This is a genomic window from Enterobacter cloacae complex sp. P17RS (assembly GCF_014895885.1).
GTDB classification, from domain to species: domain Bacteria; phylum Pseudomonadota; class Gammaproteobacteria; order Enterobacterales; family Enterobacteriaceae; genus Enterobacter; species Enterobacter bugandensis.
The window spans coordinates 59,939-116,076 of sequence record NZ_JADBQK010000005.1 but is presented as its reverse complement, the minus strand read 5'-3'; the positions used below and the strand labels follow the sequence as shown (position 1 = coordinate 116,076).

The 56,138-nt window shown below is 56.8% G+C and carries 55 protein-coding genes (2 of these 55 running past the window's edge); 33 read left to right on the top strand and 22 right to left on the bottom strand.

All coding sequences use genetic code 11. The features are described from left to right. On the top strand, positions 1-20 hold the 3' end of the coding sequence (locus IM265_RS05235; RefSeq protein WP_028012119.1) for a DUF2754 domain-containing protein. Its footprint begins 211 nt before the window's first position; 20 of the gene's 231 nt are visible here — the last part of the coding sequence; its start codon lies beyond the left edge, outside the window; it ends in the stop codon at positions 18-20. Here the strand turns inward: IM265_RS05235 and ddlA are convergent. Then, positions 17-1,117 (bottom strand): D-alanine--D-alanine ligase, encoded by a 1,101-nt coding sequence (gene ddlA / locus IM265_RS05230; protein ID WP_126345134.1) that lies wholly within the window; start codon positions 1,115-1,117, stop codon positions 17-19. The two genes, IM265_RS05235 and ddlA, sit on opposite strands and share 4 nt — an antisense overlap. A 103-nt stretch (positions 1,118-1,220) precedes the next feature. On the opposite strand from ddlA, the gene IM265_RS05225 reads away from it, so the two are divergent. The 5 genes from IM265_RS05225 (at position 1,221) to adrA (ending at position 5,560) form a co-directional block, all read left to right on the top strand. Further along, positions 1,221-1,904: an extensin family protein gene (locus tag IM265_RS05225; RefSeq protein WP_193031431.1), complete on the top strand. Its 684-nt coding sequence runs from the start codon at positions 1,221-1,223 to the stop codon at positions 1,902-1,904. A 168-nt stretch (positions 1,905-2,072) separates the two neighbouring features. Next, positions 2,073-3,287, top strand: coding sequence for a multidrug efflux MFS transporter (locus tag IM265_RS05220; protein WP_041911106.1), 1,215 nt, complete (start codon positions 2,073-2,075; stop codon positions 3,285-3,287). Between the two features lie 210 nt (positions 3,288-3,497). Next, positions 3,498-3,758, top strand: a complete 261-nt coding sequence (gene iraP, locus IM265_RS05215) for an anti-adapter protein IraP (protein ID WP_028012123.1) — start codon at positions 3,498-3,500, stop codon at positions 3,756-3,758. Between the two features lie 275 nt (positions 3,759-4,033). Next, positions 4,034-4,354, top strand: coding sequence for a phosphate starvation-inducible protein PsiF (gene psiF / locus IM265_RS05210; protein WP_041911105.1), 321 nt, complete (start codon positions 4,034-4,036; stop codon positions 4,352-4,354). Positions 4,355-4,456: 102 nt separating this feature from the next. Further along, positions 4,457-5,560, top strand: coding sequence for a diguanylate cyclase AdrA (gene adrA / locus IM265_RS05205; RefSeq protein WP_126345131.1), 1,104 nt, complete (start codon positions 4,457-4,459; stop codon positions 5,558-5,560). Positions 5,561-5,574: 14 nt separating this feature from the next. Here the strand turns inward: adrA and proC are convergent, their stop codons facing one another. Beyond that, entirely contained in the window at positions 5,575-6,384 is an 810-nt protein-coding gene (gene proC, locus IM265_RS05200) for a pyrroline-5-carboxylate reductase (protein WP_041911103.1), read from the bottom strand. A gap of 97 nt (positions 6,385-6,481) precedes the next feature. Between proC and IM265_RS05195 the strand changes: the two genes are divergently transcribed. The 5 genes from IM265_RS05195 (at position 6,482) to ppnP (ending at position 9,119) form a co-directional block, all read left to right on the top strand. Beyond that, positions 6,482-6,940 (top strand): YaiI/YqxD family protein, encoded by a 459-nt coding sequence (locus IM265_RS05195; protein WP_010428006.1) that lies wholly within the window; start codon positions 6,482-6,484, stop codon positions 6,938-6,940. A 144-nt stretch (positions 6,941-7,084) separates the two neighbouring features. After that, positions 7,085-7,609, top strand: a complete 525-nt coding sequence (aroL, locus tag IM265_RS05190) for a shikimate kinase AroL (protein WP_028012127.1) — start codon at positions 7,085-7,087, stop codon at positions 7,607-7,609. A 44-nt stretch (positions 7,610-7,653) separates the two neighbouring features. Next, positions 7,654-7,845 carry a protein YaiA gene (yaiA, locus tag IM265_RS05185; RefSeq protein WP_003859135.1) on the top strand — a complete coding sequence of 64 codons (192 nt, stop codon included), beginning with the start codon at positions 7,654-7,656 and terminating at the stop codon, positions 7,843-7,845. 237 nt (positions 7,846-8,082) lie between these two features. Further along, complete coding sequence (locus IM265_RS05180) at positions 8,083-8,760, top strand: AroM family protein (protein WP_028012129.1); 678 nt, start codon at positions 8,083-8,085, stop codon at positions 8,758-8,760. Positions 8,761-8,831: 71 nt separating this feature from the next. Beyond that, on the top strand, positions 8,832-9,119 hold the full coding sequence (gene ppnP / locus IM265_RS05175; protein ID WP_008503270.1) for a pyrimidine/purine nucleoside phosphorylase: 288 nt from the start codon (positions 8,832-8,834) through the stop codon (positions 9,117-9,119). Positions 9,120-9,165: 46 nt separating this feature from the next. Here ppnP and rdgC read toward each other — a convergent pair whose 3' ends face one another. Continuing rightward, the gene (rdgC, locus tag IM265_RS05170; protein WP_014882739.1) at positions 9,166-10,080 is read right to left on the bottom strand and encodes a recombination-associated protein RdgC; all 915 of its coding nucleotides are present in this window, start codon (positions 10,078-10,080) and stop codon (positions 9,166-9,168) included. Between the two features lie 123 nt (positions 10,081-10,203). Here rdgC and mak point away from each other — a divergent pair, with 123 nt between their 5' ends. Beyond that, positions 10,204-11,109: a fructokinase gene (mak, locus tag IM265_RS05165; protein ID WP_045259882.1), complete on the top strand. Its 906-nt coding sequence runs from the start codon at positions 10,204-10,206 to the stop codon at positions 11,107-11,109. Positions 11,110-11,189: 80 nt separating this feature from the next. Here mak and sbcC read toward each other — a convergent pair whose 3' ends face one another. Together sbcC and sbcD are read right to left on the bottom strand one after the other, a co-directional pair. After that, positions 11,190-14,321, bottom strand: a complete 3,132-nt coding sequence (gene sbcC / locus IM265_RS05160) for an exonuclease subunit SbcC (RefSeq protein WP_193031429.1) — start codon at positions 14,319-14,321, stop codon at positions 11,190-11,192. Further along, positions 14,318-15,523, bottom strand: coding sequence for an exonuclease subunit SbcD (sbcD, locus tag IM265_RS05155; RefSeq protein ID WP_063155366.1), 1,206 nt, complete (start codon positions 15,521-15,523; stop codon positions 14,318-14,320). Before sbcD ends, sbcC begins: the two co-directional genes overlap by 4 nt. A 187-nt stretch (positions 15,524-15,710) precedes the next feature. Between sbcD and phoB the strand changes: the two genes are divergently transcribed. The 7 genes from phoB (at position 15,711) to IM265_RS05120 (ending at position 26,951) form a co-directional block, all read left to right on the top strand. Continuing rightward, the gene (phoB, locus tag IM265_RS05150; RefSeq protein WP_008503265.1) at positions 15,711-16,400 is read left to right on the top strand and encodes a phosphate response regulator transcription factor PhoB; all 690 of its coding nucleotides are present in this window, start codon (positions 15,711-15,713) and stop codon (positions 16,398-16,400) included. Positions 16,401-16,421: 21 nt separating this feature from the next. Then, positions 16,422-17,717: a phosphate regulon sensor histidine kinase PhoR gene (gene phoR, locus IM265_RS05145; protein ID WP_047363942.1), complete on the top strand. Its 1,296-nt coding sequence runs from the start codon at positions 16,422-16,424 to the stop codon at positions 17,715-17,717. A 410-nt stretch (positions 17,718-18,127) separates the two neighbouring features. Beyond that, positions 18,128-19,447, top strand: coding sequence for a branched-chain amino acid transporter carrier protein BrnQ (brnQ, locus tag IM265_RS05140; RefSeq protein ID WP_028012134.1), 1,320 nt, complete (start codon positions 18,128-18,130; stop codon positions 19,445-19,447). Between the two features lie 82 nt (positions 19,448-19,529). After that, positions 19,530-20,903 carry a proline-specific permease ProY gene (proY, locus tag IM265_RS05135; protein ID WP_028012135.1) on the top strand — a complete coding sequence of 458 codons (1,374 nt, stop codon included), beginning with the start codon at positions 19,530-19,532 and terminating at the stop codon, positions 20,901-20,903. 141 nt (positions 20,904-21,044) lie between these two features. Next, positions 21,045-22,862 (top strand): maltodextrin glucosidase, encoded by a 1,818-nt coding sequence (malZ, locus tag IM265_RS05130; protein WP_193031428.1) that lies wholly within the window; start codon positions 21,045-21,047, stop codon positions 22,860-22,862. A gap of 85 nt (positions 22,863-22,947) precedes the next feature. Further along, complete coding sequence (locus tag IM265_RS05125) at positions 22,948-25,569, top strand: DUF2339 domain-containing protein (protein ID WP_193031426.1); 2,622 nt, start codon at positions 22,948-22,950, stop codon at positions 25,567-25,569. Continuing rightward, a complete protein-coding gene (locus tag IM265_RS05120; protein WP_193031424.1) occupies positions 25,566-26,951 on the top strand; it encodes a DUF3999 domain-containing protein in 1,386 nt (461 codons plus the stop codon). The genes IM265_RS05125 and IM265_RS05120 overlap by 4 nt, the downstream gene beginning before the upstream one ends. A gap of 43 nt (positions 26,952-26,994) precedes the next feature. Here the strand turns inward: IM265_RS05120 and IM265_RS05115 are convergent, their stop codons facing one another. Then, positions 26,995-27,597: a peroxiredoxin gene (locus IM265_RS05115; RefSeq protein WP_008503347.1), complete on the bottom strand. Its 603-nt coding sequence runs from the start codon at positions 27,595-27,597 to the stop codon at positions 26,995-26,997. Between the two features lie 127 nt (positions 27,598-27,724). Further along, entirely contained in the window at positions 27,725-28,306 is a 582-nt protein-coding gene (gene acpH, locus IM265_RS05110) for an ACP phosphodiesterase (protein ID WP_193031422.1), read from the bottom strand. A gap of 92 nt (positions 28,307-28,398) precedes the next feature. Between acpH and queA the strand changes: the two genes are divergently transcribed. The 7 genes from queA (at position 28,399) to IM265_RS05075 (ending at position 35,065) form a co-directional block, all read left to right on the top strand. Beyond that, entirely contained in the window at positions 28,399-29,469 is a 1,071-nt protein-coding gene (gene queA / locus IM265_RS05105) for a tRNA preQ1(34) S-adenosylmethionine ribosyltransferase-isomerase QueA (protein ID WP_028012140.1), read from the top strand. A gap of 53 nt (positions 29,470-29,522) precedes the next feature. After that, the gene (gene tgt, locus IM265_RS05100) at positions 29,523-30,650 is read left to right on the top strand and encodes a tRNA guanosine(34) transglycosylase Tgt (protein WP_045259930.1); all 1,128 of its coding nucleotides are present in this window, start codon (positions 29,523-29,525) and stop codon (positions 30,648-30,650) included. A 22-nt stretch (positions 30,651-30,672) separates the two neighbouring features. After that, the gene (gene yajC / locus IM265_RS05095; RefSeq protein ID WP_000007630.1) at positions 30,673-31,005 is read left to right on the top strand and encodes a preprotein translocase subunit YajC; all 333 of its coding nucleotides are present in this window, start codon (positions 30,673-30,675) and stop codon (positions 31,003-31,005) included. A gap of 27 nt (positions 31,006-31,032) precedes the next feature. Continuing rightward, on the top strand, positions 31,033-32,880 hold the full coding sequence (secD, locus tag IM265_RS05090; protein ID WP_072031998.1) for a protein translocase subunit SecD: 1,848 nt from the start codon (positions 31,033-31,035) through the stop codon (positions 32,878-32,880). Positions 32,881-32,890: 10 nt separating this feature from the next. Next, positions 32,891-33,862: a protein translocase subunit SecF gene (secF, locus tag IM265_RS05085; protein WP_193031421.1), complete on the top strand. Its 972-nt coding sequence runs from the start codon at positions 32,891-32,893 to the stop codon at positions 33,860-33,862. 142 nt (positions 33,863-34,004) lie between these two features. Then, complete coding sequence (locus IM265_RS05080; RefSeq protein WP_193031420.1) at positions 34,005-34,370, top strand: VOC family protein; 366 nt, start codon at positions 34,005-34,007, stop codon at positions 34,368-34,370. Positions 34,371-34,384: 14 nt separating this feature from the next. Further along, positions 34,385-35,065 carry a YafY family protein gene (locus IM265_RS05075; protein WP_028012145.1) on the top strand — a complete coding sequence of 227 codons (681 nt, stop codon included), beginning with the start codon at positions 34,385-34,387 and terminating at the stop codon, positions 35,063-35,065. Positions 35,066-35,183: 118 nt separating this feature from the next. Here IM265_RS05075 and IM265_RS05070 read toward each other — a convergent pair whose 3' ends face one another. Together IM265_RS05070 and IM265_RS05065 are read right to left on the bottom strand one after the other, a co-directional pair. Continuing rightward, on the bottom strand, positions 35,184-36,068 hold the full coding sequence (locus IM265_RS05070) for a nucleoside-specific channel-forming protein Tsx (RefSeq protein ID WP_028012146.1): 885 nt from the start codon (positions 36,066-36,068) through the stop codon (positions 35,184-35,186). Between the two features lie 270 nt (positions 36,069-36,338). Continuing rightward, complete coding sequence (locus tag IM265_RS05065) at positions 36,339-36,878, bottom strand: DUF3251 domain-containing protein (protein ID WP_028012147.1); 540 nt, start codon at positions 36,876-36,878, stop codon at positions 36,339-36,341. A 152-nt stretch (positions 36,879-37,030) separates the two neighbouring features. Here IM265_RS05065 and nrdR point away from each other — a divergent pair, with 152 nt between their 5' ends. The 5 genes from nrdR (at position 37,031) to thiL (ending at position 40,636) form a co-directional block, all read left to right on the top strand. Next, the gene (gene nrdR / locus IM265_RS05060; RefSeq protein WP_008503337.1) at positions 37,031-37,480 is read left to right on the top strand and encodes a transcriptional regulator NrdR; all 450 of its coding nucleotides are present in this window, start codon (positions 37,031-37,033) and stop codon (positions 37,478-37,480) included. 4 nt (positions 37,481-37,484) lie between these two features. Beyond that, positions 37,485-38,588, top strand: coding sequence for a bifunctional diaminohydroxyphosphoribosylaminopyrimidine deaminase/5-amino-6-(5-phosphoribosylamino)uracil reductase RibD (gene ribD / locus IM265_RS05055; protein ID WP_193031419.1), 1,104 nt, complete (start codon positions 37,485-37,487; stop codon positions 38,586-38,588). An 87-nt stretch (positions 38,589-38,675) separates the two neighbouring features. Then, positions 38,676-39,146 carry a 6,7-dimethyl-8-ribityllumazine synthase gene (ribE, locus tag IM265_RS05050; RefSeq protein WP_006176874.1) on the top strand — a complete coding sequence of 157 codons (471 nt, stop codon included), beginning with the start codon at positions 38,676-38,678 and terminating at the stop codon, positions 39,144-39,146. A gap of 21 nt (positions 39,147-39,167) precedes the next feature. After that, on the top strand, positions 39,168-39,587 hold the full coding sequence (gene nusB, locus IM265_RS05045) for a transcription antitermination factor NusB (RefSeq protein WP_006809908.1): 420 nt from the start codon (positions 39,168-39,170) through the stop codon (positions 39,585-39,587). Between the two features lie 77 nt (positions 39,588-39,664). After that, positions 39,665-40,636: a thiamine-phosphate kinase gene (gene thiL, locus IM265_RS05040; protein WP_041911088.1), complete on the top strand. Its 972-nt coding sequence runs from the start codon at positions 39,665-39,667 to the stop codon at positions 40,634-40,636. A gap of 49 nt (positions 40,637-40,685) precedes the next feature. Here thiL and IM265_RS05035 read toward each other — a convergent pair whose 3' ends face one another. From IM265_RS05035 to xseB, 4 genes are all read right to left on the bottom strand, one after another. After that, complete coding sequence (locus IM265_RS05035; RefSeq protein WP_126345115.1) at positions 40,686-41,660, bottom strand: aldo/keto reductase; 975 nt, start codon at positions 41,658-41,660, stop codon at positions 40,686-40,688. Between the two features lie 62 nt (positions 41,661-41,722). Further along, positions 41,723-43,585 (bottom strand): 1-deoxy-D-xylulose-5-phosphate synthase, encoded by a 1,863-nt coding sequence (dxs, locus tag IM265_RS05030; RefSeq protein ID WP_193031418.1) that lies wholly within the window; start codon positions 43,583-43,585, stop codon positions 41,723-41,725. A gap of 24 nt (positions 43,586-43,609) precedes the next feature. Then, the gene (gene ispA / locus IM265_RS05025; protein WP_136342923.1) at positions 43,610-44,509 is read right to left on the bottom strand and encodes a (2E,6E)-farnesyl diphosphate synthase; all 900 of its coding nucleotides are present in this window, start codon (positions 44,507-44,509) and stop codon (positions 43,610-43,612) included. After that, a complete protein-coding gene (xseB, locus tag IM265_RS05020; protein ID WP_003859094.1) occupies positions 44,510-44,752 on the bottom strand; it encodes an exodeoxyribonuclease VII small subunit in 243 nt (80 codons plus the stop codon). It lies immediately after the preceding gene. Positions 44,753-44,930: 178 nt separating this feature from the next. Here xseB and thiI point away from each other — a divergent pair, with 178 nt between their 5' ends. Next, entirely contained in the window at positions 44,931-46,379 is a 1,449-nt protein-coding gene (thiI, locus tag IM265_RS05015) for a tRNA uracil 4-sulfurtransferase ThiI (RefSeq protein ID WP_045259896.1), read from the top strand. 87 nt (positions 46,380-46,466) lie between these two features. Here thiI and yajL read toward each other — a convergent pair whose 3' ends face one another. After that, a complete protein-coding gene (gene yajL / locus IM265_RS05010; protein WP_045259897.1) occupies positions 46,467-47,060 on the bottom strand; it encodes a protein deglycase YajL in 594 nt (197 codons plus the stop codon). Beyond that, a complete protein-coding gene (panE, locus tag IM265_RS05005; RefSeq protein WP_182033973.1) occupies positions 47,023-47,934 on the bottom strand; it encodes a 2-dehydropantoate 2-reductase in 912 nt (303 codons plus the stop codon). Before panE ends, yajL begins: the two co-directional genes overlap by 38 nt. Positions 47,935-48,055: 121 nt before the next feature. Here panE and IM265_RS05000 point away from each other — a divergent pair, with 121 nt between their 5' ends. Beyond that, positions 48,056-48,547, top strand: a complete 492-nt coding sequence (locus tag IM265_RS05000; protein ID WP_023293165.1) for a YajQ family cyclic di-GMP-binding protein — start codon at positions 48,056-48,058, stop codon at positions 48,545-48,547. 32 nt (positions 48,548-48,579) lie between these two features. On the opposite strand, the gene IM265_RS04995 is transcribed toward IM265_RS05000, so the two are convergent. The 7 genes from IM265_RS04995 to ampG form a co-directional block, all read right to left on the bottom strand. Beyond that, on the bottom strand, positions 48,580-49,941 hold the full coding sequence (locus IM265_RS04995; RefSeq protein ID WP_193031417.1) for an MFS transporter: 1,362 nt from the start codon (positions 49,939-49,941) through the stop codon (positions 48,580-48,582). 148 nt (positions 49,942-50,089) lie between these two features. Beyond that, positions 50,090-50,977 (bottom strand): heme o synthase, encoded by an 888-nt coding sequence (cyoE, locus tag IM265_RS04990; RefSeq protein ID WP_003859062.1) that lies wholly within the window; start codon positions 50,975-50,977, stop codon positions 50,090-50,092. 11 nt (positions 50,978-50,988) lie between these two features. Beyond that, complete coding sequence (locus IM265_RS04985; protein WP_006176899.1) at positions 50,989-51,315, bottom strand: cytochrome o ubiquinol oxidase subunit IV; 327 nt, start codon at positions 51,313-51,315, stop codon at positions 50,989-50,991. Continuing rightward, positions 51,315-51,929, bottom strand: a complete 615-nt coding sequence (locus IM265_RS04980) for a cytochrome o ubiquinol oxidase subunit III (RefSeq protein ID WP_003859057.1) — start codon at positions 51,927-51,929, stop codon at positions 51,315-51,317. The genes IM265_RS04985 and IM265_RS04980 overlap by 1 nt, the downstream gene beginning before the upstream one ends. Continuing rightward, positions 51,919-53,910, bottom strand: coding sequence for a cytochrome o ubiquinol oxidase subunit I (gene cyoB, locus IM265_RS04975; protein WP_028012157.1), 1,992 nt, complete (start codon positions 53,908-53,910; stop codon positions 51,919-51,921). Before cyoB ends, IM265_RS04980 begins: the two co-directional genes overlap by 11 nt. 16 nt (positions 53,911-53,926) lie before the next feature. Further along, a complete protein-coding gene (gene cyoA, locus IM265_RS04970) occupies positions 53,927-54,874 on the bottom strand; it encodes a cytochrome o ubiquinol oxidase subunit II (protein ID WP_008503322.1) in 948 nt (315 codons plus the stop codon). 477 nt (positions 54,875-55,351) lie between these two features. Beyond that, a protein-coding gene (gene ampG, locus IM265_RS04965) for a muropeptide MFS transporter AmpG (protein ID WP_028012159.1) crosses the window boundary here: on the bottom strand, positions 55,352-56,138 show its 3' portion. Its footprint extends 689 nt past the window's final position; only the last 787 of its 1,476 coding nucleotides appear in the window; the start codon falls outside the window, past its right edge — the gene reads right to left on this strand; it ends in the stop codon at positions 55,352-55,354.

Sequence of the window (56,138 nt, the reverse complement as noted above, 5' to 3'; positions counted from 1 at the left end):
CGGCTAAGGGTGCCGATTAGCCGTTAACGGAACTTTTCAGGGCGCTGTCGGCGGCATGACGCTCCAGCGCCAGCTCGATCAGGCGGGTGATCAGCTCAGAGTAGCCAAGCCCGCTGGCCTGCCACAGTTTTGGATACATGCTGATATTGGTGAAACCCGGCAGCGTGTTGATTTCATTGATCACCACCTCGTTCTCCGGCGTCAGGAACACGTCCACGCGCGCCATGCCGCTGCAGCCGAGCGTCTGATAGGCCTGAATGGCGATCGCCCGGATCTTATCGTTGATGGCCGGATCGATTTCCGCAGGAACAACAACCTGGGCGCCTTTATCATCAATGTATTTGGTGTCGTACGAGTAGAAGTCGCTGTTTAAGACCACTTCACCGCAGGTGCTGGCCTGTGGGAAATCGTTGCCCAGCACCGCGCACTCAATTTCGCGGCCTTTGATCCCCTGCTCAACCACCACTTTATGGTCGAACTCAAACGCCAGACGGACGGCTTGCGTGAACTCTGTTTCGGTGGTGACTTTGCTTACGCCCACGGAGGAGCCCTGGTTGGCTGGCTTCACAAACAGCGGCAGACCCAGTTCAGCGCTAATTTGCGCGAAGCTGTGCTTGTCGCGGTTGGCGCGGGTGAGCGTCACGAACGGCGCGATATTCAGCCCGGCATCGCGCAGCAGGCGTTTGGTGACGTCTTTGTCCATGCAGGCGGCGGAGCCCAGCACGTCCGAGCCCACGAACGGCAGGTTGGCCATGCGTAACATTCCCTGCAGGGAACCGTCTTCGCCGAGGGTGCCGTGCACGATGGGGAAGACTACGTCGATCTGGGCGAGAGCCTGCGCGTTGCCGGCGTCGATGAGCTGACCCTTCACGACGCCGGGTACGGTGGCGACGCTAATTTCCGAAGGATTAAGGGCGATGTGTGCCGGATCGTGGGCATTCAGCAGATACTGGCTGGCATCGTTAACATGCCACTGGCCCTGTTTATCAATGCCCAACAGCACCACGTCGAAACGGCTTTTATCGATCGCATCGACGATATTTTTAGCCGATTGCAATGACACCTCGTGCTCCGCTGATTTTCCCCCAAAGACAATACCTACGCGCTGCTTTGCCATCTCACTCTCTTCCAGTCTGACGAAAAGCCAATAACATACCACGATGCCCTGCGGGTTTCGCGGCCTTCTGCCATAATGTTTTGGGGAACAGTGAGGGGGGAGAGTGAAAGGAAAAACGCTGCTGACCATTTTCATCCTTGGGGCAATCGCAATGGCGGGCTATCGCTGGCTGCCGTCTTACTACAACCCTTTCACGCCGCTGAACCTGGACGACCCACCTGGCCGCATTACCCAGTATAAGCTGCGGCACTTAACGCCCGAAGCTTGCGCGAGCCTGTTAGCGCAGGCTAATCAAAAAAAACTGATCCGCACGCAGGCGGTCGCTGACAGCGGCGGGGAATGCCCGCTGAACAACGTCGTGCGCGTGCGTGACTTTGGCCCGGTGAGCCTGAACGGCAGTTTTCTTGCCAGCTGTCCGCTGGCGCTCAGCTCAGCCCTGTTTGTCAGCCAGCAGGCCCGGCCCCTGACTAAACGCTTTACCGGCAGTGAACTGACGCGCATTGAGCACCTCGGCAGCTTTGCCTGCCGCAATATCTACCACCGGCCCGATGCGCGGCGCAGCGAGCATGCCACGGCAGAGGCGCTGGATATCGCCGCTTTTCGGCTGGCGAACGGAGAGCGCGTTACGGTACTTAACGGCTGGAAATCGGCAAGAACGCAGCCCTGGCTGAAGGCTCTGCTGGCGGCAAGCTGCGGTTACTACGGAAACGGTCTTGGGCCGGAATATAACGCGGCGCACGCCAGCCATTTTCATCTGGGAATGCGCGGCTTTGGTCTCTGCCGCTGAAGCATAATCTTCCGCCAGAAAATGGATGAATTGTGACTTATTTCACAAATATGATGACTGGGAAGATAAAACACCAAAGTCAGCGAGGCCGCATCTCTGGTGCGACGTTAAGACGCGTAACTTGCTAATCTGACGGCGAATTCGCCTAAAAATGAAGACTATTTCTGTATGGAATCCTGGAAAGTTAATCTCATCTCGGTCTGGTTCGGCTGCTTCTTCACCGGGCTTGCCATCAGCCAGATCCTGCCGTTCCTGCCGCTGTACGTGTCACAGCTGGGGGTCAGCTCCCACGAAGCGCTGTCCATGTGGTCCGGGCTGACGTTCAGCGTCACGTTTCTGGTCTCCGCCATTGTGTCACCGATGTGGGGCAGCCTGGCGGATCGGAAAGGGCGCAAGCTGATGCTGCTGCGCGCCTCCCTCGGGATGGCGATTGCTATTCTGCTCCAGGCCTTCGCCACCAACGTCTGGCAGCTGTTTTTCCTGCGGGCGGTGATGGGGCTGACGTCCGGGTATATTCCCAACGCCATGGCGCTGGTTGCCTCTCAAGTGCCGCGCGAGCGCAGCGGCTGGGCGCTGAGTACGCTCTCCACCGCCCAGATCAGCGGCGTTATCGGCGGCCCGCTGCTGGGAGGCTTTCTGGCTGACCATGTCGGTCTGCGCGCGGTATTCATCATCACCGCAATCCTGCTGGTGATCAGCTTTCTGGTTACGCTCTTTCTTATCAAAGAGGGGGGCCGCCCCGTTATCAGTAAATCTGAGCGCCTGAGCGGTAAGGCCGTCTTCGCCTCGCTGCCATACCCGGGACTCGTAATTAGCCTGTTTGTCACCACCATGGTGATCCAGCTCTGCAACGGTTCGGTCGGCCCGATTCTGGCGCTGTTTATCAAGTCGATGGAGCCGGACAGCAACAATATCGCCTTTCTCAGCGGCATGATTGCCGCCGTGCCGGGCGTCTCCGCGCTGATCTCTGCCCCGCGTCTGGGAAAACTGGGCGACAGGATCGGCACGGCGCGCATCCTGATGGCGACGCTGATTTTTGCGGTGGTGCTCTTTTTCGCCATGTCGTTTGTTACCTCTCCGCTTCAGCTGGGCGTGCTGCGGTTTTTACTCGGCTTTGCGGATGGCGCTATGTTGCCCGCCGTACAGACATTGCTGGTCAAATATTCCAGCGATCAGGTCACGGGACGTATTTTTGGCTATAACCAGTCGTTTATGTATTTAGGCAACGTCGCCGGTCCGCTTATTGGTGCGTCCGTTTCTGCAATGGCGGGTTTTCGCTGGGTATTTGCCGCGACGGCGATTGTCGTTTTAATCAATATTATCCAGCTGGCTATTGCCCTGCGTCGCCGCAGACAAATAGCGGAAGCGAAATCAGCGAAATAACCTTTTTGCAGATGTATTATATATTCTTATGGTAGCCGCATTTTTATATAACAAAATGCGGCGTTTTTTTATAGAAAAACGTTTCGCTGAAAAGATCGCTGCGCTAATTTGGCGGCAATGTCACTTTTGCATAAGATAATACTTTTCTCCGCTTTGCATATTTCATTCCTGGTGTTAATTTCAGAGGAAATCCCATAAGGAAATAGCACGATGAAAAATCTCATTGCTGAGTTGCTGGTTAAGCTTGCACAAAAGGAAGAGGAGTCGAAAGAGCTGGTCGCCCAGGTCGAAGCGCTGGAAATAGTTGTCACCGCGCTGCTGCGGCAGATGGCAACATCGGATCAGCAGGCGTTAATTGAAAGCATTGAAGGAGCGCTGGATAAGGCGCGGCCCGATACGCAGGTTCCGCCAGAGGATGCCGAGTTGCTGCAGCAATACGTAAAGAAGCTGTTGAGGCATCCGCGCAGTTAAGCCGTTACTGACATGTCATAGGATTGTCATGCAGGATGCCTGGAGTCGCTCTGTTTTATTTTTGTATTTGTACATGAAGAAAATAAATTGAAACAGAGCGCGCTTTTTAGCGCGTTACATTCCCTGTTAATTACCCCGGCCATTTAGGCCAATACCGTCAATTCCTGCGTGCTGGAACTGAAATGATAAATTCCCGGCCGAAATCACATCTGCCGGGTGGTTTTTTTCCTGTCACGAACCAGACTTACAGGGAATGTTCACAAAAGGATGGTGCAATGAAAACAACATTACTGGTTACTCTGCTCTCCGGCCTGTTCCTGATCTCCTCGGCGAACGCGGAAGAAAAAACATTAACGCCGCAACAGCAACGCATGACCACCTGTAATCAACAGGCGACGTCCCAGAGTCTGAAGGGGGATGCACGTAAAACCTACATGAGCGACTGCCTGAAAAACGGCGCCGCGAAACCCGGCGAAAAAAGCCTGACGCCGCAGCAGCAAAAAATGCGCGAGTGTAATGCGAAAGCAACCGAACAGTCCCTCAAGGGCGACGATCGCAGCAAGTTCATGAGTGCCTGCCTGAAGAAAAAAGTGTAGTTCTAACGGGTGAGCGGCTCCGGCGGCTCACCCGAAATTTCATACTTTCCCCGCAGTCCCCCTCTCTATAATTTGGGAAAATGTTTCAGAATATTCCCAAAAATGATGAATGATGACATTTATTACTACAAAAAGCGCATTCGGGAAGAGTGGAGTTTAACCCTTTCTCAGGATGACCCTCACCGTACCGGCACCCAGTTTGCCAGGCGAGCCCGGCTGGCGCGCGTTGTCGGGCTGGCGGCGATGTTTGTCCCGGTGGCGGAAATTCTGGTCAGCCATTTTTTACCCGGCGGCTGGTGGTTGTTGCTGGTGGGGTGGGCATTCATCTGGCCGCACTTTGCCTGGCAGTTATCCTGCCGCGCCGCTTCACCTCATCAGCAGGAAATTTTTAACCTCAAGATGGATGCCGTTATCGCCGGGGTCTGGATCGGCGTGATGGGGATGTATGTATTACCCACTGCGGCGCTGGTGATGATGGTGGGGATGAACATGATGGGCTCTGGCGGCTGCCGCCTTTTTATCGCGGGGATCGTGCTCACCCTGCTTACTGCGCTGCTTACGTTACCGCTTGCTGGCAGAGCGCAGCCCTTTAATCCGGGGGCGCTGGAGTGGGGCTTAACGCTTCCTGTCCTTATGCTTTATCCCATGCTGTTTGCCTGGCTTAGCCATCGAACGGCCGTCAGGCTGGCGGAACATAAGCGGCGGCTGGAAATGATGAGCACCCGTGACGGTATGACCGGGGTCTTTAACCGCCGACATTGGGAAATGCTGCTGCGCAATGAATTTGAGCACTGTCGCCGGAGCCACTGCACCGCCACGATATTGCTGATTGATATCGACCACTTTAAAAACATCAACGATACCTGGGGGCACGACGCAGGCGACAAGGCCATCGTGGCCATTACCCGCCAGCTTCAGATGTCGGTACGGTCAGGCGATGCGATAGGCCGGTTTGGCGGGGATGAGTTCGCGGTGATTATGTCCCAGACGGCCGCTGAAAGCGCCATCGCCGTCATGTCGCGGGTTCACGCGCGGCTGGAAACGCTGTCGTTACCCTGCGCACCGAAGGAGCCTCTGCGCATCAGCGTGGGCGTGGCCCCCTGGGGGCCGCAGTTTGTACACTATCGGGAATGGTTGAAGGCGGCAGATGTGGCGCTGTATAAGGCGAAAAATGCCGGGCGCGGCCGCACCGAAGTGGCCGCCTGACGCCCGGCCAGACATCAGGATTTACTCAGCTTCTCTGACTTTTCCATGCATTTTGCCATCGCTTCGATAACCGCAGAACGGAACCCGCGTTCTTCCAGCACCCGCACCGCTTCGATGGTGGTACCGGCCGGGGAGCAGACCATATCCTTCAGTTCACCCGGGTGTTTACCGGTCTCCAGCACCATTTTGGCGGAGCCCATCACTGCCTGCGCGGCGAATTTATACGCCTGCGCGCGCGGCATACCGCCAAGCACGGCGGCATCCGCCATCGCTTCTAAAAACATGAAAACGTACGCGGGGGCTGAACCGCTCACGCCGACCACCGGATGGATCATGGATTCTGCAATCACTTCCGCCTCGCCGAAGCAGCGGAAAATGTTTAGCACGTCCGCCACCTCTTCTGAAGTCACCAGCGCGTTAGGGGTGACGGAGGTCATACCGGCGTTGACCAGTGAGGGGGTATTCGGCATCGCGCGGACGATTTTACGATCGTGGCCCAGCGCGCGCGCCAGCTGATCGAGCGTCACGCCTGCGGCAATCGACACGACCAGCGTCTCTTTATTCAGGCTGGAGGTGATGTCGCTTAACACTTTGATCATGATGTTCGGCTTAACGGCACCAAAGACGATATCGGCAACCTGGGCCACCTCCTGCGCGCTTTCGGCGGCGTTGATCCCGTATTGATCGCGCAACGCGGCGACGTTATCCGGTGACGGGGTATAAACCCAAATCTGACCCGGCAGAACCTGCCCGCTGGCGATCAGGCCGCCCAGGATGGCTTTGCCCATGTTACCGCAGCCGATAAACCCGATTTTCTTGTCCATCATGATTCTCCGTCATTATGCGTTGTTTTCTCTGATTGATAGCTTAACAACGAAATGCAGGCGACAATAGTCGGCAGAGTCATTATGGGGAGACAACATGGCGATTTGGGTTGATGCGGACGCGTGTCCGAATGTGATTAAAGAGATTTTATTCCGCGCCGCCGAGCGCGTTCAGATGCCGCTGACGCTGGTGGCGAACCAGAATATTCGCGTCCCGCCTTCGCGGTTCATCCGCTCCCTCCGCGTGCCGGCCGGGTTCGACGTGGCGGATAATGAAATTGTTCGTCTGTGCAGCGCGGAAGATCTGGTCATCACCGCCGATATTCCGCTGGCGGCGGAAGTGCTGGAGAAAGGGGCGGCGGCGCTCAATCCGCGCGGCGAGCGTTATTCGCCTTCAACCATCCGGGAAAAACTCACTATGCGTGATTTTATGGATACGATGCGGGCCAGCGGCGTGCAGACCGGTGGACCGGACAGCCTGTCCCAGCGCGATCGCCAGCAGTTTGCTGCCGAATTGGATAAATGGCTGCTGGAAGTGAAGCGCCGTACGGCGTAATGATAATTATTGTCAATATGTGGTACAGTGTGGCCTCCACAGGGTTGTCATCCCGTACCGCTTTGCAGTAAAGTATTCGACACATCTTCTGCAATTATTTCTTTACACTCTTCAGCCATTCGGCATCAAGGGGAACACCTGGCTATGACCCAACCCATCTTTTTAGTTGGCCCCCGCGGCTGTGGGAAAACCACCGTTGGCGTGGAACTGGCACGCGCATGTCATCGTCAGTTTGTTGATACCGACCACTGGCTGCAGACCGAGGCCGGCAAAACCATCGCAGACATCGTGGAGCAAGAGGGATGGGAAAGCTTTCGCGCCCGCGAAACGGCCGCGCTGAAAGCGGTCACCACGCCGTCAGCCGTCATTGCGACGGGAGGCGGTATTGTTCTGGCCGAATGTAATCGTCACTTTATGCGCGAAAAAGGCATTGTGATCTATCTCTGCGCGCCGGTGGCGGCCCTGGTAGGGCGACTTGAAGCATTTCCTGAAGAGGGACAACGCCCGGCGCTGACGTCACGACCGCTCAGCGAAGAGGTGAGCGAAGTGCTGGCCGAGCGTGATGCCCTCTACCGTGAAGCGGCACACCATGTTGTGGATGCCTCTGCGGCCCCGGAAGATGTGGTAATTCAGATTATTACCGCCCTGCGTCTGGCGTGTGCCAGCTAACCGCCGTCTATACTGATAGCTCAGACATAAAAAAAGGATGAGCTATGCCAACCAGACCTCCCTATCCGCGCGAAGCACGTATTGTTACCGTTGAAAAAGGCAATGGCGACCAGACCGTCACCTGGTATCAGCTGCGTGCCGATCACCCCAAACCGGACTCGCTGATCAGTGAACATGAGACTGAACAGGAAGCGCTGGATGCCAAACGGCGCTACGAAGATCCCGAAAAGTCGTGAATGTTTTCCTAAACGCTCCAATACCGTGCCTGAATCACACTTTTTACTCATCGCAAATGTTAAGCAGGAGTTAATATTTAGTTATTACAGGTAGCTCCGTTATCGGCAGGCGATCTTTACATTTCAGGGCAGAGATCGCCTGCTACGCTTGGTGCTGTTTTGTTGAAAAAACGAACTGTACAGCGTAGAGAGCCTGTACCTGTGTATACGTTTTTGTAGTGATGGAAGGCGAAGAAGATGAAGGCAACGTTGGCGATCCTCACCATTGGTGTGGTCCCTGTAAGCGAAGTGTTACCGCTCTTAACCGAGCATGTATCTGAACAACAGATCACGCATCTCAGCCTGCTGGGTAAGATGAGCCGGGAAGAGGTCATGGAAGACTACGCTGTAGAGGCGGGGGAGGATCCCCTGGCGACGTTATTAAGCGACGGTAAACTGGCGCATGTTTCTCGGCAGAAAATTGAGCGTTCGCTGCAGGCAGTAATAGAAGTACTCGATAATCAGCAATATGACGTTATTTTGCTGATGAGCACCGCCCCCATTAAGGGGCTCATCGCGCGCAATGCGATTTTGCTTGAGCCGATGCGCATTATTCCTCCGCTGGTAGCCTCCATTGTTGACGGGCATCAGGTGGGGGTCATTGTGCCCATCGAGGAGCTTATGGACAACCAGGAAGCAAAGTGGCACGTGCTCGAAAAAACGCCCCTGTATGCGCTGGCAAACCCCTTCTGGGACAGCGAGGCTAAACTCATTGCTGCCGGGAAGGAGCTGCTGGAGAGAGGGGCGGATGTATTGATTCTGGACTGTCTTGGTTTTCACCAGCATCACCGGGATTTACTGCAAAAGGCGCTGGACGTGCCGGTGCTGTTATCCAACGTTCTGATGGCTCGCCTGGCCTCAGAACTTCTGACGTAATGATTTTGCGTGACAGGTGATGAGCATGGCCCCTATAGTGAATTTTTATCTCTTAATATAAGGGCCAGTTCATGCTTCAAAGTAACGAATACTTTTCCGGTAAAGTGAAATCCATCGGTTTTACCAGCAGCAGCACTGGCCGCGCCAGTGTGGGCGTTATGGCTGAAGGGGAATACACCTTTGGCACGGCGGAAGCGGAAGAGATGACGGTGGTCAGCGGCGCGCTGAACGTCTTACTGCCGGGTGAAACGGAATGGAAAGTTTACGCTGCCGGGCAAGTTTTCAACGTCCCTGGCCACAGCGAATTTCATTTGCAGGTCGCTGAACCGACCTCTTATCTGTGCCGCTACCTGAAATAATCGTCTTTCCTCTCCCCTTAGGGGAGAGGATCAGGGTGAGGGGAAATTATCTCTGCGCTTCGCCGCCGAGACCTTCCACCAGATTCTGAATTAACGCGGCCAGTTCGCCGGTCATCAGGATAAAGTCCGCGTCAAAGCGCTGGGCGTAATCTTCCCGGTCGATATCTTCGTTTTGATCGCGCAGCTCGTCGCAGAACTTCAGACGCTTCACGGAACCGTCGTCGCACATCACGAACTGAATGCGCTGCTGCCAGTCGAGCGCCAGTTTGGTGACCACTTTGCCCGCTTCAATGTGTACGGCGATCTCGTCGCTCACCAGATCCTGCTTTTTCGCGCGGATCACGCCGCCATCTTCCAGCAGGGCTTTCAGCTCGGCTTCGTCCAGAATCTGGAAACCTTGCGCCGCGGTACCGCTGCGGACCCACTCGGTCAGGGTCAGCTCAATCGGCGTTTCCAGCGCCAGCGGTACGACCGGTAAAGAGCCGATGCTTTTACGCAGCAGGGCCAGCGTATCTTCCGCTTTTTTGGCGCTGGCGCAGTCCACCATGATCAGCCCGTTAACGGTATCGATCCACATCATCGTCTGGCTGAAGCGGCTGAAGGCGCGCGGCAGCAGAGAGTGCAGCACTTCATCTTTCAGCGAGTCTTTTTCGGTTTTCTTCAGCTTGCGGCCCTGCTCGGCTTCCAGCTTGAAAATTTTTGCTTCAAGCGCCTGCTTAACCACCGGCGTGGGCAGAATTTTCTCTTCTTTGCGGGCGCAGACGATGATTTGACCCGTGCTGCTGGCGTGGGTCAGTGCATCGCTTTGTGAACCCATTGGCGGAACCCAACCGGTTTTCGCCATATCCTGGCTACCGCAAGGGGAAAAGCTATAAGCGGCTAACTGTTTTTCCATCTCTTCTGCGCGCAGCGAAACGTCGCGGCTGAGACGGTAAACCATCAAATTTTTGAACCACAGCATGATAATTTCCACGGCCTTGTCGTTAAATCAGCGGGCATGATAACGAATTGTCGCATCGCTTGCATTGCTAATCGGGAAGCGTGCTTCTACTCTGTTGATAATCAAAATAATGAGGAGAGTCTTGTGCGTATTGGGATTGATTTGGGCGGCACCAAAACAGAAGTCATCGCATTAAGCGAGCAGGGGGAACAGCTGTTCCGCCACCGTCTGCCGACGCCGCGCGATGATTATCACCAGACGATCGAGACGATTGCCCGGCTGGTTGATATGGCCGAGCAGGCGACGGGCGAGAGGGGCACGGTCGGGATGGGGATCCCCGGCTCCATTTCGCCTTATACGGGTGTGGTGAAAAATGCCAACTCCACCTGGCTCAACGGTCAGCCGTTTGATAAAGATTTGAGCCAGCGTCTGAACCGGGAAGTGCGTCTGGCGAATGACGCTAACTGCCTGGCGGTCTCTGAGGCCGTTGATGGTGCAGCCGCAGGAGCGCAGACCGTGTTTGCGGTGATTATCGGTACCGGCTGCGGCGCGGGCGTGGCCTTTGGCGGACGTTCACATATCGGCGGCAACGGCACGGCGGGTGAGTGGGGGCACAACCCGCTGCCGTGGATGGATGAAGACGAGCTTAAATACCGCGCCGAGGTGCCGTGCTACTGCGGCAAGCAGGGCTGTATCGAGACGTTTATCTCCGGCACCGGTTTTGCAACCGACTACCACCGCCTGAGCGGCCAGCCGCTCAAGGGGAACGAGATTATGCGTTTGGTGGAAGAACAGGATCCGGTGGCCGAACTGGCGCTCAGCCGCTACGAAATGCGTCTGGCGAAATCGCTGGCGCACGTAGTGAACATTCTCGATCCGGACGTGATTGTGCTCGGCGGTGGCATGAGCAACGTTGACCGGCTGTACGCCACGGTACCAAATCTGGTGAAACAGTGGGTCTTCGGCGGCGAGTGCGAAACCCCGATCCGCAAAGCCGTCCACGGCGATTCCAGTGGCGTGCGCGGCGCGGCGTGGTTATGGCCGGAGTAAACGCAAAACGGCAACTTGCGTTGCCGTTTTTAATGTTTAGAGGGCCAGGGAGAGGGCACCAGACCGAATCGACCCAACACTCACCCCACCGCAAACTCCCTGTCCAGCCTGCTATACCCCAGTCCGTTGATCTTCTTCACCTTGATCTGCACCGGAATGCGCTCTTTCATCGCCTCGACGTGGCTAATCACCCCGATGGTTTTCCCGGTGGCGTTCAGCGCGTCGAGCGCATCCAGCGCGGTATCCAGCGTTTCACTGTCGAGCGTGCCGAATCCCTCATCCAGGAACAGGGAATCAATCCGCGTTTTGTGACTGACCAGGTCAGAAAGCGCTAACGCCAGCGCAAGGCTGACCAGGAAGCTCTCGCCGCCGGAGAGCGTGCGCGTATCGCGCACCGCATCGGCCTGCCAGGTGTCGACCACTTCCAGCTCCAGCGCCTCGCTGGCCTTACGCTGTAGGAGATAACGGCCGTGCAGGCGGTTAAGCTGCTGGTTTGCGAGCCAGACCAGGTTATCCAGCGTCAGCCCCTGAGCGAACTTGCGGAATTTGTCGCCGGAGCTGGAGCCGATCAGCGCGTTGAGATAGCCCCAGTCGTCGGCCTGGCGCGCGGCCTCTTCAATTTGCAGCATTAACGCCTGCTGATGCTGGCGGTTATCGCTGTCCTGCTTAAGCTGCTGGCGGATCTCGCCCTGATGCGTGGTGTTCTCACGAAGCCATTGCGCCAGCTGCTGCAGCTGGCTTTGCAGGGTAGACGCATCCGCGTCAAGTTCTTCCGGGCGCAGCGCAAGGTGCGCCTGCAGCTGCTGATTAGCCTGGCCGGAAAGGGCCGCGGCCTGCTGTATCTGGTTTTCCAGCGACTGTTTCAGCTGTTCGAGGCAGCGAATAGCATCGTCATCCAGCAGCGCGGCAAGGAACGCGTCCCGATCGGCAAAACAGCTTGCGGAGAGCGCCGCGGTGAACTGCGTCTGCGATTGCTGCAGGCGCTCGCGCTCCAGCGCCTCCTGCTGCTGCAGGGCGGCGAGCTGGCTTTGCAGCGACACGCATTCATTGTGGATGTCGCGCCAGTCATCAGGAATGGCCGGCTCAGCCTCTTCGCCGTGTGTTGCCGGAAGCGTGTCGAGCAGCGGCTTCAGCGCGCTCATGCGTTCCTGAAGCACGCCGTGCTGCGTTTGCTTCTCCTGCCAGTGGGCAAATTCCGCTTCGCGGGCATGCAGCCAGTCGGCTTCATTACCCTCTTCGGGAACGCTAAGCGAGAGCGCGAGAAGAGTATGTTCCAGCGCCTGGCGCGTTGCGGTGCGCTGCTGCTGATACTGGCGTTCCTGCGCTTCCTGCTCGTTCAGCTGGTTTTGCAGGGTCAGACGCTGGCTGAGCTGATAAAGCTGGCGCTCGTAGTGTTCCTGCTCGTTCAGCCATGGCGCGATATCCTCCTGAATATTCAATGCGATATTCAAAGACGCGCACGCCTCCAGCCATGCTTTAGTGAGCGCTTGCTCTTCCTGAGACAAGGCCTGCGCTTCGTCTGTCTCACGCTGGATCTGTTGAGCCAGGGCATTAACCTGTCCCAGCACCAGCAGGCCTTCCTCTTTAAGCGCGGCGACCTCTTTTTCGAGCGCATCACGGCGACGCTGGTTATCCGTCAGCTCAAGCGACCGGTAGGTCTCCACGGCAGGATGCTCGTGGGAGCCGCACAGCGGGCAGGGTTTGCCTGCCTCAAGCCGTGAGCGATAGCTTTCAAGATTTTTAATCGTCGCTTCGCGTTCGCACAGGGCTTTCAGGTCCAGATAGTGCTGGTGTTTCTCTTTGTACTGCCGGCGGCGCAGCGCCAGGGTTTCATTGAGCTTGCTCTGCTCCGCCAGGGCTTTCTGCACGCTTTCACCGTTCTGGCTCAGGCGCTTTTGCAGCGGCTGATAGCGGGCATGCAGCGACGTCAGCTGCTGGCGCAGCGTGCGTGACCGGGACTGCTGCTCCATGGCCGCGCTGACCTCATCCGCCGTCAGCGTCAGCGTATTTTCCGGCATCTCAGCCAGCTTCTGACGTAGCTCAGTCATCCGCGCAGCAAGCGCGACGAGCTGACTTTTGTCACGGTTTAGCTGTGAGAACTGGGCGCGCCAGCCGGCAATTTCCTGGCCCAGCAGGCGATAACGCTCATTCTCCGCCAGCCACTGTCCCAGCGCCGTCAGTTCGGCCTGTAGCCGCTCATGGGTACGCAGGGCGGTATTGCGGATCCGCGCGCGCAGTGCGGTTTTGGTCTGTAAGCGAGTATTTACTTCGTTAATTCGCTGCTGGGTTTGCGTCAGACGTGCGGTTTGCTCCTGCTGATGCTCCCAGAGCGGACGAAGCTGGGCGGCGGGCTGGGCAAGCTGGAGTTTTGCCAGTTCCGGCGCCGCGTTCGCCTGCGCCTGTTGCGCCTGCTGCTGCAGGGCGGCAACGCGCTGCTGCTCCCGCACGAGCTCGTCATGACGCGTAAGCCACTGAAAATCTTTCTGTTGGCTTTGCTGCTGGGCCAGCAGGGTTTTCTCTTCGTCAGTAAGTGCCTGCAAACTTTGCTGCAACTGCTGCTGTTGTTCTTCGCTGAGCAGCACGACGCCCGCCGCCTGCGCCTCGCATTTTTCCAGCACGCTGCGGGCGGCTTTGTGTTTCTCAAACACCATCGCGGAAATCTGGCCGTAGATTTCGGTGCCGGTGAGTTCTTCCAGCAGTTCTGCGCGGTCGGCCGGTTTGGCATTCAGGAAGGCGGCAAATTGCCCCTGCGAGAGCAGCATTGAGCGGGTAAAACGGCCGTAGTCCAGCCCGGTGAGCGCCGCGGTTTGCTCCAGTTTATCCGACACCTTATCGGCCAGAATCTTGCCATCCTTGCAGCGGGCCAGCTCCACGCGCGGTGCCTGCAAGTTACCGTCCGGCTGGTTACGCGCCCGGTTCTGGCTCCAGAATGCGCGATAGGCAACGCCTTTCACCTCAAATTCCACTTCCGCCAGGCACTCGGCGGTATCGCGCGTCATCAGATCGTTTTGCGCCTGAGAGACCTTATTCAGGCGCGGGGTTTCGTGGTAGAGCGCCAGGCAGATGGCATCGAGCAGGGTGGTTTTACCCGCGCCGGTTGCGCCAGTGATGGCAAACAGGCCGTTGCTGGCAAAAGGTTCCGCGGTGAAGTCAATTTTCCACTCGCCCTTGAGGGAGTTGAGATTTTTCAGGCGCAGGCTCAGAATTTTCATGCGTTTTCTTCCTCGTCATTGAGGGCGTGCAGAGTATGGCTGAACAGCTCGTTGAGCCTGACGCGCTTCGCATCATCGAGCTCTTCCTGCGACAGTCGGCGCTCGAACACCTCTTCTACGCGCAGTTCGCTAAGCGTTTCGCGCTGGGCGCCGAGCAGAATTTTCTCGCGCTGCTCGCGGCTGCGGCGCACCAGCAGCACCTCAACCGGCAACTCTTCGGTCAGCGCCTGAATTTTCCGCTGCATATCGTGCAGGTAGTCATCGGTGGTGATTTCAATATCCAGCCAGACGGGCGGGTTAAGCTCAGCGCCGCGCCACTGCTCAAGCTGGGCGGTGATGGCAGCCAGATCGCCCTTCAGCACCGCCAGCGGCTGGGTGACCGGCACTTCCAGCGTCTCGACGGCGCTGAGTTTGCCCTCATCAAAGCTCACCAGATGCACGGATTTGGCTTTTCCGGTTTCATCGAAGCTGAGCGAAATAGGGGAGCCACAGTAGCGGATATGCTCGCAGCCGCCGATGACCTGGGCGCGGTGAATGTGCCCGAGCGCGATGTAGTCCGCGGGCGGGAAGTTTTGCGCCGGAAAGGCGTCCAGCGTACCGATATAGATCTCGCGGACCGCGTCACTTTTGCTGGCCCCGACGGTGGTGAGGTGCCCGGTGGCAATGACCGGAATGGCCTGTTCACCGCGCAGGGCACAGGCTTCCGCGTGCTGCTGGTGATAGTAGTCGGTGATGGCCTGCAATAAATGCTGCTGCTTTTCCGCGCCCGACAGTCCCGCCTGGCTTTGCACGATGTCGCGCGGACGTAAAAAGGGAATCGGACACAGTACCGCGCCCGGCGACCCGTCGCGTTTTTTCAGGATCTGCGGCGCGTGCCCGGCGCTGGCGACCACGGTGGTATTGAGAAACGCCAGGATGTCGCGGGATTCATTGAGCGTGGCGACGGAGTCATGGTTACCGGCGACAATCACCAGATGACAGCCTGTCTGCTGCAGGTTCACCACGAAGCGGTTATACAGTTCACGCGCATAGCTCGGCGGCGAACCGGTATCAAAGATGTCACCCGCCACAATAATGGCATCCACCTCGTGCGCCTGGGCCGTTTCCAGAAGCCAGTTCAGGAACGCTTCATGTTCAGCCGCACGGCTTTTGCTGTAAAAATTTTGACCCAGATGCCAGTCCGAGGTGTGAAGTATGCGCATAGGAGATCCGTGGCGAAAAACGATGCGGGCGATTATAAACTGTCAGGGAAAGGAAAATAACCGCTGTAATAAAACAACAGTTTGCCATTTATAGTGGTACTGTTTTTCATAAATCTGTCATAAATCTGACGCATAATGGCGCCGCATTACAAACTTGTAACTTAAATAAGATAAGACAGGGCAAAGTATGGCGAGACGTATTCTGGTCGTAGAAGATGAAGCTCCAATTCGTGAAATGGTGTGCTTCGTGCTCGAACAAAATGGCTTCCAGCCGGTTGAAGCGGAAGATTATGACAGCGCGGTGAACCAGCTGAATGAACCCTGGCCCGATCTGATTCTGCTTGACTGGATGTTGCCCGGCGGCTCCGGACTGCAGTTTATCAAACATCTGAAGCGTGAAGCGCTGACCCGCGACATCCCGGTGGTGATGCTCACGGCGCGCGGAGAGGAAGAGGATCGCGTGCGCGGTCTGGAGACCGGCGCGGACGATTACATTACCAAGCCTTTCTCCCCGAAAGAGCTGGTTGCCCGCATTAAGGCCGTCATGCGCCGTATTTCCCCGATGGCGGTCGAAGAGGTGATCGAGATGCAGGGCCTCAGCCTTGACCCAACGTCACACCGCGTGATGACCGGCGAAAATCCCCTCGACATGGGGCCTACCGAATTTAAACTCCTGCACTTCTTTATGACCCATCCGGAACGCGTTTACAGCCGCGAGCAGTTGCTGAATAACGTCTGGGGAACTAACGTGTATGTCGAAGACCGGACGGTTGACGTACATATTCGCCGCCTGCGAAAAGCGCTGGAACTGAGCGGCCACGATCGCATGGTACAGACGGTCCGCGGTACGGGTTATCGTTTCTCGACCCGTTTCTGAATAATGACAGGAGTGTGACGCGTGCTGGAACGTCTGTCATGGAAAAGGCTCGTCTTTGAACTGATCTTATGCTGTATTCCGGCCCTTCTTCTGGGGGCCTTACTTGGGCATCTGCCGTGGTTTCTGCTGGCGGCGGTCACCGGGCTGTTAGCCTGGCATTTCTGGAACCTGCTGCGTCTCTCCTGGTGGCTGTGGGTGGACCGCAGTATGACCCCGCCGCCGGGAAGCGGCAGCTGGGAGCCGCTGCTGTACGGCCTGCACCAGATGCAGATGCGTAATAAAAAGCGTCGCCGCGAGCTGGGAAGCCTGATCAAACGCTTTCGCAGCGGCGCAGAGTCGCTGCCGGATGCGGTGATCCTGACGACAGAAGAAGGAACTATTTTCTGGTGTAACGGGCTTGCGCAACAGCTGCTGGGCCTGCGCTGGCCGGACGACAATGGTCAGAACATCCTCAACCTTCTGCGTTATCCCGAGTTCACGCTGTATCTGAAAAAGCGTGATTTCACCCGTCCCCACAATCTGAAGCTGAATAACGGTCGCCATCTGGAAATCCGCGTGATGCCCTACAGCGATCGCCAGTGGCTGATGGTGGCGCGCGACGTCACCCAGATGCACCAGCTGGAAGGGGCGCGTCGTAACTTCTTCGCCAACGTCAGCCACGAACTACGCACCCCGTTGACCGTGCTGCAGGGCTACCTGGAGATGATGCAGGAGCAAACCCTGGAAGGCGCGCCGCGTGAAAAAGCGCTGCATACGATGCGCGAGCAAACGCACCGTATGGAAGGGCTGGTGAAGCAGCTGCTGACGCTGTCAAAGATTGAAGCGGCGCCTTCTCTTGCGCTGAATGACACCATTGATGTGCCAATGATGCTGCGCGTCGTCGAGCGTGAAGCGCAGACGTTAAGCCATAAAAAACATCAGCTGACCTTTGACGTCGACAACACGCTGAAGGTGCTGGGCAGCGAGGATGAACTGCGTAGCGCCATCTCCAACCTGGTGTACAACGCGGTAAACCATACGCCGGAAGGAACGGATATCGTGGTGCGCTGGCAGCATACGCCGGCAGGCGCCGAGTTTAGCGTGGAGGATAACGGGCCGGGGATCGCCCCGGAGCATATTCCGCGCCTGACCGAGCGCTTCTACCGGGTGGATAAAGCGCGATCGCGGCAGACGGGGGGGAGCGGCCTGGGGCTGGCGATTGTGAAACACGCGGTGAATCACCATGAAAGCCGTCTTGATATCCAGAGTACCCTGGGTAAGGGAACCCGCTTTAGTTTCGTTATCCCGGAACGATTAATTGCCAAAAAGAGCGCCTGACGGCAGGCGTGTCATTTTACCTTTCCACGGGTCAGCCATCGCTGGCCCGTTTGCTTTGCAGTCAAGCGAAACGCGTGTGAATTTTATACGGTTGGCTGTTTTTTGTTCGCATGATTAGCCATGGGTTTTTCCTATAATTAGCGCATTGTTCTGGTGTGCGTTTTCATACTGGCATATTGTTCTGGTTTTGCGATCCCTCCTTGCCTTTAAACGTTATAAGCGTTTAAATTGCCCCCCAGATACTGTAAGACCGACTGTATTTGCGTGGTAAATCGAAAAACTATTCTTCTCCACGCCAGGACGGGAGCATTTCCCGCTGAAATTGAGCAAATTTTCGGCTGTATCGTCCCGTCAGGGAAATCGAAAAATCTCAACGTTTTCAACACCACATCCACAGGCAGTAAGGTTTTATGACCCATCACTTAAAATCGCGTGACATTATCGCGCTGGGCTTTATGACATTTGCGCTGTTCGTTGGCGCAGGCAACATCATTTTCCCTCCAATGGTTGGCTTACAGGCGGGTGAACACGTCTGGACCGCCGCGTTTGGTTTCCTGATTACTGCCGTGGGCCTGCCGGTACTGACCGTTATCGCACTGGCGAAAGTCGGTGGCGGCGTGGATAGCCTTAGCACCCCGATTGGCAAAGTGGCTGGCGTTCTGCTGGCTACCGTCTGCTATCTGGCCGTTGGTCCGCTGTTTGCCACCCCGCGTACCGCGACTGTTTCCTTCGAAGTGGGCATCGCCCCGCTGACCGGCGACGGCGCGATGCCGCTGTTCATCTACAGCCTGATTTATTTCGCCATCGTGATTCTGGTTTCCCTCTATCCGGGCAAGCTGCTGGACACGGTAGGTAACTTCCTGGCGCCGCTGAAAATTGTAGCGCTGATCGTGCTGGCCGTGGCGGCCATCATCTGGCCAGCCGGCCCGATAAGCGACGCGATGGATGCCTATAAAAACGCCGCGTTCTCTAACGGCTTTGTGAACGGCTACCTGACGATGGATACGCTGGGCGCGATGGTGTTTGGTATCGTTATCGTTAACGCCGCGCGTTCCCGCGGCGTGACCGAAGCGCGTTTGCTGACCCGTTATACCATCTGGGCTGGCCTGATGGCCGGTGTGGGCCTGACGCTGCTGTATCTGGCGCTGTTCCGCCTGGGCTCTGACAGCGCGATGCTGGTTGATCAGAACGCGAACGGTGCGGCTATCCTGCACGCTTACGTTCAGCACACCTTCGGTGGGGCGGGCAGCATGCTGCTGGCGGCGCTGATCTTCCTGGCGTGTCTGGTAACCGCGGTTGGCCTGACCTGCGCCTGCGCAGAGTTCTTTGCGCAGTATCTGCCGCTCTCTTACCGTACCCTGGTGTTTATTCTCGGTATCTTCTCCATGGCGGTGTCTAACCTCGGTCTGAGCCACCTGATTCAGGTCTCTATCCCGGTGCTGACGGCGATCTATCCGCCGTGCATCGTGCTGGTGGTGCTGAGCTTCACCCGTCCGTGGTGGCATAACTCCTCACGAATTATTGCGCCAGCCATGTTTATCAGCCTGATTTTTGGTATCCTTGACGGGATTAAAGCATCAGCGTTCGCTGAAATTCTGCCAGCCTGGACACAGCGTCTGCCGCTGTCCGAGCAGGGCCTGGCCTGGCTGATGCCTACCGTTGTTGCACTGGTTCTGGCGGTTATCTGGGACCGTGCTGCAGGGCGTCAGGTCACATCGAACGCTCATTAATCAACGGCAACAAACTGTTTAACCACGGGGCTTAAGGCCCCGTGGTTTTTTGTTTTTTTCGTGTTGAATGGCAAGATTTAAAATGGAAAGCACTAACAAACTTAAACGTGGATTGAGCACGCGCCACATCCGCTTTATGGCGCTGGGCTCTGCTATCGGCACCGGTCTTTTTTATGGCTCGGCAGATGCCATCAAAATGGCCGGTCCAAGCGTGCTGCTGGCGTACATCATCGGCGGCGTGGCGGCGTATATCATCATGCGCGCCCTCGGCGAAATGTCGGTTCACAACCCGTCTGCCAGCTCCTTCTCCCGCTACGCGCAGGAAAACCTCGGCCCGCTGGCCGGGTTTATCACCGGCTGGACCTACTGCTTCGAAATTTTGATTGTGGCGATTGCCGACGTAACCGCATTCGGCATCTACATGGGCGTCTGGTTCCCGGCGGTGCCGCACTGGATCTGGGTGCTGAGCGTGGTGTTGCTCATTTGCGCCGTCAATCTGATGAGCGTGAAGGTGTTCGGCGAGCTGGAGTTCTGGTTCTCCTTCTTCAAAGTCGCGACCATCATCATCATGATTGTGGCGGGTTTCGGGATCATCATCTGGGGGATTGGCAACGGCGGCCAGCCGACCGGCATCCATAACCTCTGGAGCAACGGCGGCTTCTTTAGCAACGGCTGGCTCGGGATGGTGATGTCGCTACAGATGGTAATGTTCGCCTACGGCGGCATCGAGATTATCGGCATCACCGCCGGGGAAGCGAAAGATCCGGAGAAATCTATTCCGCGCGCCATCAACTCGGTGCCGATGCGTATTCTGGTGTTCTACGTGGGTACGCTGTTCGTGATTATGTCCATCTACCCGTGGAACCAGGTGGGCACTAACGGTAGCCCGTTTGTCCTGACCTTCCAGCATATGGGCATTGCCTTTGCTGCCAGCATTCTGAACTTTGTGGTGCTGACCGCGTCGCTTTCGGCCATCAACAGTGACGTCTTTGGCGTGGGCCGCATGCTGCACGGCATGGCGGAGCAGGGCAGCGCGCCGAAGGTGTTCGCCAAAACTTCACGCCGCGGCACGCCGTGGGTGACGGTGGTGGTGATGACCGTAGCGCTGCTGTTCTCGGTTTACCTGAACTACATCATGCCGGAGAACGTCTTCCTGGTGATTGCGTCCCTGGCGACCTTCGCGACCGTGTGGGTGTGGATCATGATCCTGCTGTCGCAGATTGCCTTCCGCCGCCGTCTGTCGCCGGATGAGGCGAAAGCGCTGAAGTTTAAGGTGCCGGGCGGGGTGGCGACGACCGTGGTCGGGCTGATCTTCCTGGTGTTTATCATTGGCCTGATTGGCTACCATCCGGATACCCGCATTTCCCTGTACGTGGGCTGTGCGTGGATCGTTCTGCTGCTGATCGGCTGGGTGTTTAAGTGCCGCCGTGACCGTCAATTGGCAGAAGCACAGTAATATTTTTATCCCCCCTCCCTCCCGGGAGAGGGGATTTTTGCCTCCTCCCCCGTCCTCCTCCCCCAATAAATTTCGTCATGGTGAGCTATCCTTAACCACCCTGTGGCAAGGTGACGTCAATTTCATCAGAGGGGATTCGTGATGTTAAATGCCTGGCACCTTCCGGTTGCCCCATTTGTTAAGCAAAACAAAGACAACCTTGTGATTACGCTCTGGCTGGCGGGGGAAAATCAGCCGGAACGCGTGACGCTCCGCGCCGAAATTGATAACGAAGAGACCGGGCTGAAAATGCACAAGCTGCGCAGCCAGCCGCAGCCGGGGATTACGGCGTGGCGGGCGAATATCGATTTGCGCAGCGGGCAGCCGCGCCGTCGCTATAGCTTTAAGCTTTTATGGAACAACCGCCAGCTGTGGTTTACCCCGCAGGGGTTTAGCCGTTTCCCACCGGCCCGGCTGGAGCAGTTCGCCGTCGATTACCCGGATAACGGCCCGCAGTGGGTTAACGATCAGGTCTTTTATCAGATTTTCCCGGACCGCTTTGCGCGCAGCGAAAAACGCACCGCCGGCCAGGACAAGGTCTATTACCATCATGCCGCGGGTCACGACATCATCCTGAAAAAATGGGATGAACCGGTGACGGCGCAGGCGGGCGGCTCGACGTTCTACGGCGGCGATCTCGACGGCATCAGCGAAAAGCTGCCGTACCTGAAAAAACTCGGCGTGACGGCGCTGTATCTTAACCCGGTGTTTAAAGCCCCGAGCGTACACAAATACGATACCGAAGATTATCGCCACGTTGACGCGCAGTTTGGCGGCGACGAGGCGCTGCTGCGCCTGCGTAAGAACACCCAAAAAGAAGGCATGCGCCTGATCCTGGACGGTGTCTTCAACCACAGCGGCGATTCGCACGCGTGGTTTGACCGTCATAACCAGTCGATGGGCGGGGCGTGCCATAATCCGGACTCCCCGCAGCGCGACTGGTACAGCTTTAACGAGGAGGGGCGCGCGCTGGACTGGCTGGGCTACCCGAGCCTGCCGAAGCTGGACTTCCAGTCCCCGTCACTGGTGAACGAGATTTACGGCGGGGAAGACAGCATCGTGCGTCACTGGCTGAAGGCGCCGTGGAATATGGACGGCTGGCGTCTGGACGTGGTGCATATGCTCGGTGAAGCGGGCGGGGCGCGAAATAACCTTCAGCACGTGGCCGGGATCGCGCGTTCGGCGAAAGCGGCTCAGCCGGAGGCGTTTGTCTTTGGCGAACACTTTGGCGACGCGCGCCAGTGGCTGCAAAACGATGCCGAAGATGCGGCGATGAACTATCGCGGTTTTACCTTCCCGCTGTGGGGATTCCTGGCTAACACCGATATCTCCTACGATCCGAACCATATCGACGCTGAAACCTGCGCCGCGTGGATGGATAACTATCGCGCTGGCCTGTCGCATCAGCAGCAGCTGCGGATGTTTAACCAGCTCGATAGCCACGACACCGCGCGCTTTAAATCCCTGCTCGGCAAGGATGTGGCGCGTCTGCCGCTGGCGGTCACCTGGCTCTTCACCTGGCCGGGCGTACCGTGCATTTACTACGGAGACGAAGTGGGGCTGGACGGCAACAACGATCCGTTCTGCCGCAAAACCTTCCCGTGGGAGGCAGAGAAACAGGATAAGGTGCTGTTCAGCCTGTATCAGCGGCTGGCGAAGCTGCGCAAACAGAGTCTCGCCCTGCGCTACGGCGGCTGTCAGGTGGCGTACGCCCACGATAATGTGGTGGTCTTTGTCCGCGTCTATAATCAGCAGCGCGTGCTGGTGGCGATTAACCGGGGCGAGGCCTGCGAAGTGGTGCTGGATGATTCGCCGCTGCTTAAGGTGGCGACGTGGACGAACAAAGAGGGTAAGGCGACGATACAGGATGGCGTGCTGGCGCTGCCTGCGGTATCCGCGACGGTCTGGCTCGGCAGCTAATGCGCTAAAGTTTCCCCTTTTAAGATGGCGCAAATGCAACGATTTGTGTCAATCTTAACGGATCGTTTACGGTGAAGGTGGAAACATGGACGAGCTTTACATCCTTGGCTGTTTATTCCTGGTTTTTGCGCTGCTGGTTGCCCCCGTGCTTGCGGTTATCGGGTTTAATCGAAGCACGGCGGCGCAGCAGGAGATCGCCCGGCTACGCCAGCGCATTGAGGTGCTTGAGCAGCGCGGCGCAGCTCAGGTAGCGCCGGAGACAGAACAGGTGCAAGCGGTCACTCCGGCTGTCGTGACCGCGCCTGTGGCTGAGGACGCGCCCGCGCCTGTCGATCCCTGGCGTCCCGACATTCCTACAGCCGAGGCAAAACCCGCTCCGGCCCCTGCGCCTGCGGCTAAGCAGCCTTCTGCCTTTGGCGGCATTGTGACGTCGCTGACGCGCTGGTTTATGCAGGGTAATCCCCTGGCGAAGCTTGGCATTCTGCTGCTCTTCCTCGGCCTCTCTTTCCTGCTGCGCTATACCGTTGAACACTCCCTGTTCCCGCTTGAGCTGCGCCTGGTGGCGACGGCGCTGTTTGCCATCGTGCTGCTGGCGGTTGGGTGGCGGCTGCGGCACAAGCAGCCGATCTACGCGCTTATCTTACAGGGCGGGGCGACGGGCATTCTCTACCTGACGGTCTTTGGCGCCTTCCGGCTCTGGCAGATGCTGCCGATGACGCTGGCCTTTGCGCTACTGGTGGTGATTTGCGCCGCGAGCGTTGGGCTGGCCGTGCTGCAGAAAGCGCTGAGCCTTGCCATGCTGGCGAGCCTCGGCGGGTATCTTGCGCCGCTACTACTATCTACCGGGGGCGGCAGCTTTGTGGCGCTGTTTTCCTTCTATCTCCTGCTTTCCATCGGCATTCTCGCCATCAGCATCTGGCAGCACTGGCGCGAGCTTAACCTGCTCGGGCTGCTCTTTACCTTTGGCGTGGGCGGCCTGTGGGGGCTGAGTGAGTACCAGCCTGAAGACTATTGGATCTGCCAGCTGTTCCTGATTGCCAATACGCTGATATTCGGCGTGCTGAGCGTGGCGCTGTCGCTGCGGGCGCAGGAGAAAGGAAAGCAGATTATTGACGGCGTGCTGCTGTTTGCCCCGCCGCTGATAGGCTTTGGGATGCAGTACGGTATGACCCGGCACTGGGAATATGGTCCGGCCCTGAGCGCTTTGGGATACGGCGCATTTTATCTGGCCCTCGCTTTCCTTGCGCTGCGCCGCTATCCGTCCATCGGGCGACCGCTGGTGATGGCGGCGCTGGCGATCGGCGGCGGGTTTGCCACGCTTGCGATTCCGCTCGCGCTCTCCGCGCGGTGGACGGCGATGGCCTGGGCGCTGGAGGGGTTGGGCATCCTCTGGCTGGGCGTACAGCAGCACCAGCGGCGCATGAGCTATAGCGGGACGGCGCTGCTGGGGCTGGCGCTCGGCAGCGCGCTGTGGGCGCAGATGAACGGCGTTACGCCGCTGAGCCTGCTGCTTATCTTCGCCATCCTCAGCCTTTGCTGGCTGGCTGCGGCCTGGCTGTGGCGGAACCTCTTTCTGCCGGTTAGCCGGGCGCTGCTGGCAGGCGGGCTGCTGTTCTGGCTCGTGGCGCTATTTGGCGCGTCGTGGCTGGTGTTGAAGCAGGAACTGCCTGTTCTGGCGGGCGTGCTGGCGCTGACGGCGGCGTCGGTCTGGGGCTGGCGGCAGGCTGCCGTTCGTCTGGCATGGCGGGAGCTGGATGCCAGCAAATGGCTGCTGTGGCCGCTGATGCTGGTGATGGTGGGCTATCAGCTCTCGCACCAGCAGATGTTTGCCGCCGGCTGGTCAAATCTGGCCTGGGGTATTGCGCTTCCCGCCGCGCTGATGCTGCTGCGGCGCGACGGCGCCCGTTTAGCGCCGCGCATCTCTATGGGGCTGCATCTGGCGCTGTTCTGGATGATATTACTGGCGCTGGCGGCGGAGCTTTACTGGTTTGCCCGGTCGCTGCCGTGGGGCATGGCGGCCTGGGGCAGCGGGCTGGCGATGGCCGCAGGCGGCGGGGTGATTATGGCGCTCTCTGCTGCGGTGCGCCGTCGCGGGTGGCCGTTCCGGGAGTGGCCCGCTCTCTACGCGTGCATAGCACCGATCCCCGTGCTCGCGGCGCTGCTGGTATTGCTGGTGGTGACCAATTTCCAGGACGGCGTAGTTTATCGTCAGACCTGGCTGCCGCTGGTGAACCCGCTTGAAGAAGGCGCGGCGTTCGCGCTGCTGGGGCTGGTGGTCTTTTACCGGGCGGTGGATCGCTACTACCCGACGCAGCTCTCGCTGGCCCGTCCGTGGCCTGCCGTCGCGATTATGGCGTTTGGCTTCTGGTGGCTTAACGGTGCGCTGATGCGCGCCCTGGCCTGGTACGGCGACGTGGCCTGGAATATGGCGTCGCTGTGGGATTCGCGGCTGATCCAGACCTCGTTTGCCCTGTTCTGGATGCTGAGCGCGCTGGTGATCATGGTCCACGCCACCCGTAGGGCTTCCCGTCAGGAGTGGCTTGGCGGTGCCGCGCTGCTGGGCGTGGTGATGGTTAAACTGATGCTGGTGGACAGCGCGGGTGGAGGCGGTCTGTCGCGTGCGGTGGCGTTTATCGGCGTGGCAATACTGGTGCTGATCGTGGGGTATTTCTCGCCGTTACCGCCCAAAACAGGAGATGAAAAATGAAATGGATGAAAGCGGTAGCTTGTACCGCTCTGCTGGCGCTTGCAGGCCCGGCGTTCTGCGACGAGGTACAAACGGAATCGCCCCGGGACTATGCCTTTGGCCGCTCGCTAGATACGTCTGCTCCTTCCCAGTGGTATCGGGTGACGCTGCCGCTCGCTGTCTATACGCAGAGCACGTCGCCGGATCTGCATGACGTTCGCGTCTTTAACCAGTCGGGCGAGCCGGTTCCTTTCAGCCTGGTCACCGCGACGCGTCCGCAGGTGGCAGCGCAATCCACGGCGCTGCGCCTCTTTCCTCTGGACGCCTCACCGCTTTCGCCTGCGCGTGGGGATGAGGGCAGCGATAAGATCCTGCTCCGTTCCGGAAACGGCGTAGAGATTGTGCTGGAGGGGCAAAAAGCCGCCGCAGCCGGGCAGCATTATCTGCTGACCCTGCCGGAGCAGTCTACGGGTGAGATTGCCCTGTCCCAGCTGCAGCTGCTCTGGAATACCCCGCAGGCGCCGTGGCAGGGAACGGCGTCGGTCTACTACAGCGAGGATCTTAAGCGCTGGTATACCCTGCGCGAGGATATGCCGCTGCTGGACGTGATGAGCGGGCAGGATCGTCTTAAGCTCGATCGGATCGATACCGATATCGTTTTGTCTCCCGATACGAATCGCTATCTCCTGGTCGTGCTGAATGCTCAGAGCCAGGGGGTGACCTTAACCGGCGTTAACGCGATTAGCGCTCCTGCGCGGGCGACGCCGGACGCGATCGCTCTTGAGGGGGTAGGGGAGCAGCTATCGACAAGCGAAGCGCAGTGGCACTGGGCGCAGCCGCAGCCGCTGAGTGCTATCAGCATTTTACTGAATGGCGACGGCGTCCTTCCCGTGGAGATAGCGTGGCGGAGTACGGAAAAAGACACATGGCACCCCCTGAAAAAAGAGGTGCTTTACCGTCTGGAGGGCAAAACGTCTCCACCGGTTTCGCTTAGCGGAGGCCTGGTGCAGGCGGTGAAAATCACGACGCTGAATGCGCGCCTGCCGGAATACCTGCCGGGCGTCACCGGGCATCGTGACCGCTATGATCTGGTGTTCAACGCGCAGGGAAAAGCGCCATACGTGCTTGCCTGGGGTAATGGCGCTGCAAAGCCTGCCAGCGTGGAGCCTGACATGCTGATCCCCGCCGACCTGCGCAAAACCTATGATATGGAGCACCTGCCGCAGGCCGACATTCTGGATGATGTCGCGTTAGGCGGCGAGGGGCGTCTGACCGCTACTTCTGCGTCCGAGCGGGAGAGCCGGATGAACGCGCTGCTGGTGTGGGGCGTGCTAATTGCGGGCGTAATTCTGCTGGCGGGAATGGCCTGGCGCATCTGGCGAGAGACGCAGCGTAAGGCATAAAAAAAGGCCCGCATAAGCGGGCCTTCTTCGTAAACCGTGCCGATTACAGGCTGGATACGTTCTCAGACAGGTATTTAGCAACGCCGTCTGGGGACGCAGCCATACCTTCTTTACCTTTTTCCCACTGAGCCGGGCACACTTCGCCGTGCTCTTCGTGGAACTGCAGCGCGTCAACCATGCGCAGCATTTCGTCGATGTTACGGCCCAGCGGCAGATCGTTCACAACCTGGTGACGAACGATGCCGTTTGCGTCGATCAGGAAGGAACCGCGCAGCGCAACGCCAGCGTCCGGATGTTCGATACCGTAAGCCTGCTGGATTTCGCGTTTGATGTCCGCAACCATTGCGTATTTCACCGCACCGATGCCGCCTTTGTCGACAGGGGTGTTACGCCATGCGTTGTGTACAAATTCAGAGTCGAAGGAGACGCCAACCACTTCCACGCCACGCTTCTGGAATTCTTCATAACGTTTGTCGAACGCGATCAGCTCAGACGGGCAAACGAAAGTGAAGTCCATTGGCCAGAAGAACAGAACGGTCGCTTTACCATTGGTGTGCTGTTTGAAGTTGAAGTTTTCAACGATTTCACCGTTGCCCAGAACTGCTGCAGCTGTAAAATCCGGAGCCGGACGAGTTACCAGAACCATATGATTCTCCTGTAGATACTAAGGTTATTTGGAACGCAACGCGAGCCAGTATAGAGAGTGTTCGTGGATAAGACAAAGAGGTGGTGACAATCGTTCCGCCAGCTTTTACCTATCAATGATCGTGCTGTCAGAGCTGCTTGTTTTTCGCCTGCGCCATCATGCGCGGATAAAACTGCCAGAATTGGCTCTCCAGCGCATCGTAATGCTCATCCAGGTCGTACCAGGAGTCCCGCAGCGCATCCAGCCGCGGGCGACGGCTCGCCATGCCATTCAAGACATTCTGGATAAAGTCCATCTCGCGATAGCGCTCCAGCCAGCGTTCCGACCACAGGTAGTTATTCAGATTCACAAAGCGCGGCGGCGAGTCGGGCAAAATGATCGACACCTGCTGGTGGGCGTAGCGCACAAACGCCGGCAACGGCATCTCCGGCGAGAGCTGTTCCCAGTGGCGAGACAGGAAGTGGTCCCACATCACGTCGAGCGTGATCGGCGCAACGCGGCGCGTTTCAGGGCGAAACCACGCTTTCGCTTCCGTCACCTCGGGCAGATTATCAGTGATGACATCAATGCGGCGGTGCAAAAAAATCCCGTCGACAACCTCGGGAGAATACGCTTCAGCGGGGTTGCCGCGCACGAAATCGGCCAGCAAATTGCCGGAAAGGGAGCTGTCAGCGAGGTGAGCGAGATGCAGGTGAGCGAGAAAATTCATGCGTTTTATTTGTCCAGTGGCGGCTAGTTGTTGCAGCAAAAGGGTGTGAGCACTAGACTATGCCGCCTGTTTTTAAGTCACGAGTATACGTCATGCGCGTCGCCGATTTCTCCTTTGAACTACCTGAATCCCTGATTGCTCACTATCCCATGCCTGAGCGCAGCAGCTGTCGCTTACTGTCACTGGATGGGCCAACGGGCGAGCTGACGCACGGTACTTTCACCGATTTGCTCGACAAGCTCAACCCTGGCGATCTGCTGGTCTTTAACAATACCCGCGTGATCCCGGCGCGCCTGTTTGGCCGTAAGGCCAGCGGCGGCAAGATTGAAGTGCTGGTCGAACGTATGCTCGATGATAAACGTATTCTGGCACATATTCGCGCTTCCAAAGCGCCGAAGCCGGGCGCGGAGCTGCTGCTGGGTGATGACGAAAGCATCAAGGCGACCATGACCGCGCGCCACGACGCGCTGTTCGAGGTGGCGTTCGACGACGAGCGCACGGTGCTCGACATCCTGAACGCCATCGGCCATATGCCGCTGCCGCCGTACATTGAGCGCCCGGACGAAGAGGCCGATCGCGAGCTGTACCAGACCGTCTACAGCCAGAAGCCTGGCGCGGTCGCGGCGCCAACCGCAGGTCTGCACTTTGATGAACCGCTGCTGGAAAAGCTGCGCGCGAAGGGCGTTGAGATGGCGTTTGTGACGCTGCACGTCGGCGCGGGCACCTTCCAGCCGGTACGGGTGGACAGCATTGAAGACCACATCATGCACTCCGAGTATGCCGAAGTGCCGCAGGATGTGGTGGACGCGGTGCTGGCGGCGAAAGCGCGCGGTAGCCGCGTCGTGGCCGTCGGTACGACGTCCGTGCGTTCACTGGAGAGCGCTGCGCAGGCAGCTAAAAACGGTCTTATCGAGCCGTTCTTTGGCGATACGCAGATCTTCATCTACCCGGGCTATCAGTACAAAGTGATTGACGCGCTGGTGACCAACTTCCATCTGCCTGAATCGACGCTGATTATGCTGGTCTCTGCGTTTGCGGGTTATCAGCATACGATGAATGCGTACAAGTCTGCGGTAGAACAAAAATATCGCTTTTTTAGCTACGGGGACGCGATGTTTATCACGTACAATCCGCTGGCTTTGAATGAGCGTGTCGGGGAATAAGTCCGCGGCACCGTATGACAACGTTGGACTGTTTTTCTGACGTCGGAGAAAAAATGAAATTTGAACTCGATACCACCGATGGCCGCGCGCGTCGCGGTCGCCTGGTGTTTGATCGCGGCGTGGTGGAAACCCCCGCGTTTATGCCTGTGGGCACGTACGGCACCGTAAAAGGGATGACGCCGGAAGAAGTTGAAGCCACGGGCGCACAGATTATCCTCGGCAATACCTTCCACCTGTGGCTGCGTCCAGGTCAGGAGATCATGAAGCTCCACGGCGATCTGCACGATTTTATGCAGTGGAAAGGCCCGATCCTGACCGACTCCGGCGGCTTCCAGGTCTTCAGCCTGGGCGATATCCGCAAGATCACCGAGCAGGGCGTACACTTCCGTAACCCGATCAACGGCGATCCGATTTTCCTCGATCCCGAAAAGTCGATGGAGATTCAGTACGATCTCGGCTCCGACATCGTGATGATCTTCGACGAATGTACGCCGTACCCGGCAGACTGGGACTACGCGAAACGCTCTATGGAGATGTCTCTGCGCTGGGCGAAGCGCAGCCGCGACCGTTTTGACTCCCTGCAGAACAAAAATGCGCTGTTCGGCATCATTCAGGGCAGCGTTTACGAAGATTTACGCGATATCTCTGTTAAAGGTCTGGTAGAGATAGGTTTTGATGGCTACGCTGTCGGCGGTTTGGCTGTGGGTGAGCCGAAGGAAGACATGCACCGCATTCTGGAGCACGTCTGCCCGCAAATCCCGGCGGATAAACCACGATACCTGATGGGTGTGGGTAAACCCGAAGATCTGGTGGAAGGCGTACGTCGCGGCATTGATATGTTCGACTGCGTGATGCCAACCCGCAACGCGCGTAACGGTCATCTGTTCGTTACCGATGGCGTGGTGAAAATCCGTAACGCGAAGCATAAGAGTGACACCAGCCCGCTCGATTCCGAGTGCGATTGCTATACCTGTCGCAATTATTCTCGCGCGTATCTGCATCATCTCGATCGTTGTAATGAGATTTTGGGCGCGCGTCTCAATACGATTCATAATCTTCGCTACTATCAGCGCTTAATGTCTGGTTTACGCAAGGCTATCGAAGAGGGTAAATTAGAGAGCTTCGTGACCGATTTTTACCAACGTCAGGGGCGGGATGTTCCACCGTTGAACGTTGATTAATATTAATAATGAGGGAATTTGAATGAGCTTTTTTATTTCTGATGCGGTAGCGGCAACAGGTGCTCCGGCGCAGGGCAGCCCGATGTCTCTGATCCTGATGCTGGTTGTGTTCGGTCTGATCTTCTACTTCATGATCCTGCGCCCACAGCAGAAGCGTACCAAAGAGCACAAAAAGCTGATGGACTCCATCGCGAAAGGCGATGAAGTGCTGACCAACGGTGGTCTGGTCGGCCGCGTAACCAAAGTGGCTGAAAGCGGCTACATTGCTATCGCCCTGAACGACACCACTGAAGTGGTTATCAAACGTGACTTCGTAGCTGCCGTTCTGCCGAAAGGCACCATGAAGGCGCTGTAATCCCAACTTTTCCCAAAGGGAACTGCCGTGTTAAACCGTTATCCTTTGTGGAAGTACATCATGCTGGTCGTCGTGATTATCGTCGGCCTGCTGTACGCGCTTCCCAACCTGTATGGTGAGGATCCGGCCGTTCAAATCACTGGCGCGCGCGGTGTCGCCGCCAGTGAGCAAACGCTGATCCAGGTCCAGAAAACGTTACAAGAAGAAAAAATTACCGCTAAGTCTGTGGCTCTGGAAGAGGGTGCAATTCTTGCTCGCTTCGACACCACCGACACGCAGCTCCGCGCTCGCGAAGCGCTGATGGGCGTGCTGGGTGACAAATATGTCGTGGCGCTTAACCTTGCTCCTGCAACCCCTCGCTGGCTGGCTGCGCTGAACGCAGAGCCAATGAAGCTGGGTCTTGACCTGCGTGGCGGCGTTCACTTCCTGATGGAAGTGGATATGGATACCGCGCTCGGCAAGCTGCAGGAACAGAATATCGACAGCCTGCGCAGCGATCTGCGCGACAAAGGCATCCCATACACTACCGTGCGTAAAGAAGATAACTACGGCATGAGCATCACGTTCCGCGACAGCGCGGCGCGCGATCAGGCTGTAGATTACCTGACCCAACGTCACCGTGACCTGGTGATCACCTCTCAGGGCAGCAACCAGCTGCGTGCGGTGATGACCGATGCGCGTCTGAAAGAAGCGCGTGAATATGCCGTTCAGCAGAACATCAACATTCTGCGTAACCGTGTAAACCAGCTGGGCGTGGCTGAGCCGCTGGTACAGCGTCAGGGTGCTGACCGTATCGTGGTTGAACTGCCGGGTATCCAGGATACCGCGCGTGCGAAAGAGATCCTCGGTGCGACCGCGACGCTGGAATTCCGTCTGGTGAACTCCAATGTCGATCAGTCTGCCGCGGCGTCTGGCCGTATTCCGGGTGACTCCGAAGTGAAACAGACCCGTGAAGGTCAGCCGGTTGTGCTGTACAAGCGCGTGATCCTGACCGGTGACCACATCACCGACTCCACTTCAAGCCAGGATGAGTACAACCAGCCGCAGGTTAACATCTCGCTGGATAGCGCGGGTGGTAACATCATGTCTAACTTCACCAAGGACAACATCGGCAAACCGATGGCGACCCTGTTCGTGGAGTACAAAGACAGCGGTAAGAAAGATGCAAATGGTCGTGCGGTGCTGGTGAAAGAGGAAGAGGTGATTAACATCGCCAACATCCAGTCTCGTCTGGGTAACAGCTTCCGTATTACCGGTATTAGTAACCCGAACGAAGCGCGTCAGCTCTCGCTGCTGCTGCGTGCCGGTGCGCTGATTGCGCCAATTCAGATTGTTGAAGAACGTACCATTGGTCCAACTCTGGGTATGCAAAACATCCAGCAGGGTCTGGAAGCGTGTCTGGCCGGTCTGGCGGTCTCTATCCTCTTCATGATCTTCTTCTATAAGAAGTTCGGTCTGATTGCGACCTCCGCGCTGATTGCAAACCTGGTGCTGATCATCGGCATTATGTCCCTGCTGCCGGGGGCGACGCTGACCATGCCGGGGATTGCGGGTATCGTTCTGACCCTTGCGGTGGCGGTCGACGCCAACGTACTGATTAACGAACGTATCAAAGAAGAGTTGAGCAACGGTCGCTCTGTCCAGCAGGCGATTGACGAAGGTTATAAAGGCGCGTTCAGCTCTATCTTCGATGCGAACGTAACAACACTGATTAAGGTTCTTATCCTGTATGCAGTGGGTACTGGCGCGATCAAAGGCTTTGCGATTACCACCGGTATCGGTGTCGCAACGTCAATGTTTACCGCTATTGTCGGCACCCGTGCCATCGTGAACCTGCTGTACGGCGGCAAGCGCGTCAAAAAGCTGTCTATCTGAGGAGTGCGTTGTGGCACAGGAATATACTGTTGAACAATTGAATCATGGCCGTAAAGTCTGGGACTTTATGCGCTGGGACTACTGGGCTTTCGGCATTTCAGGTTTACTGCTGATTCTGTCCATCATCGTTATGGGCGTGAAGGGCTTTAACTGGGGGCTGGATTTCACCGGTGGTACGGTCATCGAGATCTCCCTGGAAAAACCGGTCGATATGGACCAGATGCGCGAATCGCTGCAGAAAGCGGGCTTTGAAGAGCCGCTGCTGCAGAACTTCGGCAGCAGCCGCGACATCATGGTACGTATGCCGCCGGTGCACGATGCCAACGGCAGCCAGGAGCTGGGTAGCAAGGTCGTACAGGTCATTAACGAGACCACCAGCCAGAGCGCGGCGGTCAAGCGTATTGAGTTCGTCGGCCCGAGCGTGGGTGCGGACCTGGCGCAAACCGGCGCCATGGCGCTGCTGGTGGCGCTGATCTCCATCCTGGTGTACGTCGGTTTCCGCTTCGAGTGGCGACTGGCGGCCGGTGTGGTTATCGCCCTGGCGCACGACGTGGTGATCACCATGGGCATACTGTCTCTGTTCCACATTGAGATTGACCTGACCATCGTGGCATCCCTGATGTCCGTAATCGGTTACTCACTGAACGACAGTATCGTGGTATCTGACCGTATCCGTGAAAACTTCCGTAAGATCCGTCGCGGCACGCCGTACGAAATCTTTAACGTGTCGTTGACCCAGACGCTGCATCGTACCTTGATCACCTCTGGTACTACCCTGATGGTGATCCTGATGCTGTTCCTCTTCGGTGGCCCGGTGCTGGAAGGCTTCTCGCTGACCATGCTGATCGGTGTCTCCATCGGTACGGCGTCGTCTATTTACGTGGCGTCCGCTCTGGCACTGAAACTTGGCATGAAGCGCGAGCACCTGCTCCAGCAGAAGGTCGAGAAAGAAGGGGCGGATCAGCCGTCCATTCTGCCGTAAGGCGACGTTTAGCGCGTTATCGAAATCCCGGTCTGTTGACCGGGATTTTTTTTATCTGCTCCTGACAAACACTCCTGACAGTATGCTGTCAGGAGCCCTGCCGTAGACTCCTTCTGAACCCAAACAACAGGCAGGAGGATGTATGAAAAGCGTAATTAACTGGTTTGAAATTCCGGTTTCGGATATGGATCGTGCCATTAAATTTTATGAGCCGGCGATGCAGCTCGCGCTGCGTCGCGAGAAAATGGACATTGCCGAGCTGGCGGTTTTCCCGCATGAGGATCCCGCCACCGGAGGAGCGCTGGCAAAATTTGACGGCGTTACGCCCTCTTTGCAGGGCGCTATTATTTACCTGCATACTGACAATCTGGCGGCCACGCTCGATCGCATTGCCTCTGCGGGCGGCGAGTGCGTGTTTGGCCCGCTGGAACTGCCGCATGGTATCGGCACTATCGCACTGTTTACCGACAGCGAGGGTAACCGCGTCGGCCTTCATCAACCTGTCTGAGAGCGAATGACGTTATGACCCGACGCGCTGACCGTTTGTTTCAGATTGTGCAGATCCTGCGGGGCAGGCGTCTGACAACGGCAGCGCATCTGGCGGACCGGCTTGGCGTGTCCGAGCGCACGGTCTACCGCGATATCCGCGACCTGTCGCTTTCCGGCGTGCCGGTGGAAGGCGAGGCGGGAAGCGGATATCGGCTGATGTCGGGTTTTGACCTGCCGCCGCTGATGCTGACAAATAAGGAATCCGAAGCGCTGATGGTCGCGATTCGCCTGCTCAAAACCTGGGGAGGTGAATCGCTGTCGCGCGAGCTGGAGTCGGCCCAGGAGAAGGTGCTGGCTATTCTGCCCGAGGAGAGCCGCAGAAAGGCGGAGCAAACGCGTATCTACGCCCCGGATTTTTGCATGCAAAGCCACTCCCGCAGCGATTTTGACATGATTCACCAGGCGATTTCTGCTCAGCGCGTATTAGCGCTGCATTATCGTGATGAAGCCGGGCTGCTCTCAAAACGTGAGGTACAGCCGCTGGGGTTGTTCTTCTGGGGGGAGCGCTGGCTGCTGGCGGCATGGTGTGAACGGCGCGATGACTACCGCTGTTTCCGGCTCGACCGGTGTCTCAATGTTGTAATGACGGAGAGGCGGTTCAGTGAGAGTGCGGACAGGTCTTTGGCGGATTTTTTGCGCAAGGTGAAGCAGTAAAAAGCCGGGTGGCGAGGTAAAAACAAAACGGCAACGATGTTGCCGTTTTTTGTGTTTGCGCCCTCTCCCGTGGGAGAGGGAAGGGGTGAGGGCACCAGCCCGCACAATCCCGCACGGATTAGAAGTTGTAACCCACGACCAGGTAACCACCCCAGCCGGTAGAGCGGACGCTAAAGTCGCCGTTACCGAAGTTCAGGCTCGCGTCGTCGTTCCACTGGCCACCGTTGTGCCAGTAACGCGCAACAACAGAGTAGTGCCAGTGATCGTAGTTCAGCGCCAGGATGTGGCTGGAGGCGATGGAATCGTTGGTACGCGCTTTCTTGCCGTTCAGGTCACGGAAATCGTCGTCGCCCAGGTCTGAGCCCCAGTCAAAGTTAGTGAAACCAATGTAGCTCAGATTACCGCCCCACAGCTGGGTAATTGGCACGAAGTATTTCACTTTGAAACGGTAGCCGTCCCACTCGTTTTCATTCGCTGCGCCGTAGTTCTGCCACTGGTATTTTGCATACACGTTCAGGGACAGGCTCATCGGCAGGCCGGTGTCAATGTCAGTACCCAGACCCATATACCAGGTGCTCTGACGACCGGACTTATTGCGGCCCATGTCGTAGATGTAGTTGTTCGCGAAGTACCACTCTTTGAACGGACCAAACGCCAGGCTGGTACCGGTCAGTTTGTCGATGGAGAAGCGCGGTTCAATCTCCATGAACAGTGGGGAACCGTGGTTCCAGATACCTTTCGCATCGGTGTTACCACCGAAGAACACAGGCGCATCCATATAGCCGTAGAAATCAAACCAGTCTTTCTTGGCGAACGCTTCATATTCCAGGTAGGTATCGTTGCGGATCTGCGGTCCGAAACGGGTGTGGTAGCTGCCTACCACGTTAACGCTCTGGTGCCACCAGTCGGAGAGGTATTGTGGTTTCTCGTTTTCCGCTGCGTTAACAGTGAAAGAGGAGGACAGTGCCAGAACTGCACCGGCTGCGAGTAATGTTTTTTTCATAATCATGCCACTGATTGAAATTCCCTTCCGGGAGTGAAAAATGCGCGAATTGCGTTTCTAAATATTTCGTGTTTCTGCGGTGCCTATTATAGGAATCCCTGCTCACAAAAATATGTGTTGTTTCACATATCTCTCACACGCGTAATCGATTGCGTTCACGTTTGCGTACTTTAAACGGCCGGGATTGTAGCGGCAATCATTTCTGTTGCCAATCCATACGAAATGTAAATGTTAGCGGAGTGACATTTCACTCCGCTCAAAAGGAAGGGATTACTGCGCGGCAGGTTGGATGTCGTGAATGCGGATAAAGCCTAACTGCTCAGGCGTAAGTCCGCTTAGCTGAAGTGGAATATCCACATCGCTGGGCGCTAACACGCTGGCCGGAGCGGTGAACAGCTGGTTCTTCACGTTCACCTCCTGGTAGCTCTCCGTGGTGCCCTGGATCTGGCCCCACTCTACGGTGCCGCTGAAGGCGGGCAGCGGATCGTTGGACTCACCGTGAATACGTAATGTTGCGCGCGTACCATCGGCATTCGCCGCCACATTCACCAGAGACATCTTCAGCGTGCCAATCTGGCTATTAAGCAGGGCAGGCGTATTCGCTCCTGGCAGCAGATATACCCCGCTGGTGGATTTAGCGTTCAGCGCGTTTTGCTGGGTGATCTTCACCGTTTCTTTGTTCAGTTTGTCCATCGCCGTGTTGAGCGTATTCACGCTTTGTTTCATCTGGCGGACTTCGGTTTGCTGTGCACAGGCACTAAGGGTGAAGAGGCTCCCCACCAGTAAAATTTTCAGGTAACGTCTTGTCATAGCGTTTATTCCTTGAAATGACGGATCCCCATAATGGTAGCCAGCAACGTACCGCCGGACATAGATCCTTTATCTCAAAAAAGCTCCTCCTTTGTTGTCGGGCCAGATCAGGGTAAAATGAAAATCAGTTAACCAGATAACAGGGATACCGTATGCATTGCCCATTCTGCTCCGCTGTGGATACCAAAGTCATCGACTCTCGCCTTGTGGGCGAAGGGTCTTCTGTGCGCCGTCGTCGGCAGTGTCTGGTGTGCAACGAGCGTTTCACGACCTTTGAGGTTGCAGAGCTGGTAATGCCGCGCGTGGTAAAAAGTAACGACGTGCGCGAGCCGTTTAACGAAGAGAAACTGCGCAGCGGAATGCTGAAGGCCCTCGAAAAACGGCCCGTCAGCGCGGATGATGTCGAAATGGCGTTAAACCACATTAAATCTTACCTGCGTGGCCTGGGCGAGCGTGAAGTGCCGAGCAAAATGATCGGCAACCTGGTGATGGAGCAGCTGAAAAAGCTCGATAAGGTCGCCTATATCCGCTTCGCCTCTGTCTACCGCAGTTTCGAAGATATCAAAGAGTTTGGCGAAGAGATCGCCCGCTTACAGGATTAAGCCCATGCAGGATGAGAAGTACATGGCGCGAGCCATGAAGCTGGCGCAGCGCGGTCGTTTTACCACCCATCCTAACCCCAACGTCGGGTGCGTTATCGTGAAAGATGGCGAGATCGTGGGGGAAGGGTTTCACTATCGCGCAGGCGAGCCGCATGCTGAAGTGCATGCCCTGCGTATGGCTGGGGAGAAAGCGCGAGGTGCGACGGCCTACGTGACGCTGGAGCCATGCAGCCACCACGGGCGCACGCCGCCGTGCTGTGAAGCGCTGATTGCGGCAGGGGTTTCGCGCGTGGTCGCCGCTATGCAGGATCCTAACCCGCAGGTGGCGGGCCGCGGCCTGTATCGTCTGCAACAGGAAGGGATCGACGTCAGCCACGGCCTGATGATGAAAGATGCGGAAGCCATCAACAAAGGCTTCCTGAAGCGCATGCGCACCGGTTTTCCGTATATCCAGCTTAAGCTGGGCGCCTCGCTGGACGGCCGTACGGCAATGGCGAACGGTGAAAGCCAGTGGATCACCTCGCCGCAGGCAAGGCGCGATGTGCAACGTCTGCGCGCGCAAAGCCATGCTATCCTCACCAGCAGTGAAACCGTTCTGGCTGACGATCCGGCCATGACCGTGCGCTGGGATGAGCTGAATGCCGATACCCAGGCGCTTTATCCGCAGGAGAACCTGCGCCAGCCGCTGCGTATTATTATTGATAGCCAGAACCGCGTGACCCCGGCGCACCGCATCGTGCAGCAGCCGGGTGAAACCTGGATTGCGCGCACCAAAGAAGATACGCGCGAATGGCCGGAAGGCGTGCGCAGCATTATGGTGCCGGAGCATAACGGACATCTGGATCTCGTGGTGCTGATGATGTTGCTCGGCAAGCAGCAGGTGAACAGTATCTGGGTCGAAGCCGGTCCGACGCTCGCCGGCGCGCTGCTCCAGGCGGGGCTGGTGGATGAACTGCTCGTCTACGTTGCGCCTAAACTGTTAGGTCATGATGCGCGCGGCCTGTTTGTGCTGCCTGGCCTTGAAAAACTGGCCGACGCACCGCAACTCACATTCAGCGAGATTCGTCCGGTGGGTCCGGATGTCTGCCTCCATTTAACGACAGCGTAATTGCTCCCGAAATAGGGAAGCAGTGCGCAAAGTATTATGATAAAATCCGCCCCCCTGCGGGGCCAAATGAACCCGTAAAGGAAGAGTATGAACATTATTGAAGCTGCTGTAGCTACCCCGGACGCTCGCGTCGCCATCACCATTGCGCGTTTCAACAACTTCATCAACGATAGCCTGCTGGAAGGTGCGATTGACGCCCTGAAACGTATCGGCCAGGTTAAAGATGACAACATTACCGTTGTTTGGGTTCCAGGCGCTTATGAACTGCCACTGGCGGCGGGCGCGCTGGCGAAAACCGGTAAATACGACGCGGTGATTGCGCTGGGTACCGTTATTCGTGGCGGCACTGCGCACTTCGAATACGTTGCGGGCGGTGCAAGCAACGGTCTGGCACACGTTGCGCAGGATGCTGAAATTCCTGTCGCGTTCGGCGTGCTGACCACCGAAAGTATTGAACAAGCCATCGAACGTGCTGGCACCAAAGCCGGTAACAAAGGTGCAGAAGCTGCACTGACCGCGCTTGAAATGATCAATGTATTGAAAGCCATTAAGGCCTGATTTTTTTGTAAGGGGAATTCCGTGAAACCTGCTGCTCGTCGCCGCGCCCGTGAATGTGCCGTCCAGGCACTTTACTCCTGGCAGTTGTCCCAGAACGACATCGCTGATGTTGAATACCAGTTCCTGTCAGAACAGGACGTGAAAGACGTTGACGTTCTGTACTTCCGTGAACTGCTGTCGGGAGTGGCGACTAATAGCGCGTATCTCGATGGCCTGATGAAGCCATACCTGTCCCGTCTGCTCGAAGAGCTGGGCCAGGTGGAAAAAGCAGTGTTGCGTATCGCGCTGTTTGAGCTGTCTAAACGTGATGATGTGCCGTACAAAGTGGCCATCAACGAAGCGATCGAACTGGCGAAAACCTTCGGCGCTGAAGACAGCCACAAGTTCGTTAACGGCGTACTTGATAAAGCCGCACCTGCGATCCGTCCCCACAAAAAGTGATCCGCAAACCGGAGTTCTGCATTGCCTGACGGGCAGTGCGGCTCCGGTTTTTTCTTTTATTTGCTGAGGCATAACGTATGGCATGCGGCGAATTCTCCCTGATTGCCCGTTATTTCGACCGTGTCAGAACCTCTCGTCTTGATGTTGAAACCGGCATTGGCGATGACTGTGCACTTCTCAATATTCCTGAAAAGCAGACGCTGGCAATCAGCACCGACACCTTAGTGTGCGGACGTCATTTCTTACCTGATATCGATCCTGCCGATCTGGCGTATAAAGCGCTGGCGGTCAACGTCAGCGATCTGGCGGCAATGGGTGCCGACCCGGCCTGGCTGACGCTGGCCCTGACGCTGCCGGAGGTGGATGAAGCCTGGCTTGAAGCGTTCAGCGATGCGCTGTTTGAACAGCTGAACTACTACGATATGCAGCTGATTGGCGGCGATACGACTGCCGGGCCGCTGTCGATGACGCTGGCGATCCACGGCTATGTGCCGCTCGGTCGCGCGCTGAAGCGCTCGGGCGCTAAACCGGGCGACTGGATCTACGTGACCGGTACGCCGGGAGACAGCGCGGCAGGGCTGGCGATCCTTCAGGATCGCTTAAACGTGAAGGACGCTGACGATGCGGCGTATCTGGTGAAGCGCCACCTGCGCCCGACACCGCGTATTCTGCACGGTCAGGCGCTGCGCGAGCGGGCCAGTTCGGCTATCGATCTCTCTGACGGTCTCATCTCGGACCTCGGCCATATCCTGAAGGCCAGCGGAGTGGGCGCGCGCGTTGACCTGGATCTGTTCCCGCTGTCGGAGCAACTGCTTCGCCATGTGGAGCCTGAGCAGGCGCTGCGCTGGGCGCTCTCCGGTGGGGAAGACTACGAGCTGTGTTTCACGGTGCCAGAGCTGAACCGTGGAACGCTGGATGTGGCATTGGCCCATCTTGGCGCAAAGTTTACCTGCATCGGTCAGATCATGCCGGAGAGTGAAGGGCTGAAGTTTGTGAAAGACGGTGCGCCCGTTACGCTGGACTGGAAAGGGTACGATCACTTCGGGTAAGTTTGTGCGCTCAGCATTGCCGGGTAAGCGTACGCCACCCGGCAAGTGTTTACTTAAACCCCACCACCGGATGCTGCTGATACGGCGTCTCCAGCTCGGCAACCTGCTCCGGCGTCAGCGATAAATCCACCGCGCTTAACAACTCGTCCAGCTGTTCTTCCCGCGATGTACCAATAATCGGTGCGGCGACACCCCGCTTGCCCAGCAGCCACGCCAGCGCCACCTGCGCGCGCGTTGCGCCGATATCGTCGGCGATCCCGGCTAAACGTTCGGCAATCAGCGCATCGCTGGCTTCGGTACCGGAATAAAGATTTTTACCCACTTCATCCGATACCAGCCGCGCCGTGGTTTCTCCCCACGGACGGGTTAAGCGTCCGCGCGCCAGCGGGCTCCACGGGATCACCGCCACGCCTTCCTGGTAGCAGAGCGGCAGCATCTCGCGTTCTTCTTCCCGGTAAATCAGGTTGTAGTGATCCTGCATGGTGACAAAGCGCGCCCAGCCGTGCTGCGCCTGGAGATCGAGCGCCTGAGCAAACTGAGATGCGTGCATTGACGACGCGCCGATATAGCGCGCTTTACCCGCTTTCACGACATCGTTCAGCGCTTCAAGGGTTTCTTCAATTGGCGTGTTGTAATCCCAGCGGTGAATTTGCAGCAGGTCGACGTAATCCATGTTCAGGCGTCTGAGGCTGTCATCAATGGAGCGCAGGATCTGCGCGCGAGAGAGGCCTTCAGCCAGATCGCCTGACGGGTAGTACACCTTGGTGGCGACCACAATCTCATCCCGACGGGCAAAATCACGCAGAGCGCGGCCCATAATCTCTTCGCTGCTGCCGTCAGAGTAGCTGTTGGCGGTATCGAAGAAGTTGATGCCGCCGTCTATGGCGCGCTTGATGATAGGGCGGCTGCTCTCTTCCGGCAGCGTCCAGGCGTGATTTCCCCGGTCAGGCTCGCCAAAGGTCATGCAGCCCAGGCAAAGCCGGGACACCCTGAGGTCCGTTTTTCCTAATGTCGTGTATTGCATGGTTCCGCTCCTGCTGTTTAAACAATACGTTTAAGCATAGCAGGAGCAGAAAAGGGGAGGGATCAGGCCAGCCAGCTGCGGATTCTGGCTTCGATACCGGCGGCGTCCAGGCCGATGTCGGCGCGCGCCTCGTCCTGAGTGCCTTGCGGGATGAAGTGGTCCGGCAGGCCGAGGTTCAGCACCGGAACCAATTTACGGTTCGCCATCAGTACCTCGTTAACGCCGCTGCCCGCGCCACCCATGATGGCGTTCTCTTCCAGCGTGACCAGCACGTCGTGGCTTTCCGCCATGCTCAGAATCAGAGACTCATCGAGCGGCTTCACAAAGCGCATATCCACCAGCGTCGCGTTCAGGATTTCAGCGACTTTTGCCGCTTCCGGCATCAGCGTACCAAAGTTCAGGATCGCCACTTTTTCGCCGCGACGTTTCACCAGACCTTTACCGATCTCGAGTTTTTCCAGCGGCTGAAGTTCAACGCCAAGGGCATTGCCGCGCGGATAACGTACCGCGCAGGGGCCGTCCTGATAGTGGTAGCCGGTATACAGCATCTGACGACACTCGTTTTCGTCGCTTGGCGTCATGATGACCATGTCCGGGATGCAGCGCAGGAAGGAGAGATCAAACGCCCCCTGGTGCGTCTGGCCGTCAGCCCCCACGATGCCCGCGCGATCGATAGCAAACAGCACCGGCAGCTTCTGGATGGCAACGTCATGGATCACCTGGTCGTAGGCGCGCTGCAGGAAGGTGGAATAAATCGCCACCACCGGCTTGTAGCCGCCAATCGCCAGCCCTGCCGCAAAGGTGACCGCGTGCTGCTCGGCAATGGCGACGTCAAAATACTGGTCCGGGTATTTTTTGGAGAACTCGACCATGCCGGAGCCTTCACGCATAGCAGGCGTGACCGCCATCAGCTTGTTATCTTTTGCCGCCGTCTCGCACAGCCAGTCGCCAAAGATTTTTGAGTAGCTTGGCATTCCGCCGCTGCTTTTCGGCAGGCAGCCGCTGGTATGGTCGAACTTTGGCACCGCGTGGAAGGTGATCGGATCTTTCTCCGCCGGTTCGTAGCCACGCCCTTTTTTGGTCATGATGTGCAGGAACTGCGGGCCTTTCAGGTCGCGCATGTTTTTAAGCGTGGTCACCAGACCCAGCACATCGTGCCCGTCCACCGGGCCGATATAGTTAAAGCCCAGCTCTTCGAACAGCGTGCCCGGCACGACCATGCCTTTGATGTGTTCTTCGGTACGCTTGAGCAGCTCTTTGATCGGCGGCACGCCGGAGAAAACTTTTTTCCCGCCTTCCCGCAGCGACGAGTAAAGCTTGCCGGAAAGCAGCTGCGCCAGATGGTTGTTCAGCGCGCCGACGTTCTCGGAGATCGACATTTCGTTATCGTTGAGGATAACCAGCATGTCCGGCTTGATATCGCCCGCGTGGTTCATGGCTTCAAAAGCCATCCCGGCGGTGATCGCCCCGTCGCCAATCACGCAGACGGTGCGGCGCTGCTTGTTCTCTTTCTCGGCAGCAACGGCAATACCGATGCCCGCGGAAATGGAGGTCGATGAGTGGCCGACGCTCAGCACGTCATACTCGCTCTCACCGCGCCACGGGAACGGGTGCAGGCCGCCTTTCTGACGAATGGTGCCAATTTTATCGCGACGTCCGGTCAGAATTTTGTGCGGATAAGCCTGGTGGCCCACGTCCCAGATAAGCTGATCGAACGGCGTGTTATAGACGTAATGCAACGCCACGGTCAGCTCAACCGTGCCAAGCCCGGAGGCGAAGTGGCCGCTGGAGCGGCTAACGCTGTCGAGCAGGTAACGACGCAGCTCGTCACACAGCTTCGGCAGACTCTCTTTCGGCAACAGACGTAACTCCTGGGTGGAGTCAACTAACGCCAGTGTCGGGTATTTGGCAATATCAAAACTCATCAAAGGCTCATCGAGATATATAGTTTATTTATCACGCTGGATTATATAGTCCGCTAGCGCTTCCAGTGCCGAGGTATCCAGCGATTGCGCGGCCAGCTCATTCAGCGACTGGCGGGCATCGTCAATCAGATCCCGGGCTTTACGTTGGGCTTGCTCAAGACCCAGCAGGGCGGGATAGGTACTTTTGCCAAGCTGCTGGTCCGCACCCTGACGTTTACCCAATGTTGCAGTATCGCCCACCACATCCAGAATGTCATCCTGAACCTGGAATGCCAGACCGATACTTTCTGCGTATCTGTCCAGAATCGGCAGGGCTTTGCGCCCTTGCTCACCCGCGCTCAGCGCGCCCAGGCGAACGGCGGAACGAATAAGCGCGCCCGTCTTATGGCGATGAATACGCTCCAGCTGTTCCAGATTAACCTGACGTCCTTCCGCTTCAAGATCCAGCGCCTGACCGCCGCACATGCCGGCCACGCCGCTGGCCATTGCCAGTTCGGAGATCATCGCCAGGCGGTCGCGGTCGGCCACTTCCACCATCGGCGCATCACTGAGAATCGAGAACGCCAGCGTCTGCAAGGCATCGCCCGCCAGAATGGCATTCGCCTCGCCAAACTTAATGTGGCAGGTTGGCTGACCCCGGCGCAGATCGTCGTCGTCCATCGCCGGGAGATCGTCGTGGATCAGCGAGTAGGCATGGATGCACTCCACGGCGGCAGCCGGGGCGTCCAGCGTATTATCGCTGATGCCAAACATGTTGCCCGTGGCATACACCAGGAACGGACGCAGGCGTTTTCCCCCTAAGAGTGCGCCATAGTGCATGGCTTCAACCAGTGGAGTGTTCTGAAAAGGCTGCGGCTCAATAAAACGGCGCAGGGCGTCGTTGGCGCGAACGACGCGCGCCTGAAGCGCGTTGGTAAAATCCATTTACTCGGCGTCCGGTGTGAATGGCGTGGTTTTAGCGTCTTCGCTGTCGGAAAGCAGGATCTGCACACGCTGCTCGGCCTGCTGGAGTTTTACCTGCCCCTGGCGCGCAAGCTGCACACCGCGCTCAAATTCGTTGAGGGCGTCTTCCAGCGGTAAATCGCCGCTCTCGAGGCGGGTAACAATCTGCTCAAGCTCACTCAGCGCAGTTTCAAAACTGGCCGGTGCGTCGTTCTTCTTCGGCATAGTGAATTAACTCTTATATTCTTCGCCCCAACATGGTAACGGACTCGGGGCAATTATCAAATAACGCGAGTGGCGCGATGGTGGTATACTTGCGCGCCTGGATGCAGCCACGGGTGTGGGCTGCTGTATCATTTTCCACTACAAGCCTTTATAAGCTTGCCTAAGAAACATTGCCGCCATGAAGTTTATCATTAAATTGTTCCCTGAAATCACCATCAAAAGCCAATCTGTGCGTTTGCGCTTTATTAAAATTCTCACCGGGAACATTCGTAACGTATTAAAACACTACGACGAAACGCTCGCCGTAGTGCGTCACTGGGACCACGTTGAAGTCCGCGCGAAAGACGAAAGCAAACGCCTTGATATTCGCGACGCGCTGACCCGTATTCCAGGTATTCACCATATTCTGGAAGTGGAAGACGTTCCGTTCAGCGATATGCACGATATCTTCGAAAAGGCGCTGGTACAGTACCGCGATCAGATCGAAGGCAAAACCTTCTGCGTGCGCGTGAAGCGTCGCGGTAAGCACGAGTTCAGCTCGATTGAAGTCGAGCGCTACGTTGGCGGCGGTCTGAACCAGCACGTTGAGACGGCGCGCGTGCGCCTGACTAACCCGGACGTCACCGTTAACCTTGAGATCGAGAACGATCGTCTGCTGCTGGTTAAGGGCCGTTATGAAGGTATTGGCGGTTTCCCGATCGGCACGCAGGAAGATGTGCTGTCGCTGATCTCCGGCGGCTTCGACTCCGGCGTCTCCAGCTATATGCTGATGCGTCGCGGCTGCCGCGTGCACTACTGCTTCTTCAACCTCGGCGGCGCGGCGCATGAAATTGGCGTTCGTCAGGTGGCGCATTACCTGTGGAACCGCTTCGGCAGCTCCCACCGCGTGCGTTTTGTGGCGATCAACTTTGAGCCGGTAGTGGGCGAAATCCTTGAAAAAGTGGATGACGGCCAGATGGGCGTGATCCTCAAACGTATGATGGTTCGCGCGGCGTCCAAAGTCGCCGAGCGCTATGGCGTGCAGGCGCTGGTCACCGGCGAAGCGCTGGGCCAGGTCTCCAGCCAGACGCTGACCAACCTGCGTCTGATCGACAACGTATCAGATACGCTGATCCTGCGTCCGCTGATCTCCCACGATAAAGAGCACATCATCGACCTGGCGCGCGAAATCGGCACCGAAGACTTTGCCCGCACCATGCCGGAATACTGCGGAGTGATCTCAAAAAGCCCAACCGTCAAGGCTGTGAAGGCGAAGATCGAAGCGGAAGAAGAGAACTTCGATTTCAGCATCCTGGAAAGAGTGGTGGCAGAAGCGTCCAACATCGACATCCGCGAGATTGCCCAGCAGACCGAGCAGGAAGTGGTTGAAGTGGAAACCGTGAGCGGTTTCGGTGCGAACGATGCGATTCTGGATATCCGCTCCATTGACGAGCAGGATGACAAGCCGCTGAAGGTTGAAGGCGTAGAGGTGGTTTCTCTGCCGTTCTACAAGCTGAGCACTAAGTTTGGCGACCTTGATCAGAGCAAAACGTATCTGCTGTGGTGTGAGCGCGGGGTGATGAGCCGCCTGCAGGCGCTGTACCTGCGCGAGCAGGGATTCGCGAATGTGAAGGTGTATCGTCCGTAGCGTGCGGCCTGGTGCCCTCACATTAAAAACGGCAACCAAAGGTTGCCGTTTTGCTTTTAGCTCGCGCCACCCGGCTTTTTTTATGCACTACTCTTCATAGTAATTATAAATCCCCGCCGGCATCACCAGCGACGACGCCACTTCGTAGGCCTTCTCCCGCCCGACCAGCAGATCAATAATCTTTAAGCCAAAATCAATCGCGGTGCCGGGTCCCTGGCTGGTCAGCAGGTTGACGCGCGGATCCCAGACGACGCGTTTATCCACCCAATGCTCTTCCGGGATCGTATCCTTAAGCCCCGGGAAGCCGGTCATATTGCCGATGGGGAAGATGTCGTGCGGAATCAGAACCGTTCCAGCGGCGGCACAGATTGCCGCGACGATACGGCCGGACAGATGAAACTGACGCACGGTTTCAACCAGCAGCGGGCTGTCGCGGAAACATTCCGCGCCTTTTAAGCCGCCGGGCAGGACGATGATGTCGTAATCGCCGTCAGCAACCTGGACAAGCGGTGCGTCTGCCAGGATTTTCACCCCTCGTGAACAGGTGATTGCCAGATTGCCGTCGCTGGCTACGCTGGCGGTTGTTACCTTAATGCCGCCACGTACCAGTAAATCAATGGTGGTGACCGCTTCCATCTCTTCGCTACCAGGAGCGAGGCAAATCAGTGCGGACGCGCTCATATTCACTCTCCTTACGTTTAACCAGGTCATACAGACGGGCGTTTTCCGGCACGGCGATGCCGTGTGAGCGGGCGCGCTTTAGCAGATAGCCGGTAATGTAATCTATCTCCGTATGGCGTAATGCCCGAACGTCCTGCAGCATCGAGGAGATATTCTCAGCCGTACTCTCAATAACCTGCTCGACATAACAGCGTAAATCCTCTGCTGAGGTGTGCAGGCCTTCTCGCTCAATGACCGACGCGACTTCTGCACACAGGGATGCCACCTCCTGCGGATGGTTTTTCAGCTCCCCGTTCGGGCAGTTCCACAGCGCCGTCAGCGGATTGATCACGCAGTTTACGGCCAGCTTGCGCCACAGCTGAGGGCGGATGTTGTTGTGCCAGGCGACGTCCGGCAAGACCTTTTGCAGAACATCGGCCAGATAGCTGTAGTCGCCATCCTGTGTTCTGGCCGGGCCGATGTGCGTCACGCCGCTGGCGACATGCACGATAATAGTCCCGTCGCGACGCGCAGCGTGGGTGGTGGTCGCCATTAGCAGAGGCTGCGGGACGCTTTTCAGCTCATCAAGGGTTCCCATACCGTTATGCAGCAGCAGAATGGGGGACGTGGAGGGGAGCTGCGCGGCCAGAGTCTTAACCGCATCTGAGACCTGCCACGCCTTGAGCGTCACCAGCAACAGGTCGCTTTGCGCCAGGAAATCAGGATCGTTCGCGGTGAGGGATTCGTTAAAAATGCTTCCGTCTTCACCAATCAGGTTGACACTGCAATAGGGCTGGGGCACGCGCAGCCAGCCCTGAACCTCATGTCCGTGCTTGCACAGCGCGGTCAGCCACAGCTGGCCGAGCGCTCCGCATCCGAGCACCGTAATTTTCATTGTTCCTCCTCACCTGCAACTGCGCCAGGTGTTACAGCTTAATTATACAGCTAAGCTTCTGTTGAGTTATGCCTCGTAGCGGGTATTATGCAACGCAACAAAAGTGAAGGGAGAAGAAAAGATGCCATCTTTCGATATTGTTTCCGAAGTTGATATCCAGGAAGTTCGCAACGGCGTTGAGAACGCAACCCGCGAAGTTGAGTCACGTTTCGATTTTCGCGGCGTTGAGGCGTCGTTTGAGCTGAACGACGCAAATAAGACCATTAAGGTGCTGAGCGAGTCTGATTTCCAGGTGAATCAGCTGCTCGACATTCTGCGCGCCAAGCTGTTAAAACGTGGCATCGAAGGAACGTCTCTGGACGTGCCGGACGAGTTTGTCCACAGCGGTAAGAACTGGTTTGTAGAAGCCAAACTGAAGCAGGGCATCGAGAGCGCGGTGCAGAAGAAGATCGTTAAGCTTATCAAAGACAGCAAGCTGAAGGTGCAGGCGCAGATCCAGGGCGAAGAAATTCGCGTAACCGGAAAATCTCGCGACGATCTCCAGTCCGTGATGGCGCTGGTGCGCGGCGGGGATTTAGGACAGCCGTTCCAGTTTAAAAACTTCCGCGATTAAGACAAAAAAGCCCGGTTCAACCGGGCTTTTTTTCACGCTTTGAGCGCCTGCTCGACCTCAAAGCGGTTGGTCACTTTGCTGTCAATTTTGACATAAGCGCTGCGCTCTTCGGGGACAATCAGCACCTCTGTGACCCCTTCTTTTCCTTCCAGACGCTGCTTCAGCGCGTCGCTAATCTCCACGTCATCCGGGATTTCTACCCGCAGGCTGCTCACGTAGCGTGGCTCTTTCATGGTGCTGGCAACCAGCAGCCAGACTGTTGCCAGCAGCGCGCCCGCGAGAAACACGGTTTGTGAATCAAACAGGCCGTCGACCCAGCCGCCAAGCGAGCCGCCGATCGCCACGCCGAGAAACTGGCTGGTGGAGTAAATGCCCATCGCGGTGCCTTTGTATCCTGCCGGAGACTCTTTGCTGATCAGCGACGGCAGCAGCGCTTCCATCAGATTAAACGCCAGGAAGAACAGCTGTACGCCTGCGATCAGCTCCCAGAAGTGCGGGCCAGCGCCCCAGAGCACGATCTCGGCAATCAGCAGTAACGCCACGCAGCCCACGAAGACGCACTTCATTTTGCGCTTCACTTCGGCGTAGATGATGAACGGCACGACAGAGACAAACGAAATCAGCATCGTGACCAGATAAATTTTCCAGTGCTCGGCCGCCGGGAAACCTGCTGCGGCAAGCTGGCCGGGCAGGGCGACGAAGGTGGACATCAGCAGAATATGCAGGCACATAATGCCGAAGTTAAGCTTTAGCAGACGCGGCTCGGCGATGACTTTGCTAAAGCAGCCTTTAACCATCCCGGATTCACGGTTAAGGACATGATTTTTACTGTCTGGCACAACCCACAGGGTGAGTGCGATCCCGATGGTCGCCAGCACCGCAATCATCCAGAACAGGGCGTGCAGACCCAGTTTGTGCGTAATGATGGGACCGAGCACCATCGCAATCGCAAACGTTACGCCAAAGCTCACGCCGATGAACGCCATCGCTTTGGTGCGGTTTTGCTCGCGGGTTAAATCTGACAGCAGCGCCATCACCGCGGCGGCAATCGCACCGGAGCCCTGCAGGGCGCGGCCCAAAATAATGCCCCAGATGGAGTGGGAGAGGGCGGCAATAACGCTCCCGAGCACAAAGACCAGCAGCCCGCCGACAATCAGCGGCTTGCGGCCCACCCGATCAGAGAGCAGGCCAAAGGGGATCTGGAAAATTGCCTGCGCCAGGCCGTAGATACCGATCGCCAGACCAATCAGCGCTTCGCTGGCACCCTGTAACGCCATGCCGTACGTGGTCAGAACGGGCAGGACCATAAACATGCCAAGCATCCGCAGCGAGAAAACAGTCCCTAAACCCCAGGTCGCACGCAGCTCGCCCGGCGTCATTTTATAATCGTTCATTACCACCTCAGTTCAAAAGCAGGCCATAGTGTAGTGCGGGGAAGGGGCGGGGTAAATAAAGGCTTATTTAACAAATATTACATGCCTAATTAATAGATTTCGTGAATAAAAAAGGGTGCCGAAGCACCCTTTTCATCATCACATAAACTTACCAGACGTAAGTCAGCAGGTTTTGCGAGTCCGGCACCATGAAGTCTACGGACATCATCACGGACAGGGAGGTGATGGCGACAATCGAGAACACAAACAGCTTGCGCGCCCAGACTTTGTCATCTTCCACCTTGTAGCCGCGCAGGGCCATGCCGAGCCACCAGACGCTCACCGCGGCTGCTACCACCAGATATTTATATCCGGCGTAACCGCCCAGAGAGAGCATCAGCGTTGCCACGGCAAAGGCGATGATATACAGCGTGATGTGGTTCTTGGCAACCGAGATACCTTTCACGACCGGCAGAACCGGAATGTTCGCCGCCTGATAATCCTTGAAGCGGAAAATCGCGATGGCATAGGAGTGCGGCATCTGCCACAGGCTAAAGATAGCCAGCAGGATGAGCGCACCGCTGTCGAACTCGTTCGTGACGGCGCAGTAGCCAATCACCGGCGGCGCAGCGCCGGAGAGAGAACCAATCAGCGTGCCGTAAACGGAGTGACGCTTCATATACAGGCTGTAGACGCCTACATACACCACGAACCCCATCACCCCCAGCCAGCAGGCCAGCGGGTTAGCACCAAACCACAGCAGCATAAAGCCAGCAATACCCAGCAAGGTGGCGTACACCAGCGAGACGGAAGGGGCAATCAGGCCTTTAACCAGCACCCGATTCTTGGTCCTTTCCATCTTCTTGTCGATATCCATGTCGATGTAGTTGTTAAATACACAACCGGACGCAACCACCAGTGACACACCGACCAGCGTGTAAATAAAGAGGGTGTAATCAATGCTGCCTTTAGAGGCCAGCAGGAACCCTCCGATTACGGAGATCAGGTTGCCAAAGATGATGCCTGGTTTCGTGACTTGCAGGTATTGCTTAAACATACTCGCCGCTCTTAGTGAACCATCATGTTGTAGTTGAGGTTCCACATAATCCAGATGGAACCGACTACCAGGATAGCGATGATAATCACGGTAAAGATAAAGGCAGTCATATTCCAGCCTTCATCGGACTTGGTGTTCATGTGCAGGAAGCAAACCAGATGCACCAGAATCTGAATCACCGCGGTCACCAGGATTGCTCCCAGGATAACCGGCTTGGACGCAGAACCGCTCATCACCATCCAGAACGGGATCACCGTCAGGATGATCGACAGGATGAAACCTGTCATGTAGGTTTTTACGCTGCCGTGGGAAGCGCCATGATCGTTAGAATGACTCATTACATCGCCCCCATCAGATAGACAACAGAGAACACGCAGATCCATACCACGTCCAGGAAGTGCCAGAACAGGCTCAGGCACATGATACGGGTACGGTTAGTGCTGGTCAGGCCGCGGCGGGAGATCTGGAACATCAGTACTGCCATCCAGATCAGACCCGAGGTCACGTGCAGACCGTGGGTACCCACCAGCGCGAAGAACGCGGACAGGAAGCCACTGCGATCCGGACCGAAGCCTTCCATAATCAGGTGGTGGAATTCATAGATTTCCATCCCGATAAAGCCAGCACCAAACAGCCAGGTCAACGCCAGCCAGGAGACAACCTGGCTCTTGTTGTTTTTGTACATGGCGATAGCCGCCATGCCGTAGGTGATGGAGCTGAATAACAGCAGTGCGGTTTCAACCAGAACGAACGGCAGTTCAAAGATGTCCTTGCCGGTCGGGCCGCCCGCTGTGCCGTTCACCAGAACGGCATAGGTCGCGAACAGACAGCAGAACAGAATGCAGTCGCTCATCAGGTAGATCCAGAAACCGAAGACTTTGGTCGGTCCTGTATCATGGTGCGCATGTTCATGCGCGTGGGCAGTTGAGTGCGCCAGAGTATCAGTTGCCATTTTTCAGCCCCGCTTTAGAAATCTCGTCGAAATGCTGATTTTCCAGCTTTTCAACTTCACGGACTGGTACGTAGTAGTCCACGTCCTCGTCAAAGCTCTTCACAATCCAGCTGATTACGATGCCAGCGAAGCCAACAATCGCCATCCACCAGATGTGCCAGATCATTGCGAAACCAAATACCGTTGCGAAAGCGGCAATCACGATGCCCGCAGCGCTGTTTTTCGGCATATGGATCTCTTCGTAATGCTCAGGTTGCTTGTACGCTTCACCTTTTTCTTTCATTTCCCAGAATGCGTCACGCTCGTGAATGTGCGGCACTACGGCAAAGTTATAGAACGGTGGTGGAGAAGAGGTTGCCCACTCCAGCGTACGGCCACCCCATGGGTCACCGGTCAGGTCGCGGTTCAGGTTACGGTCGCGGATGGACACGTAGTACTGAATCAGCTGGCACAGAATACCGCAGGCAATCAGCGCTGCACCGCCCGCTGCAACCATCAGCATTGGGTGGAACTGCGGATCGATCTGCTGGCTCAGACGACGGGTCATACCCATGAAGCCCAGCACGTACAGCGGCATAAACGCCACGAAGAAGCCAATGATCCAGAACCAGAACGCGCGTTTACCCCAGGTTTCGTTCAGCGTGAAGCCAAACGCCTTAGGCCACCAGTAAGTCACACCTGCGAAGCAGCCGAAGACCACGCCGCCGATAATAACGTTATGGAAGTGCGCAATCAGGAACAGGCTGTTGTGCAGAACGAAGTCAGCACCTGGCACCGCCAGCAGTACGCCGGTCATCCCACCTACGGAGAAGGTCACGATGAAGCCGATGGTCCACAGCATTGCTGAGTGGAACACGATACGGCCCTGGTACATGGTGAACAGCCAGTTGAAGATCTTCACCCCGGTAGGGATGGCGATAATCATGGTGGTGATACCGAAGAAGGCGTTTACGTTCGCGCCCGCACCCATGGTAAAGAAGTGGTGCAGCCAAACGATGAACGACAGAACGGTAATACACACGGTTGCCCACACCAGAGAGGTGTAACCAAACAGACGCTTACGCGAGAAGGTTGCCGCGATTTCGGAGAACACACCGAAGACAGGCAGAACCAGAATGTACACTTCCGGGTGACCCCAGGCCCAAATCAGGTTGATGTACATCATCATGTTGCCACCCATATCATTCGTGAAGAAATGGGTGCCCAGGTAGCGGTCCAGGGTCAGCAGCGCGATGGTGACGGTCAGAATTGGGAACGACGCGATAATCAGTACGTTGGCGCACAGAGATGCCCAGGTAAATACTGGCATCTTGAACATCGTCATACCTGGTGCACGCATCTTCAGGATGGTCACGAAGAAGTTGATACCGGTCAGGGTAGTACCGACACCGGAGAGCTGAAGCGCCCAAATCCAGTAGTCAACGCCTACACCCGGACTGTACTCAATTCCCGAAAGCGGTGGGTAAGCCAGCCAGCCGGTTTGTGCGAATTCGCCCACGCCCAGTGACAGGTTAACCAGGATAACGCCGACAACCGTGAACCAGAAGCTCAGGTTGTTCAGGAACGGGAACGCTACGTCGCGCGCGCCAATTTGCAGCGGAACGACAACGTTCATCAGACCGATTACCAGCGGCATCGCCACGAAGAAGATCATGATAACGCCGTGGGCGGTAAAGATCTGATCGTAGTGGTGCGGTGGCAGGAAGCCGGCTTCGCCCGCAGACGCGAGTGCCTGCTGGCTACGCATCATGATTGCATCCGCAAAGCCACGAATTAACATGACGATACCGACGATGCAGTACATGATACCGAGTTTTTTGTGGTCAACCGAAGTCAGCCACTCATTCCACAGGTAGCTCCACTTACCGAAGTAAGTGATCAGGCCAACTAAGGCCGCGCCACCAATGATAATTGCAGCCACCGTAACCATGATAATCGGTTCATGGTAGGGCACTGCATCCAGTGTCAATTTTCCGAACATTTTCTTCCTCGGCCCCTTAGTGAGCGGTTTCCGCGTGGCTCATGTCCATGCCTTCCATACCTTCGTGCGCGCTGTGCTCGCCTTCTGGCTGGGTCATGTCCATGCTCTTGCCGTGATCCATAAATTTGCCAATAACATCTTTGAACAAATCTGGTTTCACGTTAGAGAAGTACTCCACCTTGTTGTATTCGCTAGGTGCAGCCACTTTTTCGAACGCCGCCATGTCAGACATGGTGTTTGGAGACTGCTTCGCTTTTTCAACCCACTGGTCGAAAGCGGCACGGTCCGGCGTCGCAATAGCTTTGAACTTCATACCTGAGAAGCCCGGGCCGCTATAGCTGGCGGAGATACCATCGTAGGTGCCTGCTTCATTCGCGATCAGATGCAGGTTCGTCTGCATACCGGCCATCGCGTAAATCTGGCTACCCAGACGCGGGATGAAGAAGGAGTTCATTACGGAGTTGGAGGTCACTTTGAACTGAACCGGAGTGTTCGCCGGGAAGGCGATTTCATTCACGGTAGCAATGCCCTGCTCTGGATAGATGAAGAACCATTTCCAGTCCATGGAGACCACTTCAATGGTAATAGGTTTTTCATCGTGAACCAGCGGCTTGCTTGGCTCAAGTGCGTGAGTGGTTTTCCAGGTCAGCACGGCAAGGAACAGGATGATCAGGATAGGTACCGTCCAGACCACAGCTTCAACTTTGTTGGAGTGTGACCAGTTCGGGCTATACTTCGCATCTTTATTGCTCGCACGATACTTCCAGGCGAAACCAACAGCCATCAAAATGGCAGGAATAACCACAATCAACATCAGGCCAAAAGCCGTCAATATCAGTGAACGTTGTTCCAGTCCAATCTGTCCTTTGGGGTCTAGTAGTGCAGAATCACAGCCACTGAGTAATACAGTACCTGCGAATAATGACAACCATCCCAAACTTTTATTGTATTTCCTGAGTCTCATTTAACGACCTCAATTCCACGGGAGTCTGGTGGCGTTTAAAGTGTGCGGGCATTTTACGGGAAGGTTACATTACTGTAAACATCATTAGGCCTGTGTCAGGAAGGTGTTACCGGGTTCTGCCGCACGTGTCACAAGTGTTGCAGATTATGTCGGTTTTTATGACCGAAGCCGCATGATATGGGCTTTATAACGAAAGCACCCCCAAGCATACCCTAAAAGGGGCAATTGGTATAACCATTGTTAAAAATATACAAAAAATTAACAATTAATTATCAATAAAAAGACATCTAAAAAACGAAAAATCAAACTTTCCAATGCTGAATCGTTTAATGAAAAATAGCGTTTTGGAATTGGCTCCAATAATTTCCAAATCCTATCCCGCACAAAACAACAAATATTTTTTTAGCGGCTGTTGGCTATTTCACCGTTATAATTTCGGTTAGTGATTACAACGGGAAATAACCTTTCACTTTTTCTTCAGGTCATCTGCGTTTTACGCAAGGCCATAAAATCGAGCAAACCGCCCGTCAGGATCCCGGCGATGGCCAGCAGGGCTCCTGCGTCCAGCAGAAGAGCTTCGAGGGGGAGCGCCAGAGACGTACTGGCGTTAACGATAAGTACCACAAGCCATAGCGCCAGCGCGCCGCAGCCCGCCATTAGCAGACGTAACGCAAATCGGTAGGCGCGGTGATATTCAGTACGCGGCATAAAGTGTTCGGTCCGCTGGGTATATTCCAGCGTCTGGCGACACACCAGCAATAATAAAATCCCCGGCACGGCAGCCGCGACCGAGAAGAGATAAAACGTTGGCCAGCCGTGGGCTTCTACAAACCAGCCGGCAATCGGACCTACGTACACGCGGCCAACGGCCGAGAGCGCCGAGAGCAGCGCAAACTGCGTAGCGGAAAACGATTTATTGCACAGGGTCATCAGCAGGGCGACAAACGCCGCCGTCCCCATGCCGCCACAGAGATTTTCAAAGAACACCGCCGCGGCCATGCTGAACATATGCTTGTCAGTCACCGACAGCAGCCAGTAGCCCGCGTTAGATGCGCCCTGCAGGATGCCGAAGATCAGCAGCGCGCGGAACAGCGTCAGGCGCTGCATCAATACGCCGCCATAAAGCGCACCGACGATGGTCGCAAACAGCCCCAGCGTTTTATTCACCACGCCCACTTCACCGGCATCAAAACCGACGCCGCGGATCAGGAAGGTGGTGGTCAGGCTCATGGCAAAGGCATCGCCCAGCTTATAAAGGACGATG

What these genes read in the sequence shown, in the direction of transcription:
- acpH (WP_193031422.1), bottom strand. Translation starts at nt 28,306, where the DNA reads ATGAATTTTCTCGCTCACCTGCATCTCGCTCACCTCGCTGACAGCTCC.
- aroL (WP_028012127.1), top strand. Translation starts at nt 7,085, where the DNA reads ATGACCCAACCCATCTTTTTAGTTGGCCCCCGCGGCTGTGGGAAAACC.
- IM265_RS04995 (WP_193031417.1), bottom strand. Translation starts at nt 49,941, where the DNA reads ATGAACGATTATAAAATGACGCCGGGCGAGCTGCGTGCGACCTGGGGT.
- IM265_RS05180 (WP_028012129.1), top strand. Translation starts at nt 8,083, where the DNA reads ATGAAGGCAACGTTGGCGATCCTCACCATTGGTGTGGTCCCTGTAAGC.
- IM265_RS05065 (WP_028012147.1), bottom strand. Translation starts at nt 36,878, where the DNA reads ATGACAAGACGTTACCTGAAAATTTTACTGGTGGGGAGCCTCTTCACC.
- thiI (WP_045259896.1), top strand. Translation starts at nt 44,931, where the DNA reads ATGAAGTTTATCATTAAATTGTTCCCTGAAATCACCATCAAAAGCCAA.
- IM265_RS05080 (WP_193031420.1), top strand. Translation starts at nt 34,005, where the DNA reads ATGAAAAGCGTAATTAACTGGTTTGAAATTCCGGTTTCGGATATGGAT.
- IM265_RS05195 (WP_010428006.1), top strand. Translation starts at nt 6,482, where the DNA reads ATGGCGATTTGGGTTGATGCGGACGCGTGTCCGAATGTGATTAAAGAG.
- IM265_RS05125 (WP_193031426.1), top strand. Translation starts at nt 22,948, where the DNA reads ATGGACGAGCTTTACATCCTTGGCTGTTTATTCCTGGTTTTTGCGCTG.
- proY (WP_028012135.1), top strand. Translation starts at nt 19,530, where the DNA reads ATGGAAAGCACTAACAAACTTAAACGTGGATTGAGCACGCGCCACATC.
- iraP (WP_028012123.1), top strand. Translation starts at nt 3,498, where the DNA reads ATGAAAAATCTCATTGCTGAGTTGCTGGTTAAGCTTGCACAAAAGGAA.
- yajL (WP_045259897.1), bottom strand. Translation starts at nt 47,060, where the DNA reads ATGAGCGCGTCCGCACTGATTTGCCTCGCTCCTGGTAGCGAAGAGATG.
- nrdR (WP_008503337.1), top strand. Translation starts at nt 37,031, where the DNA reads ATGCATTGCCCATTCTGCTCCGCTGTGGATACCAAAGTCATCGACTCT.
- cyoA (WP_008503322.1), bottom strand. Translation starts at nt 54,874, where the DNA reads ATGAGACTCAGGAAATACAATAAAAGTTTGGGATGGTTGTCATTATTC.
- yaiA (WP_003859135.1), top strand. Translation starts at nt 7,654, where the DNA reads ATGCCAACCAGACCTCCCTATCCGCGCGAAGCACGTATTGTTACCGTT.
- tgt (WP_045259930.1), top strand. Translation starts at nt 29,523, where the DNA reads ATGAAATTTGAACTCGATACCACCGATGGCCGCGCGCGTCGCGGTCGC.
- cyoE (WP_003859062.1), bottom strand. Translation starts at nt 50,977, where the DNA reads ATGTTTAAGCAATACCTGCAAGTCACGAAACCAGGCATCATCTTTGGC.
- adrA (WP_126345131.1), top strand. Translation starts at nt 4,457, where the DNA reads ATGATGAATGATGACATTTATTACTACAAAAAGCGCATTCGGGAAGAG.
- IM265_RS05075 (WP_028012145.1), top strand. Translation starts at nt 34,385, where the DNA reads ATGACCCGACGCGCTGACCGTTTGTTTCAGATTGTGCAGATCCTGCGG.
- rdgC (WP_014882739.1), bottom strand. Translation starts at nt 10,080, where the DNA reads ATGCTGTGGTTCAAAAATTTGATGGTTTACCGTCTCAGCCGCGACGTT.
- yajC (WP_000007630.1), top strand. Translation starts at nt 30,673, where the DNA reads ATGAGCTTTTTTATTTCTGATGCGGTAGCGGCAACAGGTGCTCCGGCG.
- ispA (WP_136342923.1), bottom strand. Translation starts at nt 44,509, where the DNA reads ATGGATTTTACCAACGCGCTTCAGGCGCGCGTCGTTCGCGCCAACGAC.
- dxs (WP_193031418.1), bottom strand. Translation starts at nt 43,585, where the DNA reads ATGAGTTTTGATATTGCCAAATACCCGACACTGGCGTTAGTTGACTCC.
- ribE (WP_006176874.1), top strand. Translation starts at nt 38,676, where the DNA reads ATGAACATTATTGAAGCTGCTGTAGCTACCCCGGACGCTCGCGTCGCC.
- malZ (WP_193031428.1), top strand. Translation starts at nt 21,045, where the DNA reads ATGTTAAATGCCTGGCACCTTCCGGTTGCCCCATTTGTTAAGCAAAAC.
- ppnP (WP_008503270.1), top strand. Translation starts at nt 8,832, where the DNA reads ATGCTTCAAAGTAACGAATACTTTTCCGGTAAAGTGAAATCCATCGGT.
- psiF (WP_041911105.1), top strand. Translation starts at nt 4,034, where the DNA reads ATGAAAACAACATTACTGGTTACTCTGCTCTCCGGCCTGTTCCTGATC.
- cyoB (WP_028012157.1), bottom strand. Translation starts at nt 53,910, where the DNA reads ATGTTCGGAAAATTGACACTGGATGCAGTGCCCTACCATGAACCGATT.
- IM265_RS05220 (WP_041911106.1), top strand. Translation starts at nt 2,073, where the DNA reads ATGGAATCCTGGAAAGTTAATCTCATCTCGGTCTGGTTCGGCTGCTTC.
- xseB (WP_003859094.1), bottom strand. Translation starts at nt 44,752, where the DNA reads ATGCCGAAGAAGAACGACGCACCGGCCAGTTTTGAAACTGCGCTGAGT.
- phoB (WP_008503265.1), top strand. Translation starts at nt 15,711, where the DNA reads ATGGCGAGACGTATTCTGGTCGTAGAAGATGAAGCTCCAATTCGTGAA.
- IM265_RS04985 (WP_006176899.1), bottom strand. Translation starts at nt 51,315, where the DNA reads ATGAGTCATTCTAACGATCATGGCGCTTCCCACGGCAGCGTAAAAACC.
- sbcD (WP_063155366.1), bottom strand. Translation starts at nt 15,523, where the DNA reads ATGCGCATACTTCACACCTCGGACTGGCATCTGGGTCAAAATTTTTAC.
- sbcC (WP_193031429.1), bottom strand. Translation starts at nt 14,321, where the DNA reads ATGAAAATTCTGAGCCTGCGCCTGAAAAATCTCAACTCCCTCAAGGGC.
- IM265_RS05070 (WP_028012146.1), bottom strand. Translation starts at nt 36,068, where the DNA reads ATGAAAAAAACATTACTCGCAGCCGGTGCAGTTCTGGCACTGTCCTCC.
- panE (WP_182033973.1), bottom strand. Translation starts at nt 47,934, where the DNA reads ATGAAAATTACGGTGCTCGGATGCGGAGCGCTCGGCCAGCTGTGGCTG.
- brnQ (WP_028012134.1), top strand. Translation starts at nt 18,128, where the DNA reads ATGACCCATCACTTAAAATCGCGTGACATTATCGCGCTGGGCTTTATG.
- IM265_RS05035 (WP_126345115.1), bottom strand. Translation starts at nt 41,660, where the DNA reads ATGCAATACACGACATTAGGAAAAACGGACCTCAGGGTGTCCCGGCTT.
- ribD (WP_193031419.1), top strand. Translation starts at nt 37,485, where the DNA reads ATGCAGGATGAGAAGTACATGGCGCGAGCCATGAAGCTGGCGCAGCGC.
- proC (WP_041911103.1), bottom strand. Translation starts at nt 6,384, where the DNA reads ATGGACAAGAAAATCGGGTTTATCGGCTGCGGTAACATGGGCAAAGCC.
- ddlA (WP_126345134.1), bottom strand. Translation starts at nt 1,117, where the DNA reads ATGGCAAAGCAGCGCGTAGGTATTGTCTTTGGGGGAAAATCAGCGGAG.
- IM265_RS05115 (WP_008503347.1), bottom strand. Translation starts at nt 27,597, where the DNA reads ATGGTTCTGGTAACTCGTCCGGCTCCGGATTTTACAGCTGCAGCAGTT.
- IM265_RS05000 (WP_023293165.1), top strand. Translation starts at nt 48,056, where the DNA reads ATGCCATCTTTCGATATTGTTTCCGAAGTTGATATCCAGGAAGTTCGC.
- IM265_RS04980 (WP_003859057.1), bottom strand. Translation starts at nt 51,929, where the DNA reads ATGGCAACTGATACTCTGGCGCACTCAACTGCCCACGCGCATGAACAT.
- queA (WP_028012140.1), top strand. Translation starts at nt 28,399, where the DNA reads ATGCGCGTCGCCGATTTCTCCTTTGAACTACCTGAATCCCTGATTGCT.
- thiL (WP_041911088.1), top strand. Translation starts at nt 39,665, where the DNA reads ATGGCATGCGGCGAATTCTCCCTGATTGCCCGTTATTTCGACCGTGTC.
- IM265_RS05120 (WP_193031424.1), top strand. Translation starts at nt 25,566, where the DNA reads ATGAAATGGATGAAAGCGGTAGCTTGTACCGCTCTGCTGGCGCTTGCA.